The 55,916-nt window shown below is 63.4% G+C and carries 56 protein-coding genes and 4 tRNA genes (1 of these 60 running past the window's edge); 13 read left to right on the top strand and 47 right to left on the bottom strand.

Annotation, left to right across the window (positions count from 1 at the left end; translation table 11 throughout):
- The 14 genes from NQ050_RS01475 to NQ050_RS01410 all read right to left on the bottom strand — a co-directional run.
- Window positions 1-204: the start of a DUF3068 domain-containing protein gene (locus tag NQ050_RS01475; protein ID WP_257037475.1), read on the bottom strand. The gene continues 747 nt to the left of window position 1, outside the view; only the first 204 of its 951 coding nucleotides appear in the window; the start codon lies at window positions 202-204; its stop codon lies off the left edge, out of view.
- 126 nt (window positions 205-330) lie between these two features.
- A complete protein-coding gene (rplL, locus tag NQ050_RS01470) occupies window positions 331-720 on the bottom strand; it encodes a 50S ribosomal protein L7/L12 (protein ID WP_257037474.1) in 390 nt (129 codons plus the stop codon).
- 88 nt (window positions 721-808) lie between these two features.
- Window positions 809-1,324, bottom strand: coding sequence for a 50S ribosomal protein L10 (gene rplJ / locus NQ050_RS01465; protein ID WP_257037473.1), 516 nt, complete (start codon window positions 1,322-1,324; stop codon window positions 809-811).
- A 267-nt stretch (window positions 1,325-1,591) separates the two neighbouring features.
- Entirely contained in the window at window positions 1,592-2,011 is a 420-nt protein-coding gene (locus NQ050_RS01460; protein ID WP_257037472.1) for a DUF2752 domain-containing protein, read from the bottom strand.
- Between the two features lie 21 nt (window positions 2,012-2,032).
- The gene (locus NQ050_RS01455; protein ID WP_257037471.1) at window positions 2,033-2,407 is read right to left on the bottom strand and encodes a CD225/dispanin family protein; all 375 of its coding nucleotides are present in this window, start codon (window positions 2,405-2,407) and stop codon (window positions 2,033-2,035) included.
- Between the two features lie 149 nt (window positions 2,408-2,556).
- Complete coding sequence (gene rplA, locus NQ050_RS01450) at window positions 2,557-3,261, bottom strand: 50S ribosomal protein L1 (protein ID WP_257037470.1); 705 nt, start codon at window positions 3,259-3,261, stop codon at window positions 2,557-2,559.
- 61 nt (window positions 3,262-3,322) lie between these two features.
- Window positions 3,323-3,757: a 50S ribosomal protein L11 gene (rplK, locus tag NQ050_RS01445; protein ID WP_257037469.1), complete on the bottom strand. Its 435-nt coding sequence runs from the start codon at window positions 3,755-3,757 to the stop codon at window positions 3,323-3,325.
- Between the two features lie 202 nt (window positions 3,758-3,959).
- Window positions 3,960-4,835, bottom strand: coding sequence for a transcription termination/antitermination protein NusG (nusG, locus tag NQ050_RS01440; protein WP_257037468.1), 876 nt, complete (start codon window positions 4,833-4,835; stop codon window positions 3,960-3,962).
- A 96-nt stretch (window positions 4,836-4,931) separates the two neighbouring features.
- Window positions 4,932-5,249, bottom strand: coding sequence for a preprotein translocase subunit SecE (gene secE, locus NQ050_RS01435; RefSeq protein ID WP_257037467.1), 318 nt, complete (start codon window positions 5,247-5,249; stop codon window positions 4,932-4,934).
- Between the two features lie 156 nt (window positions 5,250-5,405).
- Window positions 5,406-5,478 (bottom strand) — tRNA-Trp (locus tag NQ050_RS01430).
- A 42-nt stretch (window positions 5,479-5,520) separates the two neighbouring features.
- A tRNA-Met gene (locus tag NQ050_RS01425) sits at window positions 5,521-5,592 on the bottom strand.
- Between the two features lie 42 nt (window positions 5,593-5,634).
- Window positions 5,635-5,707: transfer RNA gene (locus NQ050_RS01420), tRNA-Thr, on the bottom strand.
- 690 nt (window positions 5,708-6,397) lie between these two features.
- Window positions 6,398-6,479: transfer RNA gene (locus NQ050_RS01415), tRNA-Tyr, on the bottom strand.
- A gap of 139 nt (window positions 6,480-6,618) precedes the next feature.
- Window positions 6,619-7,623 (bottom strand): polyprenyl synthetase family protein, encoded by a 1,005-nt coding sequence (locus NQ050_RS01410; RefSeq protein ID WP_257037466.1) that lies wholly within the window; start codon window positions 7,621-7,623, stop codon window positions 6,619-6,621.
- An 87-nt stretch (window positions 7,624-7,710) separates the two neighbouring features.
- Between NQ050_RS01410 and NQ050_RS01405 the strand changes: the two genes are divergently transcribed.
- Complete coding sequence (locus tag NQ050_RS01405; protein ID WP_257037465.1) at window positions 7,711-8,991, top strand: geranylgeranyl reductase family protein; 1,281 nt, start codon at window positions 7,711-7,713, stop codon at window positions 8,989-8,991.
- A 10-nt stretch (window positions 8,992-9,001) separates the two neighbouring features.
- Here the strand turns inward: NQ050_RS01405 and NQ050_RS01400 are convergent, their stop codons facing one another.
- From NQ050_RS01400 to NQ050_RS01380, 5 genes are read right to left on the bottom strand one after another with little or no spacing between them, the layout of a single operon-like run.
- Window positions 9,002-9,691, bottom strand: coding sequence for a demethylmenaquinone methyltransferase (locus tag NQ050_RS01400; protein ID WP_257037464.1), 690 nt, complete (start codon window positions 9,689-9,691; stop codon window positions 9,002-9,004).
- Window positions 9,684-10,808, bottom strand: a complete 1,125-nt coding sequence (locus NQ050_RS01395) for a glycosyltransferase family 1 protein (RefSeq protein WP_257037463.1) — start codon at window positions 10,806-10,808, stop codon at window positions 9,684-9,686. The genes NQ050_RS01400 and NQ050_RS01395 overlap by 8 nt, the downstream gene beginning before the upstream one ends.
- 3 nt (window positions 10,809-10,811) lie before the next feature.
- Window positions 10,812-11,285, bottom strand: coding sequence for a DUF3592 domain-containing protein (locus NQ050_RS01390; protein ID WP_257037462.1), 474 nt, complete (start codon window positions 11,283-11,285; stop codon window positions 10,812-10,814).
- A gap of 38 nt (window positions 11,286-11,323) precedes the next feature.
- The gene (gene menD, locus NQ050_RS01385; RefSeq protein WP_257037461.1) at window positions 11,324-12,949 is read right to left on the bottom strand and encodes a 2-succinyl-5-enolpyruvyl-6-hydroxy-3-cyclohexene-1-carboxylic-acid synthase; all 1,626 of its coding nucleotides are present in this window, start codon (window positions 12,947-12,949) and stop codon (window positions 11,324-11,326) included.
- 10 nt (window positions 12,950-12,959) lie between these two features.
- The gene (locus tag NQ050_RS01380; RefSeq protein WP_257037460.1) at window positions 12,960-15,260 is read right to left on the bottom strand and encodes an excinuclease ABC subunit UvrA; all 2,301 of its coding nucleotides are present in this window, start codon (window positions 15,258-15,260) and stop codon (window positions 12,960-12,962) included.
- A gap of 42 nt (window positions 15,261-15,302) precedes the next feature.
- On the opposite strand from NQ050_RS01380, the gene NQ050_RS01375 reads away from it, so the two are divergent.
- Entirely contained in the window at window positions 15,303-15,905 is a 603-nt protein-coding gene (locus NQ050_RS01375) for a low molecular weight phosphatase family protein (RefSeq protein WP_257037459.1), read from the top strand.
- On the opposite strand, the gene NQ050_RS01370 is transcribed toward NQ050_RS01375, so the two are convergent.
- The gene (locus NQ050_RS01370) at window positions 15,902-16,966 is read right to left on the bottom strand and encodes an o-succinylbenzoate synthase (protein WP_257037458.1); all 1,065 of its coding nucleotides are present in this window, start codon (window positions 16,964-16,966) and stop codon (window positions 15,902-15,904) included. The genes NQ050_RS01375 and NQ050_RS01370 overlap by 4 nt on opposite strands.
- A 38-nt stretch (window positions 16,967-17,004) precedes the next feature.
- Between NQ050_RS01370 and NQ050_RS01365 the strand changes: the two genes are divergently transcribed.
- Both NQ050_RS01365 and NQ050_RS01360 read left to right on the top strand, forming a co-directional pair.
- On the top strand, window positions 17,005-17,967 hold the full coding sequence (locus tag NQ050_RS01365) for a 1,4-dihydroxy-2-naphthoyl-CoA synthase (protein ID WP_257037457.1): 963 nt from the start codon (window positions 17,005-17,007) through the stop codon (window positions 17,965-17,967).
- Between the two features lie 92 nt (window positions 17,968-18,059).
- Window positions 18,060-18,536 (top strand): carboxymuconolactone decarboxylase family protein, encoded by a 477-nt coding sequence (locus NQ050_RS01360; protein WP_257037456.1) that lies wholly within the window; start codon window positions 18,060-18,062, stop codon window positions 18,534-18,536.
- Here NQ050_RS01360 and NQ050_RS01355 read toward each other — a convergent pair.
- The 6 genes from NQ050_RS01355 to NQ050_RS01330 all read right to left on the bottom strand — a co-directional run bounded on the left by NQ050_RS01355 (window position 18,533) and on the right by NQ050_RS01330 (window position 26,053).
- Entirely contained in the window at window positions 18,533-19,393 is an 861-nt protein-coding gene (locus tag NQ050_RS01355) for an alpha/beta fold hydrolase (protein ID WP_257037455.1), read from the bottom strand. The genes NQ050_RS01360 and NQ050_RS01355 overlap by 4 nt on opposite strands.
- 2 nt (window positions 19,394-19,395) lie before the next feature.
- Window positions 19,396-20,316 (bottom strand): dihydrodipicolinate synthase family protein, encoded by a 921-nt coding sequence (locus NQ050_RS01350; protein WP_257037454.1) that lies wholly within the window; start codon window positions 20,314-20,316, stop codon window positions 19,396-19,398.
- A 105-nt stretch (window positions 20,317-20,421) separates the two neighbouring features.
- The gene (locus tag NQ050_RS01345) at window positions 20,422-21,177 is read right to left on the bottom strand and encodes an ABC transporter ATP-binding protein (protein WP_373456392.1); all 756 of its coding nucleotides are present in this window, start codon (window positions 21,175-21,177) and stop codon (window positions 20,422-20,424) included.
- A 77-nt stretch (window positions 21,178-21,254) separates the two neighbouring features.
- Window positions 21,255-23,300, bottom strand: coding sequence for a dipeptide/oligopeptide/nickel ABC transporter permease/ATP-binding protein (locus tag NQ050_RS01340; protein ID WP_257037452.1), 2,046 nt, complete (start codon window positions 23,298-23,300; stop codon window positions 21,255-21,257).
- Window positions 23,300-24,265, bottom strand: coding sequence for an ABC transporter permease (locus NQ050_RS01335; protein WP_257037451.1), 966 nt, complete (start codon window positions 24,263-24,265; stop codon window positions 23,300-23,302). The genes NQ050_RS01340 and NQ050_RS01335 overlap by 1 nt, the downstream gene beginning before the upstream one ends.
- Window positions 24,266-24,427: 162 nt before the next feature.
- Window positions 24,428-26,053 (bottom strand): ABC transporter substrate-binding protein, encoded by a 1,626-nt coding sequence (locus NQ050_RS01330; protein ID WP_257037450.1) that lies wholly within the window; start codon window positions 26,051-26,053, stop codon window positions 24,428-24,430.
- Window positions 26,054-26,562: 509 nt separating this feature from the next.
- On the opposite strand from NQ050_RS01330, the gene NQ050_RS01325 reads away from it, so the two are divergent.
- Genes NQ050_RS01325 through nagB form a run of 5 tightly spaced genes read left to right on the top strand, consistent with a single transcriptional unit; the run spans window position 26,563 to window position 30,899 of the window.
- Window positions 26,563-27,351, top strand: a complete 789-nt coding sequence (locus NQ050_RS01325; RefSeq protein WP_257037449.1) for a FadR/GntR family transcriptional regulator — start codon at window positions 26,563-26,565, stop codon at window positions 27,349-27,351.
- A complete protein-coding gene (locus NQ050_RS01320) occupies window positions 27,348-28,241 on the top strand; it encodes an ROK family protein (protein WP_257037448.1) in 894 nt (297 codons plus the stop codon). Before NQ050_RS01325 ends, NQ050_RS01320 begins: the two co-directional genes overlap by 4 nt.
- Window positions 28,242-28,259: 18 nt before the next feature.
- Window positions 28,260-28,964, top strand: coding sequence for an N-acetylmannosamine-6-phosphate 2-epimerase (locus NQ050_RS01315; RefSeq protein WP_257037446.1), 705 nt, complete (start codon window positions 28,260-28,262; stop codon window positions 28,962-28,964).
- 6 nt (window positions 28,965-28,970) lie between these two features.
- Window positions 28,971-30,110 (top strand): amidohydrolase family protein, encoded by a 1,140-nt coding sequence (locus NQ050_RS01310; protein ID WP_257037557.1) that lies wholly within the window; start codon window positions 28,971-28,973, stop codon window positions 30,108-30,110.
- Between the two features lie 12 nt (window positions 30,111-30,122).
- The gene (gene nagB / locus NQ050_RS01305) at window positions 30,123-30,899 is read left to right on the top strand and encodes a glucosamine-6-phosphate deaminase (RefSeq protein WP_257037445.1); all 777 of its coding nucleotides are present in this window, start codon (window positions 30,123-30,125) and stop codon (window positions 30,897-30,899) included.
- Here the strand turns inward: nagB and NQ050_RS11185 are convergent.
- Together NQ050_RS11185 and NQ050_RS01290 are read right to left on the bottom strand one after the other, a co-directional pair.
- On the bottom strand, window positions 30,896-33,595 hold the full coding sequence (locus NQ050_RS11185; protein ID WP_306428453.1) for a DEAD/DEAH box helicase: 2,700 nt from the start codon (window positions 33,593-33,595) through the stop codon (window positions 30,896-30,898). The two genes, nagB and NQ050_RS11185, sit on opposite strands and share 4 nt — an antisense overlap.
- 424 nt (window positions 33,596-34,019) lie before the next feature.
- Complete coding sequence (locus NQ050_RS01290) at window positions 34,020-34,937, bottom strand: endonuclease domain-containing protein (protein ID WP_257037444.1); 918 nt, start codon at window positions 34,935-34,937, stop codon at window positions 34,020-34,022.
- 120 nt (window positions 34,938-35,057) lie between these two features.
- Here NQ050_RS01290 and menE point away from each other — a divergent pair, with 120 nt between their 5' ends.
- The gene (gene menE, locus NQ050_RS01285) at window positions 35,058-36,185 is read left to right on the top strand and encodes an o-succinylbenzoate--CoA ligase (RefSeq protein ID WP_257037443.1); all 1,128 of its coding nucleotides are present in this window, start codon (window positions 35,058-35,060) and stop codon (window positions 36,183-36,185) included.
- 41 nt (window positions 36,186-36,226) lie between these two features.
- Window positions 36,227-37,117, top strand: a complete 891-nt coding sequence (locus NQ050_RS01280; RefSeq protein WP_257037442.1) for a 1,4-dihydroxy-2-naphthoate polyprenyltransferase — start codon at window positions 36,227-36,229, stop codon at window positions 37,115-37,117.
- Here the strand turns inward: NQ050_RS01280 and NQ050_RS01275 are convergent.
- Complete coding sequence (locus NQ050_RS01275; protein WP_257037441.1) at window positions 37,103-37,405, bottom strand: DUF4229 domain-containing protein; 303 nt, start codon at window positions 37,403-37,405, stop codon at window positions 37,103-37,105. The genes NQ050_RS01280 and NQ050_RS01275 overlap by 15 nt on opposite strands.
- Before the next feature lie 66 nt (window positions 37,406-37,471).
- Here NQ050_RS01275 and NQ050_RS01270 point away from each other — a divergent pair, with 66 nt between their 5' ends.
- Window positions 37,472-37,717 (top strand): hypothetical protein, encoded by a 246-nt coding sequence (locus NQ050_RS01270; protein ID WP_257037440.1) that lies wholly within the window; start codon window positions 37,472-37,474, stop codon window positions 37,715-37,717.
- Here the strand turns inward: NQ050_RS01270 and ccsB are convergent.
- The 16 genes from ccsB to NQ050_RS01190 form a co-directional block, all read right to left on the bottom strand.
- The gene (gene ccsB / locus NQ050_RS01265) at window positions 37,714-38,634 is read right to left on the bottom strand and encodes a c-type cytochrome biogenesis protein CcsB (RefSeq protein WP_257037439.1); all 921 of its coding nucleotides are present in this window, start codon (window positions 38,632-38,634) and stop codon (window positions 37,714-37,716) included. The genes NQ050_RS01270 and ccsB overlap by 4 nt on opposite strands.
- 83 nt (window positions 38,635-38,717) lie before the next feature.
- The gene (locus NQ050_RS01260) at window positions 38,718-40,328 is read right to left on the bottom strand and encodes a cytochrome c biogenesis protein ResB (RefSeq protein WP_257037438.1); all 1,611 of its coding nucleotides are present in this window, start codon (window positions 40,326-40,328) and stop codon (window positions 38,718-38,720) included.
- A 34-nt stretch (window positions 40,329-40,362) separates the two neighbouring features.
- Window positions 40,363-41,139, bottom strand: coding sequence for a cytochrome c biogenesis CcdA family protein (locus NQ050_RS01255; RefSeq protein WP_257037437.1), 777 nt, complete (start codon window positions 41,137-41,139; stop codon window positions 40,363-40,365).
- Between the two features lie 9 nt (window positions 41,140-41,148).
- Window positions 41,149-41,736 (bottom strand): TlpA family protein disulfide reductase, encoded by a 588-nt coding sequence (locus NQ050_RS01250; RefSeq protein ID WP_257037436.1) that lies wholly within the window; start codon window positions 41,734-41,736, stop codon window positions 41,149-41,151.
- On the bottom strand, window positions 41,737-42,354 hold the full coding sequence (locus tag NQ050_RS01245; protein WP_257037435.1) for a histidine phosphatase family protein: 618 nt from the start codon (window positions 42,352-42,354) through the stop codon (window positions 41,737-41,739).
- The gene (gene hemL, locus NQ050_RS01240; protein WP_257037434.1) at window positions 42,351-43,652 is read right to left on the bottom strand and encodes a glutamate-1-semialdehyde 2,1-aminomutase; all 1,302 of its coding nucleotides are present in this window, start codon (window positions 43,650-43,652) and stop codon (window positions 42,351-42,353) included. The genes NQ050_RS01245 and hemL overlap by 4 nt, the downstream gene beginning before the upstream one ends.
- Window positions 43,653-43,709: 57 nt before the next feature.
- Window positions 43,710-45,107 carry a protoporphyrinogen oxidase gene (locus NQ050_RS01235; protein ID WP_257037433.1) on the bottom strand — a complete coding sequence of 466 codons (1,398 nt, stop codon included), beginning with the start codon at window positions 45,105-45,107 and terminating at the stop codon, window positions 43,710-43,712.
- A 28-nt stretch (window positions 45,108-45,135) separates the two neighbouring features.
- Window positions 45,136-46,185 (bottom strand): uroporphyrinogen decarboxylase, encoded by a 1,050-nt coding sequence (gene hemE / locus NQ050_RS01230; RefSeq protein ID WP_257037432.1) that lies wholly within the window; start codon window positions 46,183-46,185, stop codon window positions 45,136-45,138.
- 8 nt (window positions 46,186-46,193) lie between these two features.
- Entirely contained in the window at window positions 46,194-48,527 is a 2,334-nt protein-coding gene (locus NQ050_RS01225) for a heavy metal translocating P-type ATPase (RefSeq protein WP_373456391.1), read from the bottom strand.
- A gap of 272 nt (window positions 48,528-48,799) precedes the next feature.
- Window positions 48,800-49,183, bottom strand: coding sequence for a hypothetical protein (locus NQ050_RS01220; protein WP_257037429.1), 384 nt, complete (start codon window positions 49,181-49,183; stop codon window positions 48,800-48,802).
- Window positions 49,184-49,210: 27 nt separating this feature from the next.
- A complete protein-coding gene (locus tag NQ050_RS01215) occupies window positions 49,211-49,726 on the bottom strand; it encodes a hypothetical protein (protein ID WP_257037428.1) in 516 nt (171 codons plus the stop codon).
- Window positions 49,723-50,739, bottom strand: coding sequence for a porphobilinogen synthase (gene hemB, locus NQ050_RS01210; protein ID WP_257037427.1), 1,017 nt, complete (start codon window positions 50,737-50,739; stop codon window positions 49,723-49,725). The genes NQ050_RS01215 and hemB overlap by 4 nt, the downstream gene beginning before the upstream one ends.
- The gene (locus NQ050_RS01205; RefSeq protein ID WP_257037425.1) at window positions 50,736-51,542 is read right to left on the bottom strand and encodes a uroporphyrinogen-III synthase; all 807 of its coding nucleotides are present in this window, start codon (window positions 51,540-51,542) and stop codon (window positions 50,736-50,738) included. Before NQ050_RS01205 ends, hemB begins: the two co-directional genes overlap by 4 nt.
- 5 nt (window positions 51,543-51,547) lie before the next feature.
- Window positions 51,548-52,441 (bottom strand): hydroxymethylbilane synthase, encoded by an 894-nt coding sequence (gene hemC / locus NQ050_RS01200; RefSeq protein ID WP_257037424.1) that lies wholly within the window; start codon window positions 52,439-52,441, stop codon window positions 51,548-51,550.
- A gap of 11 nt (window positions 52,442-52,452) precedes the next feature.
- Entirely contained in the window at window positions 52,453-53,772 is a 1,320-nt protein-coding gene (locus NQ050_RS01195) for a glutamyl-tRNA reductase (RefSeq protein ID WP_257037423.1), read from the bottom strand.
- 85 nt (window positions 53,773-53,857) lie between these two features.
- On the bottom strand, window positions 53,858-54,118 hold the full coding sequence (locus tag NQ050_RS01190; protein WP_257037422.1) for a glutaredoxin family protein: 261 nt from the start codon (window positions 54,116-54,118) through the stop codon (window positions 53,858-53,860).
- A 143-nt stretch (window positions 54,119-54,261) separates the two neighbouring features.
- On the opposite strand from NQ050_RS01190, the gene NQ050_RS01185 reads away from it, so the two are divergent.
- Complete coding sequence (locus NQ050_RS01185; protein ID WP_257037421.1) at window positions 54,262-55,299, top strand: HAD-IB family hydrolase; 1,038 nt, start codon at window positions 54,262-54,264, stop codon at window positions 55,297-55,299.
- 53 nt (window positions 55,300-55,352) lie between these two features.
- On the opposite strand, the gene NQ050_RS01180 is transcribed toward NQ050_RS01185, so the two are convergent.
- Window positions 55,353-55,454, bottom strand: a complete 102-nt coding sequence (locus NQ050_RS01180) for a 30S ribosomal protein bS22 (protein WP_003402602.1) — start codon at window positions 55,452-55,454, stop codon at window positions 55,353-55,355.
- Between the two features lie 233 nt (window positions 55,455-55,687).
- Complete coding sequence (locus NQ050_RS01175) at window positions 55,688-55,879, bottom strand: helix-turn-helix domain-containing protein (protein ID WP_257037420.1); 192 nt, start codon at window positions 55,877-55,879, stop codon at window positions 55,688-55,690.
- Window positions 55,880-55,916 lie beyond the last annotated feature (37 nt).

Below are 55,916 nucleotides of genomic sequence, written 5' to 3'. Positions count from 1 at the left end.
GAGCTCGGTGATGCGAGTTTCAGTTGGGCCTTCCGCGTTGGCTACCTCGGCGGCCGGGTCCACCAAGCTGAATGTGGTGTGCTCCAAGTCCAGGGGCAGCCGTGCATCCATGGTGACCATCCGCGGCCATAGAATCCCCCAGGCAACCAGTGCCAACCCCAGGCCCATGACCAACACGGAAATAATGCGCGACTTCGGAAGCATAAGGCCTGATTCTACCCAATGGGTGCCCGCACCCGCGGTGCGTGCAGCTCAAGTCCCTGCGGATGTTAGGGGCGGACATGCAAAAACTCCCCCGCCGTGTGGCGGAGGAGTGGAAAAAGCAAGTGATTACTTGAGGGTAACCTTTGCGCCTGCCTCTTCGAGCTTAGCCTTAGCAGCCTCAGCGTCATCCTTGGATGCGCCCTCGAGGATAGCCTTAGGTGCGCCCTCAACGAGCTCCTTAGCTTCCTTCAGGCCCAGGCCGGAGATGATCTCGCGAACAGCCTTGATCACGCCGATCTTCTTAGCGCCAGCGTCCTCGAGAACAACGTCGAACTCGTCCTTCTCCTCAGCGGCAGCAGCAGCGTCGCCACCAGCAGCGCCTGCAGCAGCAACTGCAACTGGAGCAGCAGCGGTAACCTCGAAGACCTCTTCGAATTCCTTGACGAACTCGGAGAGCTCGATCAGGGTCATCTCCTTGAAAGCCTCAATCAGCTCGTCCTTGGTGAGCTTAGCCATAATGGTGTTCCTTTCTTGGGTGGTGCTCCGCTCGCTGGCCTTGCACCGAAGTATGTGTGAAAAGTGTTGCCCTTAAGGCGGGCAGCCTTTACGCGTCCTTCTTTTCCTGGAGTGCAGCCGCGAGGCGTGCAACCTGGGAAGCAGGAGCGTTGAACAGGCCAGCGGCCTTTGCCAAGTTGCCCTTCATGGCACCAGCCAGCTTTGCGAGAGTGGTCTCGCGGTTGTCCAGCTCGGCGATAGCATCCACCTGAGCAGCGCTCAGTGCGTTGCCGTCCATGTAGCCACCCTTGACCACAAATGCCTTGTTCTCAGAAGCGAACTTCTTGAGAGCCTTAGCGGCATCCACAGCTTCGCCCTTGATGAAAGCAACAGCGGTTGGGCCAACGAACTGCTCGTCCAGGCCCTCCACGCCAGCTTCCTTAGCGGCGATCTTGAGAAGGGTGTTCTTGGCGACGGAGTACTGGACATCAGCACCCAGAGCGCGACGCAGCTCGGTGGTCTGAGCCACGGTCAGGCCGCGGTACTCAGTGAGCACGAATGCATCGGTCTCAGCAAAGCGGTTCTTGAGCTCTGCAAGAGATTGTTCGTTCTTTGGGTTTGCCATTACTTCGCCTCCTTCCTCATGTACGTTTTCATGTTCATCCGCCGAGGCTTTCCATCAGGCCAAAATTGGCCAAACAAAAAACCCCGTGCAAGAGCACAGGGCACACAATCTTCTGCAAGATTCCGGCTGAAGTAACTCCTGCGTGGGCCGTTCCATTGGGGTGGAATCCTTCGAGCGCTCGCGCGCTAACCGACGGTCTTTGGTGAAACTTGAGCGAGGGCATTCAAGCCCTTTCAAACTTCACCGGATTACCCTAGCGCAAAGCATTCACACTTGCAAATTTACAAATGGTTCCCACGGCAGGAGCCGCAGCACGAACCACAGGAGCAGCGCAGCTCCCAGAATGTACGACGCGCCCGGCGCATGCTCCCACCGCGGAATCCGGCGCCCCACCGTAGCCAGGGCCCACGCCACAAAACTCCAACCCACCAGCACCACCCCAAGCAGCCCTAGGGCGTTGTAGTGAAGGGCGCTGGGCACGTCGAAATGCATGAGGGAATACAGCATCCGCATGGAGCCACATCCTGGGCAGTTGAAGCCGAACAGCGCCTTTGTGGGGCACACCGGGATGGGGCCACCTGGGGTGGTGGGGTCCGCGGCGTAAATGAACGCACACCCGCAGATTGCCGCGGCTGCTACGAGAGCCGGGCCAACCGGGGTGTGCGTGAAGCGGGTTTGGAGATCCACTGTTGTATGCGTGTATGCGATCTACAGGGTTGGGTCGTCCAACATCCCGGATGCGCCAACAAAAAACATGAATCCCAGGTACGCCACCATCACAACCACAGCGGCAACGGCGCTCCAGATTGCAAAATTCTTGGCTTTCTTGGATGCGTCCTCTGCCTCTGCGAAACGACCCTCACCCCAGTAGCGATCCACACGGGTGGAGTAGTAGATGCCCACGGCGCCCAGTGGCAAACAGCACAGCAGAGTGGACAGGATCGTCCACACGAGGTACGTCTCCGGGCGGGTGCCACCAAAACCGAAACCGGCTCCAGAACCTGGGGCCTGGGGGTTGTATGGCTGGTTCGGCTGGTTTGGATCGCCTGGCTGGTTTGCAAATGGATCGTTGGGGTAGGTCATACGTCTTCCTCCAGTTTGGGTTTGGGACTGAAACAGAGCCTAGCGCATTGTTCGGCGGGACCGCTTGATTGGACGTTCATAAGCTCTCCTGAAACGGCAACTGCCCTCCCCCATTCGCGTGGTGGGGAGGGCAGTGCATGAGCCGTTTGTTAGGCGGTGTAGTTCTTCTGAACAGAAGGATCCACAGGAACGCCTGGGCCGAAGGTGGAGGTCATGGTGACCTTCTTGATGTAGACACCCTTAGAGGAGGATGGCTTGATGCGGTTGAGCTCGTCGATGAGCGCGCCGTAGTTCTCAGCCAGTGCCTCAGCACCGAAGGAAGCCTTGCCGAGGATTGCGTGGAGGTTGGAAGCCTTGTCCACGCGGAAGGAGATCTTGCCGCCCTTGACGTCGGCGATTGCCTTGGCCACATCGGTGGTCACGGTGCCGGTCTTAGGGTTTGGCATGAGGCCACGAGGGCCGAGCACGCGAGCCACGCGGCCCACCTTTGCCATCTGGTCTGGGGTTGCGATTGCAACGTCGAAGTCGGTCCAGCCGCCGGTGATCTTCTCGATCAGATCGTCGGAGCCAACTGCGTCTGCGCCTGCAGCCTCAGCCTCGGTTGCCTTCTCGCCAGCAGCGAACACAACCACGCGCACGGTCTTACCGGTGCCGTTTGGCAGGGAGACGGTGCCGCGAACAAGCTGGTCAGCCTTGCGGGGGTCAACGCCGAGACGGATTGCAACGTCCACGGTGGCGTCGGTGTTCTTGGAGGAGGTCTCCTTCACCAGGTTTGCAGCCTCGAGTGGGCTGTAGAGGCGGGAGCGATCTACCTTTTCAGCCTGTGCGTTGTACGCCTTAGACCTTTTGCTCATTGTAAAAATCCTTTGATTTTATGTGGTGCGGGCCGAAGCGGGCCCTCCCACGGGTGAAAAATTATTCCTTGACCTCGATGCCCATGGAACGAGCGGTGCCGGCGATGATGCGCGCAGCGTTCTCGATGTCATTGGCGTTGAGGTCTTCCATCTTGGTCTGAGCGATTTCCTTGACCTGATCCATGGTCACGGAGCCGACCTTCTGGGTGTGTGGAACGCCGGAGCCCTTCTGCAGGCCAGCGGCCTTCAGCAGCAGCTTGGCTGCTGGTGGGGTCTTCAGCTTGAAGTCGAAGGAGCGGTCTTCGTAGACGGTGATCTCAACAGGGATCACGTTGCCACGCTGGGACTCAGTTGCAGCGTTGTAAGCCTTGCAGAACTCCATGATGTTCACGCCGTGAGCACCAAGAGCTGGGCCCACTGGTGGGGCTGGGTTTGCCTGGCCTGCTTCGATCTGCAGCTTGATGAAGCCAGTGACCTTCTTCTTCTTTGGAGCCATCAGTTGTACCAACTTTCCTGAGGTTCACGCCCCCAAACCTGATGGATTGAGCCTGGTGACGCCCGGATGCCCGCCTTCGCAAGCCACCGGAGGATGAATGAATATGTGCGCACAAGGCGCAAGGAGCCAGCCTAGCACAGCAAAACGACGCCGCCAAAGGCGCTGCGTGGTTGCGGCAGCCTGGCGGCGTCGGGAGGGATTATTAAGAGATTTTCTCCACCTGGTCGAAGGTGAGCTCCACTGGGGTCTCGCGGCCGAAGATGGACACCAGGGCCTGGATCTTGCCATTTTCATGGTCGATCTCATTGATGGTGGCGGACACGCTGGCCAATGCACCGGTGAGGATCGTGACGGCCTCGCCCACCTGGTAGTCCACGGCAACCTTTGGCTTGGTGGACTCGCCTGGCATTGCCACAACCTTCTCGCCCTCGTTGTTGGTGGCGGCTGCGTCCGCACCAGCGGCGAGGGCTTCCTGTGGCATGAGGAACTTGGCAACGTCGCGGTGCTTTACAGCGGTGGCATTGCCTTCGTTGCCCACGAAGCTGGTCACACCTGGAGTGTCGCGCACCACGGACCAAGCACGGTCGTTGATGTCCATACGAACCAGCACATAACCCGGCAGCAGCTTGCGCTTCACGAGCTTGCGCTTACCATCGCGGATCTCCAGGGCCTGCTCGATGGGGACCACTACCTCATAGATGGAGTCTTCCACTTCGAGGGTCTGCGCGCGCATGTCAAGGTTGGTCTTCACCTTGTTTTCGTAGCCGGAGTAGCACTGCACGATGTACCACTGGCCAGGAAGCTTCTTGAGCTCACGAGTGTACTTGCGCAGGCGGGCCTTGTACTCGGCGTCCTCATCCGCTGGCTCCTCACCCTCAGGTTGTTCGGCCTGCTCGCTGGCAATGGCAGCTTCGTAGTCAGCCTCCTGAACGGGCTGCTCCTCAGCCTCCCCTGCCGCGATTGCAGCCTCTTCGGCTTCGGCCTGGGCCGCGTCGGCAGCCGTGGTTGCCTCAATTGCTTGATCGACGGCCTCTTCGAAGGCCTCGGCGAAGGAGCCCGTGGTGGATTCGCTGCTCATGCTGGTCTCTCCTGCGTGTAGACGAAAAACGTATCCCGCCGGCCTAAGCGATGTGCTTGGGATTCGGCGGGAAGAAACTAGCTGCCAGTATAGCCCCTAGGTGAGCACTCGCTCAACTCCCAGGCCCACGATGAAGTCAACGCCAGCGACGAGGGCGGTCATCAAAATGAGGAAAGCAAACACGATCAAGGTGTAATTCACCATCTGCTTCGCAGTAGGCCAAATCACCTTGCGCATCTCCTGCACAACCTCAGGCAGGAAGCTCACGACCTTATTGCCGCTCTTCTCCTCCGCCTCCGCAGGCACAACGCGCTTGGATTCGTAGGAAGCCGTAGAAGTAGTGCTCACGCCCGCCAACTGACGCTTACCGGTAGGGCGAGGTGCCTCCACGTTTTCAGGCTGTTGATCGCTCACAGCTCTCCTCAAAAAAATCTCAGGTGACCACGGAACGGCCACATAACTGCACTACTATACCAAATTTTGTGCGAGCGGTGCTTTGGGCGCTGTAATGGGCTGCGTTCGGGGCGCATTGCAAAGGCCACCTCCCTGTTGGAAGGTGGCCTTGATTTGCAGGGGCGACAGGACTCGAACCTGCAACCTACGGTTTTGGAGACCGTTGCTCTACCAATTGAACTACGCCCCTATGGCTGGGTTGCTCCTGCAGTGTAGCAGGAAACAATCCTCGTAGCGATGGCGAGAATTGAACTCGCGACACAGCGATTATGAGTCGCTTGCTCTACCACTGAGCTACACCGCCAGATCTCCCTCACCTGGAGCTGCACCCCAGATAAAAGAACAGAGCCCCCTGACAGAATCGAACTGTCGACCTTTTCCTTACCATGGAAACGCTCTGCCGACTGAGCTAAGGGGGCCTAGCCTCTTCAATTCGCACCGGTTTACACCGGCCCGCTCCGTTGAAGCCTCACAAAGATTAACCCGACACACACAAAGAACACAAATCAGCAGGCAGAAGGGCAAAAATGTAGGTTTGGTTGCGCGCGTTGACTGCGGGAGCTTTGGTTGCGGGCGTCTTAATAGTGGGCGTCTTGGTTGCGGGCGTTGCGAATGCGCGCTTAACCCGAAGCAGGACACCTTTGGCGAAGTTTGCACCAACAAACGCGAACGTGTCCTCATTAGGGCGCATCCGTACAGATCTGAAATAACCACCACCCAGGACGAACCCTAACCAGGACACCTTCTCCTAAGTTCGTACCAATTACCGCGAACGTGTCCTCATTTGGGCACATCCGTACAGGCCCGAAAAGACCACCACCCAGGACGAACCCTAACCAGGACACCTCTGCCCAAACGCGCACCAACAAACGCAAAAGTGTCCTCCCTAGGGCGCACCCTCCAAACCAGAACGGGAAACAACCCACCCGGAGCGAACCCTAAACAGGACACCTTTCATCAAACGCGCACCAACAAATGCGGAAGTGTCCTCCCTAGGGCGCGCGCCCGGCCCCACTCGCCCCCCAAACACACCGCAGCCCCCTCAAGCCACGGCCCCAACCCCATTGCGCACAAAACAAAAACCACACCGTTTCCGGTGTGGTTCGTTGTGCCAGGTAGAAGATTCGAACTTCTGTAGGCAATGCCGACGGATTTACAGTCCGCTCCCTTTGGCCGCTCGGGCAACCTGGCGCGCACCAGCATGTGGTGCGTTCAACACTTTACTATGAGCAGTGCGGGGGTTTGCAAATCAGCAGGTCACCGCAGCAATCCCAGTAGGAATCCCGGCAGCAATCCCAGCACCTACCCCAGCAGCAGGCAACCGGCGGCGCTAGCCCACGCGCTCCACGGTGTAGTGCGCGAGCTGGCGCAGGGCGTGGGTGACGGGGAGGTCGGGGAGGTCGGCGAGTTGGCGGTCGGCTTCGTCGAGGTAGCGGCGAACGTCAGCGAGGGCACGCTCACGGCCGGTGGATTGGCCGAGGAGGGTGAGGGCGCGTTCTACGTCGGCGTCGTTGGTGAGCGGGCCGGTGAGCAGGCCACGGAGCTGCTCGCCTACCTCGGTGTCCTCGGCCAAGGCGTAGAGGACGGGGAGGGTGAACACGCCTTCGCGGAGGTCGGTGCCTGGGGTTTTGCCGGACTCTTCGGGGTTGGAGAAGATGTCGATAATGTCATCGACGATCTGGAACACCATGCCCACCGCAGCACCGAACCCTTGCAGAGCCTTGGTGTGTGCGGCGGAGGCGTCGGAATGCAGGGCGCCCAGGAAGCCTGCGGAGGCGATGAGCACGCCGGTCTTTCCCTCGATGACCTTGAGGTAGTGCTCGATTGGGTCGCCGCCGCGCGCGCCCACGGTTTCCCGCATTTGGCCGGTGACCAGTGCCCCAAAGGTTTCGGCGAAGTGTGCCAGGGTTTCCACGCCGAGCTCGGACATGAGGCGGGAGGCGTGGGCCAGGAGGATGTCGCCGGCGAGGATGGCCACGGAGTTGTTCCAGCGGGAGTTTGCGGACTCCACGCCGCGGCGGCGCTCGGCTTCATCCATCACGTCGTCGTGGTAAAGGGTGGCCAGGTGGGTCATTTCCACAACCACCGCCGCCTTTACCACGTCTTCGCAGCCGGGGCGGGTGCCGTACTGGGAGGCCAGGAGCGTGAACATGGGGCGGAAGCGCTTCCCGCCGGCCAACGCGAGGTGCTTGACCTTCTCCACAAGGAAGTCTTCTCCCACGCTGAGCTCCTTGAGCAGCAGGGCTTCCGTCTGCTCCATTCCGCGGGCGATGGCCTCGCCTAGTTGTGGGTCACCGAACTCAAGCGGAGCGTGCAAGGCGGAGGCGTTGCTCATCGTTGAAAAACTCCCGGTGGTTTCTTTGTTGCTGATGCGGCGGTTACTAACCCCTTAACCGTAGTCGATTGGCGAGGTCAGATACACATGACGCGGTTTTTCTTGCACAATGATGGGGTGACTGTTCCCGAACAAGCCCCAAGCAATGCCGTGGATGTGCTCATCATCGGCGCAGGCCCCAGTGGCGCGTCCGCTGCCATCCACGCAGCTCGTCGGGGATTTTCCGTACTTCTCACCGACCAAGCGAGCTTCCCCCGGGACAAAACCTGCGGCGACGGCCTCACCCCGCGTGCGATCACGCAACTGCGCGCCCTCGGCATCGACGTCACCTCCCGCTACCACAACCAGGGTCTCAAGCTGCATGGATTCGGCGGCTCCCAAACGGTGCCCTGGCCCAACTCCAGCTTCGGGCAGGTGGGCTCCGCCATGCCGCGCCGCGAGTTCGATCAATTGCTTTTCGACGCCGCCCAGCGCCTGCCGGAAGTCGCCGTGCGCTGCGGCGTTGCGGCACGCACCCCAAACTTCCGCGGCGGCAAGCTCGACTCCGTAACCTTCGCCGACGGCCACACTGTACGCGCAAAGTTTGTGCTGGTTGCCGACGGCGTCCGCTCCACCTTCGGTAAGACCCTGGGGCGCACCTGGCACCGCGGCGAGGTGTATGGCATCGCCGCTCGCTCTTACTGCGACACGGCGCGCCACGACGAACCGTGGATCCACTCCCACCTGGAACTTCGCGACCCCGAAGGGGGCATCCAACCCGGCTACGGGTGGATCTTCCCCCTGGGCAACGGCCAAGCAAACGTGGGCTGCGGCGCCCTGTCCACCGAGTCCCGTCCGGCGCGCATCAACACCAAAAAGCTGCTCCACCACTACGCCGCCACCTGCGGTGACGGATGGGATTTTGGCACCCCGCAACAGGTCACCAGCGCCCTGCTTCCCATGGGAGGTGCGGTGAGCAATGTGGCCGGCCCGAACTGGATGATGATCGGCGACGCCGCCGCCTGCGTGAACCCCCTCAACGGCGAGGGCATTGACTACGGCATGGAAACCGCGGCGCTCGCCGTGGAACACCTTGACGAGCATAAAGACCTCACCCTGGTGTGGCCGCACACGCTACGCCAACACTACGGCGAGGCCTTCCTTCTGGCCCGTACCGCCGCGCGGTTGCTCACCTACCCGCAGTTCCTTCCCCTGACGGGGCCGCTGGCGCTGCGCGGGCGCCTGGGCCAGGCGATCATGCCCGCCGCCGCCCGCCTCATGGGCAATCTGGTGACGCAGGAGGATACGGACCTCGTGGCTCGAGCGTGGCGCGGCGCGGGGGCCGCGATGCAACGGTTCCGCGGCAGCCGCCCGCTGTGGGACGCCTAAAGGGGGACGCTTAAGCTGGCTTTATGGCGGAGTGCAGCGCCACGATGCCAAAGGTGAGGTTTTGCCAGCCGCAGTCCTGCCAGCCGCACTCGTTGATTGCCCGGGCGAGGTCTTCTTGGTCCGGCCAGGCCCGGATGGAATCGGCCAGATACTCGTAGGCCTCAGGGTTGCTGGACACCGCGCGCGCAATGACCGGCAGTGCCCTCATGAGATATTCCTTGTAGACGGTGGCGAACACCGGCACCACAGGGGTGGAAAACTCCGCAACGGTGAGCCGCCCGCCGGGCTTGGTGACCCTGGCGAGTTCCTTGAGGCCCTGGCGGAAGTCTTGGATGTTGCGCAGCCCGTAGGAGATGGTCACGGCGTCAAAGGTGTTGTCCGGGAAGGGCAGTTGCATGCCGTCGCCGCAGACTTTGGGCACTTGGCGGTGAGCACCGGCGGCCAGCATTCCTTGGGAGAAGTCGCAGGCCACGCACCATGCCCCCGTGGTGGCCAGTTCCTCAGTGCTCACCGCGGTGCCCGCCGCGAGGTCGAGCACCAGCTCGCCTGGGCGGAGGTTCAGGCGTTCGCGGGTTTTGCACCGCCACATGCGGTCTTGGCCAAAGCTGAGGACCGTATTGGTGATGTCGTAGTTCTTGCCCACGGCGTCGAACATGCGCGCAACGTCAAAGGGTTTCTTATCAAGGGATGCTTTAGCCACGGTGTAACAGTCTATCGAACCAGCGCTGCTCGTGGGCCGCCCCTCCGGTTGCCAGCTCGTAAAAGCCTAAAAGTTCGTGGGCTTTGTCTTCCCACCGGCGGTTGGCCACTGAGGCGGCGATGCGCTGAGGGTTCGCGTATTCAAAGGCGCGCACAACGGCGTCGGGAAGCTCCTGAGTGAAGCTGTCTACCGGCAGCAGCTCGCCGCTGAGGTCCGGCACCACGAGGTCGCGGGGGCCTCCCTGGTTGGGGGCGATGGTGGGCACGCCGCTGGCGTGGGCCTCTTGGATGGTTTGGCAGAAGGTTTCAAATTCGCCGGGGTGGACGAAGACGTCGAAGTCCCGGTAGGCCTGCGCGAGCTGCTCGCCGAATAGCGCTCCGCGGAATGTGGCGTTGGGCATGTGCCGTTGGAGGGCTTCCCGCTCGGGGCCATCGCCCACGATGACCACCCGAAACCTTGGGTCAGCCGCGAGGACCCCCAGCCGGTGCACCCCTTTTTCCGCAGCCAGCCTGCCCACGTAACCCACTGTGATCCTGGTGCTGCGTCGGCACGCTTGTTTGGGCTGGAACAGCTCGGTGTCCACTCCCCTCGCCCAACGATGCACCCGTTCAATGCCGTGGCGCTCAAGGACCTCGATGGTGGCGGTGGAAGGCGCGAGGGTGAGCGCACAGCGATTGTGGAAAGCGCGGGTCCACGCCCAGGTGGCGCGTTCCAGAGGGGCCAGGTGGTAGCGGCCGGTGTAGCCCGCGATGTCCGTCTGAAACACAGCGACGGTGGGCACGCCCATCTGCGAAGCCACGAACGCCGCGAAGCCGCCCAGGAAAAACGGGCTGGCCAGGTGGATCACGTCTGGGGCGAACTCGGCGAGGTGCTCACGCAGGGTCGGCAGCGGCAACCCCAGGGGCAGGGAATTGATCCGAGGCATCATGATCGTGGGGACACGCAGTACCGACGCCCCGTGGATCCGCGAAACCTCCTCATGGTGATCCCGAGCCGCGGGGGCGATCACGATCACCTCATGGCCTGCAGCGCGCAGGAAGGGGATCACCTGCACCACAGAATTGGTTACCCCGTTGAAATTGGGAAGGAAGCTCTCTGCGATGATCGCGACCCTCATGGATCATGTCCTTTCCTGCGAACCCTGCTCACTTTCGCTAGCCGCTTGGGAGGCTTGGGCGGCTTGGCGTTGCCTGTGCCAAGAAGTAGTCCACCACAGAGCGGCCAACACCGCAGCACAACTCACCCACACGCTCAGCGCCGGGATGACAGAAAGGGTCCAAGAACGGCCCTCCACCTTGACTAATTCAGGGTTGTCCAGGGCGTAATTCACCCACACTCTCTGGCCCACCCCCAAACCGGTGGGGTACAACAGGCCGGACCGTGGACTATGGCTGAAACCCTTTTGATCCTGGAACTCCACGGTGGTTCTGGTGAACGTCACCGCCTGCACGGTGGCCAAGGCGCGGCCGGGGTTGGAGTCGATCGTGCGGTCGTTGAGCCAGGGGCCCACCACCATGGCGATGCAGCCGATCGTCACCGCAACACTCAGCGCCATGATGAGCTGGTGGAGCCTGCGGTGCACATTCCGGTGCATCCGCCGCACATTCCCCTCATGAGCTTGCGGGGGCACGGCTAGCCCATGCTTCCCATGCTCACCTGGGCCTGGAGCTGCTTGTGGAGCTCGCGCAAGCCCTCGCGGCTGGTGGTGGCCTCAATGATGCGGAACCCTGCGACCTCCGTGGTGTCCATGAGGGAGGTGATGAGCTCCTGCAGGTTCTCCGCGCGTACATAGTCCACGTTGTAGGCCTGTGCCAGAGCCTCGATGTCCACGTTGTGCGGGGTGCCAAAGGCTCGCTCAAAGGAGGGCTGGTATTGGGATTCGCCCACCTCAAGGGTGTGGAAGATGCCGCCGCCGTTGTCATTGGCAACCACAATGGTGAGGTTTTCCGGCAGAGGCGAGTCCGGGCCGATGAGCAGGCCCGGCGCGTCGTGGAGGAAGGTGACGTCACCCATGAGGGCAACGGTGCGAGGTGCACGCACCTCCTCGCGGTGGGCGGCCTGCACGGCAAGTGCCACGCCGATGGCTTGGGATACGGTGCCGTCGATTCCCGCTGCGCCGCGCGCGGCGATGGTGTCCACTCCGGGGAACGGCAGGCCCACCAGGGAGGCGTCGCGGACCGGGTTGGAGGAACCAAGCAGCAGGGTGTCGCCGGTGCCCAGGGTGTCCGCCACGGCGGCGGCTGCGTGCAGGCCGGTGAAGCCGTGGTCTTCGGCGAGTGTGTTGCGCACGGCCTGGGCCGCGAGGTCCGACGCCGCCGCGCAGATCTCCAGCCACGCCTTGGTGGGCGCGCCGGTGGTCTTGATGTTGCTGGCCACAGTCCGCTCGCTGCGACCGAGGTCCGTGACCGTGTCCGTGCGGCTCAGCACCAAAAGTTCAATGTCCGGATCTTGGGTGAGCGCGAGCACCCCACGGTGCAGCGTTGGGTGCCCAACCACCACCACCTGTTCCGGCTTGGTGCGCACCACATAGCCCTCGGCGCTCACCTGCTCGTGGGCAAAAATGCCTGCTGCCAGCGGATGCACCGGCACGAAGGGGGCCGGTGCGGTGGGCTCGGCGATGGTGGGTACGTCCTCCAGCCCAGGCACCTCCCAGGCCTCGTCACCCGCAATCACCAGGGTGTTGCGGGAAAGGTCCAGGGTGGCCGTGCCGTGGTCGTGGAACTGTGGGCGGAAACGCTGCTTCACCGCGCCGCCCGCAGGGGCCGGCAGGCCCTCCACGAGAGGGGTGTCCAAGGCAATGTTGAGGTGCGCTTGGCCGCGGCGCAGGGCTTGGTGGAGGAAAGCCACTTCCCCCTCATGAGCAATAGTGGTTGTGGGCACTCCGGCGGAGGCAAAGATATCCTGCTGGTTGATGGTTTGATTCGCGCCGGTGCCCTGGAGGCGGGCTGGGCGGTCCGCGGAAATCACCACCAACGGGGTGTGAGAATACGCCGCCTCCACCATGGCCGGGGCGCAGTTGGCTACCGCTGTCCCTGAGGTGGTGACAACCCCCACCGGCTGCCCCGTTGCGCGCGCGATGCCCAGTGCCAGGAAGGCGGCGCTGCGCTCGTCGATACGCGTGTGCACACGGATATCTTCGCGGGCGAGCAGCTCCAGGGACAGCGCGGAATTACGCGAGCCTGGGCAAATCACCACATGGTCAAGGTGTGTGGCGAGGGCGGCGACAACGAGGCGGGCAAGCTGCGGCGATGAAGTCATGCCAGGGATTTTACACTCGAGCCCCAGCAGCCCCAGCCGCAACCGCCTCCTTCAACGCGTGCCCTGTGAGGGTGTCTGCCTGCACGAGCTTCGCAGGAGGCCCCTGGAACACCACTTTGCCGCCCGCCGCGCCGGCACCTGGGCCCATGTCGATGATGTGGTCCGCGGCAGCCATCACGGCCACGTTGTGCTCGATCGCGATCACAGTCTTACCAGCGTCCACGAGGCTGCGCAGCATGGTGATGATGGTCTGGGTGTCTGCCAGGTGCAGGCCGGTGGTGGGTTCGTCGAGCACGATTACGGAAGCTGCATCGTTCATCTGCGCGGCCAGCTTGAGGCGTTGGCGCTCGCCACCGGACAGCGTGTTCAGCGGCTGCCCCAGGCGGATGTACGCGAGGCCCACCTGCTGGAGGCGGCGCAGGATCTTTGCGGCCTCGCCGGTAGTGAACACCGTTGCCGCCTGTGCCACGGACATATCCAGCACCTCCGCGATGTTGTAGCTCCCGCCACCCTTGGGCGCGCTCACCGTGTACTGCAGCACCTCCTCCTTGAAGCGCTTGCCGCCGCAGGCCTCACAGGGGCTGGACACGCCGGCCATGATGGCCAGGTCCATGTACGTCACGCCGAGCCCGCCGCAAATCTCACACGCGCCCTCGGAGTTCGCGGAAAACAGCGCCGGCTTCACCCCGTTATCCTTGGCAAACTTGCTGCGGATCTTGTCCAGCAGCCCGGTGTAGGTGGAGGGGCTGGAGCGCCGAGAGCCGCGGATCGCGCTTTGATCCACCACGAGGACGTCGGGATCGCCCGCCAAACCGAGCTCGATGAGAGTGGACTTGCCGGAGCCAGCCAAGCCCGTGACCACGCTCAGCACCCCGCGCGGCACCTCTACCTCAACGTTTTCCAGGTTGTTCGCGCTCACCGGCCCCACGCGCAGCACACCCTTGCCCTGCGCAGGGTTGGTGTTCAGCTCTACGTCGCGCGTGAGGTAGCGTGCGGTAATGCTTTCCGACGCCCCCAGGCCCGCAACGTCCCCCGCGTAGACCAGGGTGCCTCCGGCTTCACCGGCACCGGGGCCGATGTCCACGATGTGGTCAGCGATGGCGATGACCTCCGGCTTGTGTTCCACGACTAGCACGGTGTTGCCCTTGTCGCGGATCTGCTGCAGCAGGGTGTTCATACGGGTGATGTCATGCGGGTGCAAGCCGGCCGTGGGCTCATCAAACACATAGGTCACGTCCGTGAGCGGGGAGCCTAAGTGGCGGACCATCTTCACGCGCTGCGCTTCGCCGCCGGACAGCGTGCCGGCTTGGCGGTCTAGGGACAGGTAACCCAAGCCCACCTGATCCATGGCCTCCAGAATCCCGCCGAGCGACGTCAGAGCGGGGCGGACCTGGGGCGCGTCGATACCCTCAATGAATTCTTTGAGCTCGCTGACCTGCATCGCCTGGCACTGCGCGATGGTGCGGCCTGCTACTGTGGCCGTGCGCGCTGCCTCGTTGAGCCTGGCGCCGCCGCATTCCGGGCAGGTGGCTTTGGTAGACACGCGCTGCACAAAGTCCACGATCTGCTTGGCTTTGGGTGGTTCGGCGCGGTCGATCCACAGACGGCGGATGCGGGTGACAAGCCCCTCATAGGTTTGGTTCTTGCCTTCTACCTTGATTTTTTGGCTCGGCGCGTAAAGGAAGAATTCCAGCTCCTCGGCGCTGAACTCCGCGACGGCCTTGTTGGGATCCAACTGAGGGATTTCACCATAGGTTTTCCAATACCACTCCCCCACCGCGAAGCCCGGCGCGCTGATCGCGCCTTCGTTGAGGGATTTTGTGCGGTCTAGGAACACGGACTCATCCAGGGTTGCGGCCTCGCCGGTGCCCTCACAGCCGGGGCACATGCCCTCCGGAAGGTTGAAAGAAAACATCCCGGAGGTGCCAACGTGTGGCTCGGAAAGCCTGGAGAAGATGAGGCGGAGCAGGGCATTTGCATCCGTTGCCGTGCCCACCGTAGAGCGAATGGAGGCACCCATGCGCTCCTGGTCAATGATGATCGCGGGGCTTAAATTTTCCAGCACGTCCACATCTGGGCGCGGCAGCGAAGGCATGAAACCCTGGATGAAGGCTGAGTAGGTTTCATCGAACAACCTGCGCGATTCCGCGGCGATGGTGCCGAACACCAGGGAGGACTTGCCACTGCCAGAGACACCAGTGAACACAGTGAGGCGGCGTTTGGGCACATCGACGTCGAGGTCTTTGAGGTTATTTACCCTGGCACCGCGCACGGTGATGGTGGAGTGAGCATCGGCTGGGTTGACTGTCATTCGGTTAGTATAAGTGCTGGCTGTGGCTGTACTGTTTGGGGAATGATCGACAAATTTGCAATCGTTCGTGAGGACCTCCACCGCCGCTACGGCCACCTGTTTGATGCGGCAACCATTGACGCTGAAGTAGATGGTGCTATTGATAAGCACAAGGATGCCCGCATTGCTGATTTTGTCCCCGTGTTGGTGGAGCGCGACGCCAGCGAATCCCTCCAGTTGCGCGCAGACGAGCAAGGCAAAGCTAGCGACGCCCGCAAAGAAATCCTTTTTGTGTGCGAGCACAACGCCGGGCGTTCCCAGCTCGCCGCCGCGCTTACCCGCCACCTCGCCGGGGAGCAAGTGGTGTACCGCTCCGTGGGTTTGAACCCCGAAGGCGGCATCAACCCCACCGTGATTGAGGTGCTCAAAGAGCGCAACATCGACCACGAGCACCTTTACCAAAAGGGCATCGTACCCCGCGTGGTGCACGCCTCTGACGTGGTAGTCCTCATGGGCGTGGACGAAGTCCCGGGCGTTCCTGGCCAGCGCCTGGTCCGCTGGGACATCGCTGACCCAGCGCAACAGCCGGTGGAAACGGTGCGGGAAATCGCAGACCAGGTGGAGCAGAAGGTTCGCGAGCTGCTCACCGAGCTAGAGATTCTCTAGCACCTCATCTCTAGCACCTCATAGGCCAGGCGCAGGCGCTCATTCCAGAAATCCACGCGATCCGGGGCGCGCAGCGCCTCCAAGCGGGCTTGTTCCGGGGCCAGCATTTCCACCTGGAGGTGGCCGTCCACCAGTTTCCGCGCTGCGGTGACGTCCTCCAGGAACAACCCCTGGGTGCCCAGGCCCGCTGCCGCCGGGGGGACATCGAAGTCCTCATCATCGGTGTGCGCCGGCAGGGCCGCCACGGCCGCGATGCCCGCGTTCATGCCAACACCTGAATCCAGCGCGCTGGAAATGGTGATGTCCAACCCGCGGGCGCGGAAGAACTCCGCCACCTCAAGCACCTTGCGCGGCCCACCCATCGGGGCGGCCTTGATCACCGCAACATCTGCAGCATGCTGCCTGGCCACCTCATAGGGGTCCTCGGCACGGCGGATGGACTCATCCGCGGCAACCCGCACAAACAGTCCGCTGCGCTGCAGCGTTGTGCGCAACTCGGCAAGCTCCGAGACCGTTGCGCAGGGCTGTTCCATGTACTCCAGCGGCCCGAGCGCACGCGCCGCTTCGAGGGCTTGGGAAACAGTCCACGCTCGGTTGGCGTCCACGCGAATCTTCGCGAGCGGGTTGGCTTCGCGGACGGCTGCGACCCGGGCGGCGTCGTCGGCAAGGCTTTGCCCCTGCTGCGCAACCTTCACCTTCACCGTGCTGCAGCCAGGGAACTGCGCGAGGACTTCTGCAACCTGCTCGGGGGCAACCGCCGGCACCGTGGCGTTGATCGGGATGCGGCTGCGCACCGGAGCGGGCGGGCCAACGTAGGCCATTTCCAGCGCGTTTGCCAGCCACGCCGCCGATTCCTGCGGCCCGTACTCCAAAAAGGGCCCGAACTCGCCCCAGCCGGCGGGGCCCTCGATCAGCATCACCTCGCGCTCAGTGACCCCGCGAAACGGCACGCGCATGGGCAGGCGCACCACATGGGCGCGTTCGAGTAGCTCGGATACTGGGGGCTTGGGAAGGACTGGGTGTTCGTGATTGGGGTGTTCGTGATTGGGGTGTGCGGGCATGGGTACATCTTATGTGGGCACCTCTTATGATGGAGTGCATGACTGTGATCAAAGGCGAACGCGGCCGCGAATACTCCACCGACAACCCCTTCAACCCGCAACTGTGGGAGCAGGTGCCGGGGTTTGAGCACTTCAGCGACATCACCTACCACCGCCTGCGCGGCGAGGGCCGCAGCAACGGCACGGTACGCATTGCCTTTGACCGCCCGGAGGTGCGCAACGCGTTTCGCCCCCACACCGTGGACGAGCTCTACCAGGCACTCGACCACGCCCGCCGCAGCCCAAATGTAGGCACCGTGCTGCTCACCGGCAACGGCCCCGCGGAAAAAGACGGCGGGTGGGCATTCTGCTCCGGCGGCGACCAGCGCATCCGCGGCAAGTCCGGCTACCGCTACGCCGACGGTGAGACCGCAGACACCGTGGACGAGGCACGCACCAAGGCCGAAGGCGGGCGCCTGCATATCCTGGAGGTACAACGCCTCATCCGCACCATGCCCAAAGTGGTGATCGCCGTGGTGAACGGCTGGGCGGCCGGCGGCGGGCACTCCCTGCATGTGGTCTGCGACCTCACCATCGCCTCACGCCAGGAGGCTCGCTTCAAGCAAACCGACGCCGACGTGGGCTCCTTCGACGCCGGCTACGGCTCCGCGTACCTTGCCAAGATGGTGGGCCAAAAGTTCGCCCGCGAAATCTTCTTCCTGGGCCGCACCTACGACGCCGAAACGATGCAGCGCATGGGCGCGGTGAACATTGTTGCCGACCACGCTGAACTGGAAAACGAAGCCATCCAAGTTGCCCGCGAAATCAACTCCAAATCCCCCACCGCGCAGCGCATGCTGAAGTTCGCCTTCAACCTCACCGACGACGGCCTCATGGGCCAGCAAGTCTTCGCCGGCGAAGCAACGCGCCTGGCTTACATGACCGACGAAGCCGCCGAAGGCAAGCAGGCGTTTTTGGAAAAGCGTGAGCCGAACTGGGATGACTTCCCCTATTACTACTAGGACGCGCTTTTGTCCCTGCGCCTTTCGCGCCTGCTCAACCTGCGTTTGTGAGCCCTGCGTTTGTGAGCCCTGCGCCCTGAACTGGAGACACGATGACTACACCAGCCAATGAACCCAAGACCCCGTTCTTGGATAAGTATTTCCCCGATGTGTATAAGCAACTGGTCGGGGCGGGCGCGAAGCTGCGCGACCTCTACCCCGATGTGGACCTTTCGAACGCGTTAGTGGAGCTTGTGTGCGTTCGTGTGAGCCAGCTCAACCGCTGCGCGTATTGCCTTTCCATCCACACTCCGCGCGCCCGCAAGGCCGGGGTGGCCGAGGTGAAGTTGGACCTCCTGGTGGCTTGGCGTGAAGCCGAAGAGCTCTACACCGAGCAGGAACGTGCCGCCCTCACACTCGCTGAGCAACTCACCCTGCTGCCCGAAGGCCAACGCAACGGCGACGCCGCCCTGCAGGCCTGCAAAGTCTTTGCCGAGGAGCAGGTGGCTGCCCTGGAGTGGGTGGTGGTGACCATGAACGCCTTTAACCGCGTGTCCATCGCCTCCGGGCACCCGCCGAAGCCGTACTAACGGGGGCGTTCAGCTTCTGTCCTCCCCTCCTCCAGCGGCGGCGGTAGCAGATTTGTCCATGAGGGGATGAAGGCTTCTACTGCTGTATAGACCGCCCCCGGCTGGTCGCGCCGCACGGTGTGTGAGGCCTGCGGGATGAGGACGGTCTGCACATGGGCCGGTGCGTCTGCGAGGCGGTTGGGGCCGATGAGGACGTCGGGGGCGTCGCCGGTGAGAAGCAGCGTGGGAGTCTGGAGCTGATCCAGTAGGTCCAGATGTGGGTCAAGCTCGCCGACGATTCCCGTTGCTAAAAACTCCAAATCCACCTGTGCTTTGCCTTGGGCCCAGCCAGCCACCTCCGCAGCGGACCAGTGTGGGTAGGCCGAGGTGAGCCGACTGATGGCCGCGGGGAGGTCGGCGCGTTGAAACTCGGTGAGCTCCCGAGTGCCCGCCTGCCGATACTGCTCGTACTGGCTCTCGGTGAGCAACGCCGGGTCCTCCAGGACCAGGGCGGTGAACCACTCGGGATGGCGCACGGCGAGGTGGGCTGCCACTGCCCCTCCCATGGAATGACCCCACAGCAAGGTGGGTGCGGCTGGCAGGTTCAGCTCCTCGAGCAGCTGCTCCGCGGCCTCCACCATCGCCTGAATAGGGGCCTCAAGCTGGGCCGGGCTCAACCGTGGCGAAAGGCCGTGACCCAGGTGGTCCACCAGCAACACATCCCACTGGTCTCCGAAGTGCCCGGCGATCCCGCACAGGGAAGCGGCGGAGTCCGTCACCCCGTGCAGGGCGATCAGCCGCCCCCGAAGCGGAAGCCCAAGCCCAGGCTCCAATTCCGATTCCGGAACTGGCCTGCCCGCGCGCAGATAGGACAGCACCGCTAGAGCACCCCGGCGCCCCGGAGGATCTCGGTGATAGCTTGGCGGCTGGGGGCGTCGGAAATTGGGGGCAACGGCTGGGACATGAGATTGCTCTCGATGACCCCCATGAGCTCTAGGGCCGTTTTGAACGCGCCCACGCCCGCGGCCGGGCCGACCTTGCCCACAGGTTGGAACACGATCTCAAACAGCGCGGCCAGGCGGTCTTGCTCCTGGCGGACCGTCTCCCAGTCGCCGGCTTGGTAGGCGTCCCACATTCGGACGTAGCCGGCCGGATCCACGTTGCCCAGGCCGGGGACGCAGCCGTCGGCACCCGCCATGTATGCGCCGTCCACAACCACCTCATGGCCGGTGAGCAGCGTCAATGGGTGGCCGGCTGCCTTGTTTTGGGCGGCCAGGCGGCGGAAGGAGACGTCGTCGCCGGAGGAATCCTTCACGCCCGCGAGCACGCCATCCACGCCGAGGCGCACCAGCATCTCCGGGCTGAGCTTTGTGTGGACGCACACGGGGATGTCATAGGCGATGATCGGCAGCGACGTCGCCGCGTGCAACTGCCGGAAATGCTCCTCCACCTCAACGGGGCCAGTGATCGCGTAGAACGGCGCGGTTGCAACCACTGCATCCACCCCGGCGCGCTCAGCGGCGCGAATGTGCTGGATCACGCGGTTGGTTTGCATGTCAATCACTCCGGCGTACACCGGCACGCGCCCCTGCACCTGCTCCACCACCGCAGTGATCACCGCCTCGCGGTCCTCGTCACTCAGGAACGCCACCTCGCCGGAGGAACCCAGCACGAACAGGCCGTGCACCCCACCCGCGAGCAGGTGATCCACCACCGCGGAAAGCCCCTGATAATCGACCGTTCGGTCAGCGTGCAGCGGGGTGACCACCGGAGGCACCACGCCATGAACTATTGAAGACATCTCACTCCTTAGAGGTAGTGCTTCCTGCGCTGGGAAGATTGCCAAGAAGACCTCCGACGCAGCCAGGGCGCCGCAGGAAACAAGGTTCCCAGGCGGAAAAGCGGTTTAAATCAGGGTTGGGGTAGCAGCGAGCAACGTGCGCGTGTACTCCTGCTGAGGGTTGCTAAAAAGCTGTTCAGTGGGTTGTTCCTCAATGATTTCCCCCTTGAGCATCACGCACATGCGGTCAGAGACGTAGCGCACCGTGTTGATGTCATGGGAAATGAACACCAAACCCAAGCCCAACTCCGAGCGGAGGTCCGTGAGCAGGTTGAGCACCTGGGCGCGCACAGAGACGTCAAGGGCTGAGGTGGGTTCGTCGGCAATGATGAGATCCGGCTCGAGCGCGAGGGCGCGGGCGATTGCCACGCGCTGGCGCTGGCCGCCCGAGATCTGCCGCGGCAGGACGTCGAGCGCCGACTGCGGCAAGCCCACCAGGCTCAGCAGCACCTGGACGCGCTTCATCCGGGACTTCTCATCACCAACGTGGTGGACGTGCAGCGGGTCGAGGAGCTGCTCCTTCACCGTCATGCGAGGGTTCAGCGCGGTTGCCGGGTCCTGGAAGACCACGGAGACGGTGCGGCCGAGCTCCTTACGCTGCCGCGCCCCTCCCCTCATGAGCTGTCCGTTGAAGTACACCTCGCCGCTTGTTGGCTTTTGCAGACCAACAAGCACCCTGGCCAGCGTGGACTTGCCACAGCCCGACTCACCCACGATGCCCACAACCTCGCCGCGGTGGACGTGGAAGTTCACGTCCTTGTTGGCGTGCACAGTGTCTGGGCGAAACAGCTTGCCCGTGCGGGTCTTGTGGATCACGTTCATGTTTCGTGTTTCCACGATTGGGGATTTGGCCTTCTGCGCTGTATGTGCGGTCTGCGGCGTATGTGCTGTGGTCATGGCTAGTCACCGTCCTTGAGCAGTGCGGCGGGTTGAAGCAAGGATTCTGGGGTGCCCGCGCCGATGAGTTCTTCACGGCGCAGCTCCAGCAGCTCGTCAGTGATTGCAACGTGGTGTGTGCCGGTTGCGCCCACTTGGCGTAGCAGTGGTTTTTGAGTTATCCCCAGCGTTGGGGTGGAGGATCGTGGAGCAAAGCGGTCTCCCGCCACGAACTCCCTCGGGCTGGGCACCGTCCCGGGCACCTGGTAGAGGCGCTTGGCGCCAGATTCGATACTGAGCACGGCGCCGAGCAAGCCTCTGGTGTACTCGTGGGTTGGGTGCTCCAGCAGCTCCCTGGTGTTGGCTTGCTCCACCACCTGGCCGGCGTACATCACGGTGATCTTGTGGGCCAACTTTGCCACCAGAGCGAGGTCGTGGCTCACAAAGATCATGGAGAAGCCGAGGCTTTCACGCAGCTCGTTGAGCAGGTCCACAACCTGGCGCTGCACGGTGACGTCCAGGGCGGTGGTGGGTTCGTCGGCAATGAGCAGGCGTGGGTTGCGGGTCAGCGCCATTGCGATAAGAACGCGCTGGCGTTGGCCGCCGGAGAGCTCATGAGGGTAGGACTTCAGGGTACGCACGGGGTCCAGGCCCACCAGCTCCAGCAATTCCTCCGCGCTGCGCTTCCCGCCGCGCCTGATGAGCTGGTGCATCTGGGCGCTGATCAGCATAGACGGATTGAGTGAGCTCAGTGCGTCCTGGTAGATCATGGCCATCTCATGACCGCGCAGGGCATTGCGCTCCTCCGGCTTGAGGTCCAGGAGGTTTTTGCCGTCGTAGAGGATCTCGCCGGTGATGCGGGCGGTCTTGGGCAGCAGGCCCATGATGGCCAGCGACACCAGGGATTTACCACAGCCGGACTCGCCCACCAGGCCCATGGTCTGACCTGGGGAGACGGTGAAGTTCACGTTGTCCACAATGTTGACGTCACCGTGGGCCTCTGGGAAGGCAATGCAAAGGTTGCGCACCTCGATGAGGGGCTCTTCCGGCTTCGCGTAGTTAAGGCGGCGGTCCTCGTTTTGCTCCGCTACCTGCAGCGCATGCAGCGAGGTGTTGAGCGATTCCTGTGCCTCTTCCTCGCTGAGCGACCCCAGGGTATTGCGGGAATCGATCGTGGGGTCGTCGTCCGCAACCTTTGCCGTGCGCTTGATGCGCGGCGAGGCGAGGGCATCGGTAAGGCCTTCGGAGAGAATATTCAGGCTGAGCACCGTGAGCAGGATCATCAGGCCTGGGAAGAAGGTTGGCCACCACGCGCCGGAGAGCAGCACCTGCTTGCCGTCGGCAAGGATGTTGCCCCAGGATGGCTCCGGTGGCTTCACGCCGGCGTTGATGAAGGACAGGGAGGCCTCAAAAACGATGGCGTCTGCAACCAGCACCGTGGCGAATACGGCGATCGGGGCGATTGTATTGCGTGCAACATGCTTGATGAGGATGTGCGGGACACGCGCGCCCATCACCTTGGCGGCAGACACATAATCTTCACCGAACTCGCTGATAATATTCGCGCGCACCACGCGGGAGAGCTGCGGAACGTACAGGAAGCCGATGGCAAAGACGATCACGGGTAACGACGTGCCAAAGACCGCAACAAACACCGCTGCCAGGGCAATGCCGGGGAAGCTCATGATGATGTCCAGGATGCGCATGAGCACCTCAGACACCGCTTTGTTGGAGGTTGCGGCTATCGAGCCGAGCACCGCAGCAACGGCGAGCGCGGAAAGTGTTGCGCACAAACCAATGATGAGTGAGGCACGGGCGCCGTAGGCAACGCGAGCAAAGATGTCACGCCCAATGGCATCGGTACCAAACCAGTGCTCCGCGCTCGGTGGCTGCACCGGAACGCCGGAGGCCAGTGGGCTGTGGGAGGTCACCAGCGGAGCGAACACAGCCAGGCAAGCAATCAGCAGCAGGAACACCAATGCGATCTTGGAAATCAGCGGCAAACTCTTGATTCCCGCAAAGCGGTTGCCTGCTTTGGATTCGAGTTTTTCAGTCAGGTTTCGGCGCATTAGATGCTCCTGATGCGTGGGTTGACAAGCACGTACAGCATGTCAACAACGATGTTGATAATGATGAAGGCAATGGCCACGGTGAGCGTCACGCCTTGAACCAGGTAGACGTCGTTTCGCGTCACACCGTCCAGGATGAGCTGACCCATAGCCTGGATGTTGAAGATGATCTCAATGATCACCGCACCACCCATGAGGTAACCGACGCGCAAACCGAGCACCGTAATTGGGGTGATCAGCGCGTTGCGCAGCACGTTACGAGACACCACCTCGCGGTAAGGAATGCCGGAACCGATGGCGGTGCGCACATAGTCTTTATCCAGCTCCTCCACCATGGCGGTGCGCACCACGCGGGTCAGCGAACCCGCCACAGGCACCGCCAACGCTAGAGCCGGCAAGAACATGTTGTTCAAGTACACCGCCGGATTTTCCGTGAACTTCGTCCACGCGGTCACCAACGCAGGGAACACTCCCCAACCGCCCGGAATAGTCCCCAGCCACTGGATCAGCAGGATGGCCAACCAGAAACTCGGGGTTGCCAGCGCCGCGATGGAGAACACGCGGATCACCTGGTCTGGCCAGCGGTCCCGGTACAGCGCCGCAATCACGCCGAACACCAGGGAGAACACGGTGGCGATGATCAACCCAAGGAAGGTGAGCTGCAAGGTGATTGGGAACGCGCGGGCGATAATGTCCGTCACCGGGGTATTACCCGAGGTGGTTCCCAAATCTCCCTGGAACATATTGACCAGGAAGCGGCCGTACTGCACCAGCAATGGGTCATTCAAACCATGTGCTTCACGGTAATCCTCAAGGGCCTTGAGTGAAGCGGACTCACCCAAGGCCAAGCGGGCGGGGTCCGCCGGACTGAAGGACATAATGAAGAACACAAGGAATGTCACACCGAGGATCATGATCGGCAACGCCACGAGGCGGCGCCCAATCAGCCGGATGAGGTTTGACATGGGGAGGTCCTTTACGAGTTCAAAGCATGTGATCCATACACCCAGCCCTCATGGACAGGCGCGAATTGCAACGCCGCCAACACTTGCGCTCTTATGGGCAATGAGTGTTGGCGGCGGTCTCCTTAGCTGGGTTCTACAGCAGCGTTACGTGCAACGGTGTTGTTACTTGGTGGAACCAACACCGACGAAGGTCAAGCCGGTCACGGAGATTGGCTTGAAGTCCACCAAGGTGGTGCCGTCCCAAGCGGTTGGGGTCTTGCGGTGGAACAGTGGGTAGAGAGGCACGGCCTCGGAGATGAGGTCAAAGGCCTCGCCCCACTTCTGCTCTTGGGTTGCGGAGTCAGTTGCCTCAAGACCCTCTGCGAGGATGGTCTGGAGTTGCTCGTACTCTGCAGAGCCCTTCCAGTGCATACGGGTGTCCGTCCAGGTGTCTGCTGCGTACCACCAGCGCATGAGCAGGTCTGGGTCGGTGCCAAACACGCTTGGGTCACCTGGGGCGATCACAACGTCGTATGCACCTGGCACACCGTCGATGGTGTTGTAGACGTCCGCGGACTTCTTCTCCGTGAACTCCACTTCGATGCCGGCAGCCACCAGGGACTCCTGGATGAGCGGGGTGCACTTGCGAACCCAGTCGTGGTCGGTGCACAGAAGGCGCATCTTGGTCAGACCGGTCTCAGCAAACAGCTCGCGTGCGCGGGCCTGGTCGAATGAGTACACGTTTGCGGCCCGCTTGTAATTCGGGTGCTCCTCATGGAGGAAGGAAGTTGCAGGCGTTGCCTGGTCGGAAAGGCCGGTCTGGATGACCTTGCCCATGTCAATCGCGTAGAGGAATGCCTGGCGGTTGCGCACGTCAGCGAACGGGTTGCCAGCCTCATTGTTGAACATGGCGAACAGAAGACCGAAGCCCTGGACCGACTCCACGGTGTCGGTTGCCTTGAGCTGGTCGATGGAGAGGTACGGCACGGAATCGATGGCCTGCACGGTCTTGGACTGCAGTGCGTTGGTGCGGGTGGAAGGATCTGGGATGATCTGCCACTCCATCTTGGCTGCGCGAGCAGGGCGAGGGCCGGTGTAGTCATCAAAGCGCTCAAAGCGGATGGTCTTGTTCGCACCATTTTCCGTCATGCGGTATGGGCCGGTGCCCACTGGGTTGGCGGAGAAGGCATCTGGGTCTGCTTCAACAGCAGCTTTTGGCACGATCTTCACTACGGCAAGACGATCCGCGAACACACCCACCTCGTGGGCCAGGGTGAACTCTACGGTTCGATCGTCCTTGGCGGTGACGTCGGTAATGAATGGGATGAAGCTGGCGTAGAGGGAGTTGTTTGCCGGATCGAGGACGCGCTGGAAGGAGAAGACCACGTCTTCTGCGGTGACGTCGGTGCCGTCGTGGAACTTGGCGCCTTCGCGGAGCTGCACCTCGGCGGTGGTGCCGTTGGCGGTTGGCATGGTGGATGCGAGGGCTGCGTAGGTTTCGCCGGTGGCGGCGTCGATCTCAGTGAGGCCCTCAAGGGTGTGCCAGTTGGCGGCGACGGTGAGCGCGGCGCTGGTGACCATTGGGTCGTAGCCGTTGGTGCCGAGCTCGTAGGAGATGGCGGCGGTGATGGTGCCGTCCTCGTTCAGTGCCGACGCATCCGCGCCAGTGGAGGCCTGGCCAGCGCTGGAGTTCGTGTCTGCTGGCGCACAAGCGGAAACCGCCACGGCCAAACCTGCAGCGGCACCGAAGGCACCGGAGAACTTGAAGAAGTCGCGGCGCGTGAACATCCGCTCGTTTGTGGAACTCATGAGGGTAGTCCTTTCCCAGATGAAGACAATCAAAAAAGGTAACTCAAATTTGATGCGGAACCTTTTGACACCTTGCGACCCAAAACTTTTGCGCTCCGATGCTCGCTTGTTCGCGCGCACCGATCACCACAAGGTCCAAAGTTCCTGTATGCAGTTTTCGCACTCGCAGTTTCCGTGCAGTTTCCGTCCTGTGCGGGCACTGGAGGTGCAACCAAAACGCTCACGTCAGCTCTGCTACAGCTCTGTTACATGGTCACTTTATGGTCACTTTGCACGATACATCAGACGTCAGACAACTACTAGGGTTTTGTGATAGGATTTTTCACATCAGCACATTCGCCCAGGTCAGAGCACCAAAAGCGAGTGTCCCCCAAAAGTGTGAGGGTTAAAAATATCGCTCAACAGGCCCTAGTGACCCGCAAAGACCTCAGCCACACTGCCACACTGCCGCACTGCCCCAACGCCGATAACCTCAACATCACTCACTGCCCCGAACGAAAGAAGCCACCATGAGCAGACCAGATGATCCCCTGCTCCAGCCCACGCCGCCCACAGCAAAAGCACCCACAGCAAAAGCACCCAGCAGCGCCGCGAGCACCACGAAGGCCATCGAGCAGTACATCCGCACCCAAGGCCTCACCACCGGCGACCCCCTCCCCTCCGAGTCTGCGATCTGCGAACAGTTGGGGGTCTCCCGCTCCTCGGTGCGCGAGGCGATCCGCACCCTCGTCTCCCTAGACGTGCTGGAGGTCCGCCACGGCACGGGCACCTTCGTGGGCAAGATGTCCCTGGCCCCTCTGGTCAACGGCCTGATTTTGCGGCTCACGCTGAACGAGGAGCTCGCGCTGGTCAACCTCTCGCATGTAGTGGACACCCGCGTGATCCTTGACATGGCGGTGGCAGACGCGCTCGCGGCCCAGTTCCACAACCAGGACGTCTCCCACCTAGAGGCGCTGGTGGAGCAGATGCGGCAGAAGTATGAAGCCGGCCAGCCGTTTACCGAGGAGGACCACAACTTCCACAAAGCCCTTCTCAAGGACCTCCCCAACCCGCTGATTCGGGAGCTCTCCCTGGCCATGTGGGAAATCCACAACGTCACCAACCCTTTGCTCGGGGTGAGCCCCCCAGAGGACATGCGCACCACCGTGGAAGCTCACGAGCACATGGTCCAGGCCCTCCAGCGCGGCGATGCCGAGGAATACAAGCAGCTTGTGCACACCCACTACGAGCCGCTGCGCAGGGCGATCGCCGCCAAGATCGCCCACTCACCCACCGAGGCTTCCGGGGAGCAATCATGAGCACAATCATTGGTGTGGACGTCGGCGGCACAAAAATCGCCGCAGGCACCGTCTCCCTCGACGCCGCAGGTCAGCCCCACGTCACCGCCGAGCTGCGCATCCCCACCCCGCGCAGCAACGCGATCACCGGGGTGCTGGAGGCGATCGCGCAAGCGCTCGAGCTTTCCGACGCCCCCAAGGCGGGCATCGGCATCGGCGCCCCGGGGGTGATCGACCCCAGCACAGGGCAGGTTGTCTCTTCCGGCCCCACCATGGCGGGCTGGGCGGGCACCCAGATCAAACAGGAAGTCGAGCGCGCATTCGGGCTGCCGGTGGCAGTGCACAACGACGTCCGCGTGCTCGGGCTCGGCGAGGCACGATTCGGCGCCGGGCGGGAATTCGCCAACATTCTGTTCTGCAGTTTGGGCACCGGGGTGGGCGGCGCGATCGTCCGCAACCACTCCCTCATGAGCTCACCGCACCACACCGCCGGTGAACTGCGCAGACTCTACGGCAGGTTGCCGAATGGTCAAGCCGCACTGATCGAAGACTTCGCCTCCGGCACCGGTGTAGCGCGCCAATACAACGCCACGGGCAGGTGGCCGCAAGCGCACGACCTCCACGAAATCATGGACCGCATCGCCGCACCCGGTGGTGCTCATGAGGGGGAGTTTGTGGCGGAACTGTTCTTCTGCGCCGGCGAGGCCATCGGCGGCTTCGCCTCCGCCATCGACGTTGACGCCATCGTACTCGGCGGCGGCGTGACTGGCATCGGCGAGTTTGTCACTGAACCCTTTGCCCGCGGGGTCCGCGCAGGCGCGATCCCACCCATGGACCAGGTGCCTGTGCGCGTCGCCACGCTTGGCCCCCAAGCCCCCATCATCGGCGCAGCCAGCCTACTTCTCCCTTAAGAACTCAAAGGAAACATCATGGATCTGCAAACGTTTATTCAACAGGTGCGCGGCACGCTCATCGTGTCTGCGCAGGCACCCACCGGCCACGTCCTGCGCGATACCCGCACCATCGCCTTTTTGGCCCGCGCCGCTGAGGCCGGGGGCTCCACCGCCATCCGCTGCGGCGGCTACGGCGGCCTGGAGGACATCAAAGCCGTGGTAGAGGCGGTGCAGGTACCCGTGATTGGGCTCACCAAAGAGGGCGACACCGGCGTGTACATCACCCCCTCCGTTGCTTCCGCGGTGGCCGTTGCCCAGGCCGGTGCCGCAGTTGTGGCGATTGACGCCACCGCCCGCCCGCGCCAGGACGGCTCCGATTTTGCCGCGCAAGTCCGCGCGGTCCACGAGCACAACGCGCTGGCCATGGCAGATATCGCCACCGCCGAAGAGGCCGTTGCCGCACATCAGGCCGGCGCCGACGTCATCTCCACCACCCTGGCCGGCTACACCGAACACCGCGCCAAAACCGAGGGCCCCGACCTTGAGCTCATTCGGGAGATTCGGCAACTTCTGGGCAAGGACGTCTTCCTCATCGGCGAAGGCCGCTTCCACACCCCGCAGCAGGCAGCGCTCGGCATCGAGGCCGGGGCGGACGCGATCATCGTGGGCACCGCCATCACGGACGTCGCGTTTGTGACCGCCCAATTTGCCAACAGCGTGAGCCAAGCAGCCAGCAAGTAGGGGCGGATCATGCAAGAGACGGGCACCCTCATCACCCCACGCGGTGTGTTTCCCAACCGGCGCGTGGAATGGGAGCACGGGATAATCACCAGCATCGAAGAGGTACCGGCGTCAGATGCACCTGAGCAACCGCGCTACCTCCTGCCAGGCGTAGCTGACCTGCACAATCACGGCGGCGCCGGGGCCTCCTTCCCGAGCGACCCCCTCTCCGCTTGCCGCAGCGCCGCACTCCACCACCGAGCGCACGGGACTTCCACCCTGTTGGCGTCCACAGTCTCCCTCCCCGAAGAACTCCTCCTGCCGCAACTGGAACTGCTCGCCCAACTTGTTCATGAGGGGGCGATGGTGGGGATCCACGCGGAAGGGCCCTTCGTGAACACGCTGCGCTGCGGCGCCCAAGACCCAGCCGCGATCATCCCCGGCGACCCCGCCCTGTTCTCTCGCATGATCGACGCGGCCCAGGGCACCCTGCGCAGCGTCACCCTGGCGCCGGAAACGGCACACCTTGGCGAGCTGCTTGAGCTGTGCGCGGAACATGGGATCATCGCCAGCTTTGGGCACACGGATGCCGATTTCCCCACCACCATCGCCGCCGTGCGCACCGCCGCTGAGCTCGGCGTGCAGGTCACTGCAACACACCTGTTCAACGCGATGCCCCCTATCCACCACCGCAATCCCGGCGCGGCGGCAGCCCTGCTGCGCGCAGCCGGCGAGGACCTGGCCGTGGTGGAGCTGGTGGCCGACGGCGTCCACCTTGATGACCACACCGTGGAATTCGTGCTCAGCACCATCGGCGCAGGCCGCACAAGCTTTGTCTCGGACGCCATGGGCGCGGCTGGCCAAGCCGATGGCCACTACATCCTTGGCCGGCTGGCAGTGACCGTGCAGGACGGCGTAGCGCGCCTGAGTACCAACGACGGCACCCTGGGCGCAATCGCCGGCGGCACCTCTCATGTGTTCGACCAAGTGCGCCGCCACATCACCGCGGGCCTGGACCCCCAAGCCGTCATCACCGCCGCCACCACCGGCCACCGCCTGCTGGGACTCACAGACCGCGGTGACCTGCAGGTGGGTATGCGGGCTGACATCATTTCCACCTCATGGACAGACACGCGGGTGTACTACGGCGGCGAGCTACAAGTTTAGGAAGGAAGCACCATGGAAATCATCATTACCAGCCAAGACGAGGCCGCACGGATCGGCGCTGACATCCTGGAACGGTACGTCAGGGCCGGCAAGACCCTGGGACTGGCCACTGGCTCCACCCCGATCGGCACCTACCAGGAGCTCATCCGACGCCACCGCGAGGAGGGCTTAAGCTTTGCCAACTGCACCGCTTTCCTCCTCGACGAATACGTTGGCCTGCCCAAAGAACACGAGCAGACCTACTACCAAACGATCAGGCGCGAGTTCACCAGCCACATCGACATCGATGACGCCCGCGTCCACAGCCCCGACGGCACCGCCACAGACCCCAAGCAGGCAGCCGCGGATTACGACGCCGCCATCGCCGCAGCCGGCGGCGTTGATGTGCAGGTGCTAGGGATCGGCACGGACGGGCACATCGCATTCAACGAGCCCGGCTCCTCACTGAGCAGCCGGACCAGGATCAAGACCCTCCACCCGGCGACCGTGCGCGACAACTCACGCTTCTTCGGCGGCGACGAATCCCAGGTCCCCCACCATGTGCTTACCCAGGGAATTGGCACCATCGTGGAGGCCCGCCACCTGGTGATGTTCGCCTTCGGCGAAGGCAAGGCAGAGGCCATCGCCGCGATGGTGGAAGGACCCGTGTCTGCCTACTGCCCGGCGTCGGCACTGCAGATGCACAACCACGTCTCCGTGATCGTCGATGAAGCCGCCGCCGCCAAACTCAAGAACTTGGAGTACTACCGCTACGCGCTGGAGCACAAGCCGAGCTGGCAGACATTCTAACCTTCTTCGATAGTGACCACGGTGGCGTCGGAAATGCGCAGGCGCTCGCGCTCTGCCTTGATAATTTCCTGAGCGATTTTGATTTCGCTCACATCTTTGGCATCGGAGACTTGAGCCGAGTTTGCAAGGCGCGCGAATTCGTCGAACACCGCGCGCTTTTCGGCTGTGACTTCGAGGAGGCGCTCATCCACGGTGTCGTCGCCAATGATCCGATGCACCTGCACCACCTCCATCTGCCCCATGCGATGCGCGCGCGCCACCGCCTGATCCTCCAGGCTGGGCTTCACCTGCACCTCCGTGAAAATCACCACGCTCGCCTGCTGGATGTTCAGGCCCACGCCGCCCGCGGTGATCTGCGCGAGCAGCACATGGCCCGCTTTGCCCAGCGCATCCACGTACTCCTGGCGGCGCGCGGGCGGCACCGAGCCATCGATCGTACCCACCGACACCGCCTGAAACTCCCTGGCCAGCAGATCCAGCACATCGCGGAAATAGCTGAAGATCAGCACATTCTTGCCATCCTCATGAGCTTCATCCACCAGCTCCCGTATGCGCTCCAGTTTGGCCGAAGTGGGCGCGGAGTTTTGGCTGCCGTCAGCCACGATCGCAGCCCTCCGCGCCGCCATCCATGCGCCCTGCCGAATGGCCTCGAAATAGCGCTGCTGATCTGCGGCGTTGAGCTCCACCCACTCCTCGTTTTCCACTTTCTGCGGGAGCTCGTCCAAAACGTCCACCTGATTGCGGCGCAGGTACACCGGCGAAATCGCCTTGCGGAACTCACTCGGGGCCACCTGGCGGGCCGCCTCCTTGCCCACCTGCTCATCCAGGAAGCTCACCAACGTGGCGAACTCCTCCCTGCGGTTTTCCAGCGGGGTGCCGGTCATCATCAGGGCGTATTCCGCGCCGGCGAGCACCCCGCGCACGGCCACAGTACGCTGCGCAGCGGGGTTTTTCACCATGTGAGCCTCATCCACAATCACCATCTGCGGCTGGCCCACATCCAGCGTTTTCAAGGTGTCAAAGGTGGTCACCAGCACACCGCCCTCGCGCCGCCACGCATGCACCGCAGCTTCCCGCACTGCCCCGTGCGCCACAAACGTGCTCATGAGGGAGAACTTCGCGAGCTCACGCTTCCAATTCAGCAACAACGACGCCGGCACCACCACCAACACCCGCGCCACCTCCGCGCGCGCCTGCAACCCCGCACTCACGTGGGCAGCCGCCGCGATAGCCTGCAGCGTCTTGCCCAGGCCCATTTCATCGCCCAGCAAGACCCTTCGCTGCACCACAGAGAACTTTGCCCCGAACAACTGGTAGCCGCGCAAGAACACGTCCTTCATGAGGGACATATTCAGATCCAGCTCCCTGATGGCCTGGAGTGCCTGCTGGTCCAGAAACTCCAACCCGGCCTCGGGCGCGTCCAGGCGCAACAGCGAGGACACCAAACCCTGGTACGCCGCCGGGCGCGAAAGATAATCCTCCCACGCCGCCTGCACATCCCCTACCGGCGGCAGCGCCCTCCCCAATTGCGCGCGCGCTTCCTGAACCGCCGCATGAAAGCGGCGCTCCTGCGCCAAGTCCGCGCTGCCCAACAGGAAGCCCCCAGGATCGCTCGGCCACGTGGCACGGCTGAGGGCGTCGGCAAGCGCAGCCCAATCCTGCCCACTCGACGCACGCTCGGCGGCGCGGGCCTCGTAATCACGCAGCAGGGCCACGATGGTGCGCTCCGGCGGCAGGCCGCGCGGCGAAATGCGGAAATCGCGCGCGTTGTGCTCCTCATTGAACAGCGTCTGCGCCGCCGCCCGCATCCGCTGCGCCGTCTGCTGGCCGATCCCAGGCACCTGCGTCAGCGAATACTCCGACGCCCGCAGCACATCCCCGACCGTCCGAAACCCCGCCGACTCCACCTCCGCGCCCATCCGAAGCGTTCCGGTTGTGGCCTCGCGCAGCGCCTCAAGCGGCAGCTTATCGACGAGTTCCCACGCCCGCAGGTCCCGAAGTTCACCGAACAGTTGCCGCACCAGCGCGGCGGCGGGGTCCTCGAACGCGCCGAGACTACCGAGCGGGGAGCTCGCGGGCAGGTGTGACCAGGTTGTGGGGGTGGTTGTTGTGTCGGTTGTGTCCGTTGTAGCGGTTGTGGTGGGGCTGGCGGCGAAGGTGAAGGCTGCCTGGAGGTCCGGGTGCAGGGGCTGGTTTGGGTGGGAGGTGGTGGCGTCGGAATGGCTTGTGACCTGGGACCAGAGCTGCAACATTGCTTTGAGGGCCGAGGTCTCCGCGGACTGTGCGAGGGCTTGGGTTTCGCGGGCGTAGGAGTCGAGTTCCGGCCACGGTGGCGGGCCGCTGAAGAGTGAGCGGAGGAAGCCGCGCGGGGCGGGGGTGGCGGCGACGGTTTGATCGCGGAGGAATTTGAGGTACCCGAGGCTTGATTCCAGTGCCGTGAGCTGGGCTTTTGCTTGGGTGAGCACATCTGCGGGCGCGAAGCCGAACGCTTGGGTGACCTGCAGCGCGAGGGGCAGCTTCACCTGGCTGCGCGGGACCACGACAAACATCGCATCCCTCATGGGCACCATAAACGTTTGCTCGAACGAGGCCGCCGCCGGCGTCACCTGCTCGAGCTCTTCAATAAAGCTGCTGGCCTGCCGTTGGAGGGCGACCAGCTCCGAGGCCAGACCATCAATCCGCTGCAAATCCGCCATGGTGATACAGCCTAGTCGGTGGGTTATCCGCCCTTGGCAGGACACTTTTGGCAGAAGGGGTGCAGAAAAACCAAAAAGTGTCCCGCTAAGGGCGCGGGCGGAGGTGCATGCCGGTGTAGACCACAGACCTAGGGGTGGAAGCAGGGCCGGTGCCGGGGCCCCAAACGCACCCCTAGCCAAAGCAAAACGCCCCAAGCAGGACACCTTCCGCCAAAACCGTGCAGAAAAACCAAAAGGTGTCCCGCTAAGGGCGCGGGCGCGCACCAGCGAAGGCGCAAAACAGAGAGGGCTCGGCCCGAAACATGGCAGGCAAGCAACAAAACGCCCTCGGGCACCGGACAAAAGCGCACCTCAGCCCCCAGCGGGCACGCCAAAGGAGGCGCCCGCAACTAACTCAAACAGTGGCGCCCCAAGAAAGAGCAGGTCAGAGGCCCTCGCGGGCCAGGATTTCGACGTGCCAGGTCCAGACGGGTGGGAGGATGTCGGCGTTGAGGCGCTTGCGGGGGTGGGCTTTGCGGTAGTCGGCAAGTGCGCCGAAGAAGGCCAAAATCTCCTTACGGTGGCTGGCCACGCAGGAGTCGGTGACGCGCAGGGCAGTCCAGCCGGCGGCCAGGGCCGCGTTGGTCTTCCAACGGTCGGCGTAGAAGGCGCGGTCTTTTTCGAGGTGGTACAAGGCGCTATCCACATCCACCACCAGCCGCGCCTTCCTGCAGCCCACGTCCCAGCGGTAGCTGCCCACGCGGAACTGCGGCTGCACGTCCAGCCCCACATTGCGCAGGTCACGGATGAAATCTCGCTCGAGCCCGCTGTCCGCGCCGAGCACCCAATCGCGGCCCATCGCCTCCCGCAGGTCACGCTTCACCGCGCACCCCATCCGCCGCAGGTCATCGCGCACCGCCCGCGCCCCGGCCTCGCCCTTGTAGGCGTTCTCCACGAATTTCCGCAGCCTGTAATCCCGCTGCTCGCCTTGCCTGAGTGTGGCCTGGGCGGCGTCGGCAATGCTGACCACCGGCAGCCCCGCCACAATTTCATGGTGCCGAAGCCGGCTGCGGCGCAGCTCGAAGGAACCGGTGCGGCGCACGCTTCCCGACGCCACCCGCGCCCGCAGGGGAAAGGTGAGACTGTGGCCTCGGTGTATTTGGAGGGCGGTGGTGCCCTCGAAGATGAGGCCGGGGCGGTGAAGGGCGAGCGCATGGGCCATGACCAGTGGCGTTACGGCTGTCAGCGAGTAGACGCCGCGGAAGACTCGGAAGATTTTGCCCTGGCGCAGCGCCCGAGCCACCGCCGACTTGCCGCGGCCCATCCGGCGCAACTGCCAGGTGGTGTACACACGAATTTCCATACCTACTTGGACTGCTCGCGCGGCCTCCCGGTTCCCTTAGGGGGACACCTTTGGGGATTTCGGTGCGCGTTTGGCCAAAGGTGTCCTGGTTGGGGCGCGAAACGCTGGTAGCATCACCCTGTGATTTTGGAACCCTTGCGCGTAAGCTCGAACAACCTGGCGGCGGTGCTCGACGCGCTTGAAGAGGCCATCGCCGGAAAGCGGAGCCTGCTGCCCGTCCCGGCGCATGACCCCGCCCGTGCCGATCTGCTGCGCCGCACCCAACGCGCTGGCTCGCCGATTGATGAGGACGTGGCACTCGTGGTCCCCACCTCCGGCTCCACGGGCACGCCGAAGGGCGCGATGCTCACGGCACGCAACTTGGTGGCCTCGGCGGATGCAACCCACCAGCGTTTGGGCGGCGAGGGCCAGTGGTTGCTTGCGATGCCCGCGGATCACATCGCTGGCCTGCAGGTTTTGGTGCGCTCGCTGATCAGTGGCTTCACCCCCGCCGCCCTGGATGTCTCCGCCGGCTTCCACATCCCCGCATTTAGCCTCGCCGCGCAGGAGCTGGCCGCCGAGCCACACACGGGCCGCCTCTACACCTCCCTCGCCCCGCTGCAGCTCCTGAAGGCGATGGACACGTTGGAGGGCATCGAGGCGCTGAGGGTCTTTGACGCTGTGCTCGTCGGCGGCGCTCCCCTGCGCGCGGCGGACCGGCTAGCGGCCGCTGAGCTGGGCATACACGTGGTTACTACCTACGGCTCCTCGGAGACGGCGGGCGGCTGCGTGTACGACGGCGTGCCGCTGCCCGGCGTGAGGGTGCGGGTCGCGGGCGAGCGCATTTTCCTGGGCGGCCCGATGGTGGCCAAGGGGTATCGCAACCTCCCAAACCATGAGGCCTTCTCCGAACCCGGCTGGTTTGCCACCAGCGATACGGGGGCAATTTCCGACGGCACCCTGGAGGTCACCGGCCGCCTGGATACGGTGATCGTGACGGGTGGTCTCAAGCTGCACCCCGAGGTGGTAGAGCGCACCGTACAGGCGGTGCCCGGGGTGCGCGGGGTGTGCGTGGTGGGCGTGTCGGACGCGCGGTTCGGGCAGGCGGTGTGCCTGGCCTATGAGGGAACGGCCACGCCGGCAGACATCATTGAGGCGCTCGACGAATACCCGCGCTGGCAGCTCCCCAAACAGATCCTCAAGGTGGATGCGCTGCCGCTGGCGGGGCCTGGAAAAGTGGACCGCAAAAAGGTGGCGGGGCTGTTTTAGAGGTTTTGGGCTGGCGCACGTTGTGCGGGACAATAGTTCGCATGCACGCTGAACAATCCAAAGGCCCAACCGCAGCTCAATGGCTTGAGGGGGCCCGACCCCACACGTGGGCGAATGCGTTTGCGCCGGTCATCGTGGGTTCCGGCGCCGCTGCTCATGAGGGGGGGTTCAGTGCGCCTCGGGCGCTGCTCGCCGCAGTGGTCGCGTGGGCGTTGATCGTGGGCGTCAATTACGCCAACGACTACTCCGACGGCATCCGCGGCACCGACGAAGACCGCACCGGCCCACTACGCCTCACGGGCTCGGGGCTCGCCAAGCCGGCGCATGTGAAGCGCGCGGCGTTCGTAGCCTTTGGGGTGGCCGGCGCCGCGGGCATCGCCCTCTCCCTCATGAGCTCGTGGTGGCTCATTCTGGTGGGCGCCGGGTGCATCGTGGCGGCGTGGTTCTACACCGGCGGCGAGAATCCATACGGGTATCGGGGGTTCGGCGAGGTTGCGGTGTTCGTGTTCTTTGGGCTCGTGGCGGTGTTGGGCACGCAGTTTACGCAGGCCGGCGTGGTCAGTTGGGTGGGGTTGCTGTGCGCGGTAGCGATCGGCTCGATGAGCGCCGGAGTGAACCTCATCAACAATTTGCGCGACATCCCCACCGACACCGAGGCAGGCAAAATCACGCTGGCCGTCCGCCTGGGCGACCCACATACGCGCACGCTCTACGCCGTGCTGATGATGGTCCCGGTGGTGGCGTCGGTACTTCTTGCCCTGGCTACCCCCTGGAGCCTTGTGGGCCTCGCCGCAGCGCCTCTGCTGCTGGTGGCGGCGCGGCCTGTGCGTGCGGGCGCGGTGGGGCGTGAGCTGATTGGCGTGCTCGGGGCCACGGGCCGCGCGATGGTGGTGTGGGCGCTGCTGACCACGGCCGCACTAGCGCTTGGCTAGCTCCTCCTTGACCCACTGCTTGCGGGCCTTGCGCTGTTGGTCCCACAGGGCAACGGCGCTGGCTGCGCGCTCGCGGAGGCCTTTGAACACGAACATGGACAGCGGCATGGCGACGATCAACGCGAGCGTCGCGGAAATGAGCAGCGGCACGGGGGCACCGGTGGCCATCGCGATGCCCTGAATCACCACGGTCAGCGCGAGGAATAGCCCCAAGCGGGCCAAACCGTACAGGGCGGCGGCTTTACGCGCCTGCGCCCCCAAGTGAGAATCTGAATCCGGTGTATCCATAGCCGAAAGCCTACCCGCAGGTAGCATGGAAAGCCCTATCCGTTTTCTAGCGCGCAAAGGAACCTCATGGGACGCCTCATTCTTCTCCTTCTGCTCATCGCCGCCGTTGTGCTCGTGTGGAAGGCTTTTGGGCCGAGCTCGTGGCAACGCAACGCCGCACCCGAGCCTCCCGCCATTAAAGGCCCGGACGACGATGAAGAGTTCCTCTGGCGCCTCGAGCGCGATAGATTCAAGCAGCGCAGGGCGGAAGAAGAGAAACGACGCCGCCAAGAAGAGCAGCGGCGCAGGGAAGAAGGGCGGGAAGAAGGTTAGTTGAGGCCAGCGTAGGAGTGCAGGCCGGAGACCACCATGTTGATGAAGAACAGGTTGAAAATCATGGTGGCAAACGCCGCGACGTTAATCCAAGCCATTTTGGCGTTGCGCCAGCCGGATGTCGCGCGGGCGTGCAAGTACAGCGAGTACAGGATCCAGGTGATGAAGGAGACCGTCTCCTTAGGATCCCAGCCCCAGAAGCGACCCCAGGCGGCCTCCGCCCAGATTGCGCCCAGAACGATGCCGAGGCCGAGCACTGGCACGGTGACGATGGCGGTGCGGTAGGCGATGGCGTCGAGGGTCTTGGCGCTCGGCAGGGGCTTTGCGATCTGCCCCAGCAGGCCGCGCTCCTCCCCCGGCTTCTGTGCCATCCGCAGCAAGTACAGCAGGCTAGCAGCGCCGGAAACCAGGCCGATGGAAGCACCCAGGGCCACGGTAGTGACGTGGATCGGCAGCCAGATGGATTGCAGCGCCGGCACCACGGGCGCAGAGGTAGAGTACAGCTTCACCGCACCGTAAAACATCAAGGCAAGCACGGGGGTGAGGACCCAGGGCCACATCACACGGAGGTCTTTACGCTGCAAGTAGATGGAGGCAATCGCCATGGCCAACGCGGTGATGGACAGCACGTACTCATAGAGGTTGCCCATGGGGAATCGGTTGGCGGACACTCCGCGCAGCACCGCAGCCGCGATGTGGAATATCACGCCCAGCCACACCATCGTTTGGGTCATGCCCGCGAGCTTGTTGGCCTTCTGCTCCAACACGTCCGTTGGGGCATCCTCACGCTTGGCGTCCACGATCTGGCGCACCTTGGAGGTGTGGAAGATGGAGAGCACCAGTGCGATCAGGTACACAAAAAAGGCGCCGGCGAATGCCGAGTCGGAGGCGGATGCCAGTGTGGTATTCACGTTCATGGGGAGGTCCTTATGGCCTGAAAGTTGATCGCACAGTTATTCCCCCAAAAGTTGGGGGAAGATTCTCAAACTATGGGTGGATATTAGTCTTCTTCGTCCGGTTCGGGCAAACCCAGGATCCCCCTATGAACACGCTCGTACTCTTCGCCCCACCCGGCGCGGTCGGTGCGGGCCAGGCCCGCGGTCTCTACGAGGGTGACGGAGTCGGTCACCGGGCGCAGGCGCACCCAGATGCGGCGGCGCTTCACAAACAGCGAGCCTGAGAGGGAGGCAATTGTCACCAGGGCGAACAGCAAGACCCAGTTCTGGGAGGGGTCGTGGCTAATTTGGTAATTGGCAAACTCTTGGGCACCGTCGAAGGTGATGCGGGTGCCGTCGTCAAGCGTGACTTGCTCCCCCACCGTGAGGTTTACCCTGTCCACGCGCTGCAGTTGGCCGGCCTGGATCAGGGAGGGGTCCAGCTCGAAGATGGATTGGCCGCGGCCTGTGTCCAGGCCATTGTCGCCGCGGTAAATGTCGATAGCCACCGCGGGGTCCGTCATGGCAGGGAAGCTTGAGGTGAGAAGGGAACCGGAGTCTCCCTCCCACTGAGCGGTGGGAGCAAACAGGCCCTGGATGGCGATCTGCTGTTGCCTGCGCTCAAACAGGTCTGGGTACAGGCCGGCGGGTGGGTCGAAGCGCATCACGCCGGAACTCAAGAAGAAGGTGGGGTCCGTGGGCTGCCACTGGATAGTTTGGGTGCGTTGCTCGCCATTGGGCCACGTCACAGTGAACGTGGGCGCGTATCCGTGGCCCTGAAGGTAGATACGGTCGCCGGCGAGGCGCAGCGGATGGTTCACCTTCAGTGTGTAGTCCTGCCAGGTTTCGGGGTCGGCGAACATTTCCTCTCCCGTGGCATAGGAAATCTCCGAGGTAAACATCTCCGCCTGGCCGGTTGGCAGGTAGTCCGCCACAAAGCTATGGGCAACAAAGCAGAAAGGATGCAGACCGGTGCCGTCGAAAAGCGCTCCCGCCCGGAAGGAGTCAAAGTTTGCGGTTGCGGTGTTGCAGAACTCCGAGTTTTGATTGGGGTCGTCGCTGGCAATGATGATGACCTGCCCCTCGTAGGACCAGAGCTTTCCGACGGCCACCGCCACCAAAATTCCCACAAGCCCCAAGTGGAACGTGAGGTTGAAGAACTCACGCAGGTAGCCTTTTTCCGCAGCGAAGGAGCGAGCCCCGGCGCGGTCTTCATGAGGGGAATATTCGGCGAGGTGCCAGCCCTTCAGCACCCCACGAATGTCCTCGGCAACGGCGTCAATGGGCTTCTCCACGCTCCCCTTGCCGTGGTGCGGCATGCGTGCCAGCACCTTCGGCGCGCGAACCGGCGGGGTCTTCATCGCTTTGTAGTGGTCCCAAGAGCGAGGGATGATGCAGCCGATGAGGGAGAAGAACAGCAGCGTGAAGATGGCGGTGAACCAGGTGGAGGAAAAGACGTCGAAGAGCTGGAGCTTGTCGTAGATCTCCGCGACCTTGCCGTTAGCCTGGATGTACTCGATGACCTTGGATTCGTTGAGGGAGCGCTGCGGCAGCAACGCGCCTGGGATCGCCGCCACCGCCAGCACGAACAGCAGCATCAGTGCGGTGCGCATGCTGGTCAGCCAATGCCAGGCCTTCTTCAGCGCCGTGACGGCCATGCCAAAAATGTTCACCATTCTCCTTTAATAATTGCGCGCTTCAGCAGTTCAGCTACACCAGCGTTGCGCCGTAGGCTACGGTCCATTGGCGCACCCAGTTAATGAACACGGCCCACTGGCCAGACACCAGCGCCACGCCCACCAAGATGAGCATCACGCCACCGATGATCTGAATGGTGCGTGAATGCCTCCGCAGGAACCCCACGCCCTGCATCGCCTTCGCCGAACCCAGAGCCACCAGCAAAAACGGCAGGCCAAGACCCAGGCAGTAGCCCACGATCAGCAGCACGCCGCGCGCCGCGGTCATCCCCTCCGTACCCGCAGACACCGAGATGATCGCCGCCAGCGTGGGCCCCAAACACGGCGTCCACCCCAGCGCAAACACCCCACCGAGTAACGGGGCGCCCACCAGGGAAGTCCAACGCCGCGGGGCAAAGCCGCGTTTGGTTTGCAGCAGCGGTACCGCCCCCATGAACACGAGGCCCATGAGGATGGTAATTACCCCACCTCCCCTCATGAGCAACTCGGCGTTCAAGGTGAGTGCGCTGATGGCACCGAACACAGTAACGGTGGCCAATACAAACACCACGGTGAAGCCAAGGATGAACAGCAGCGCCGCGCCGGCCACACGCCAGCGCCCGGAACGCGCCACATGCTCGCCCTCCATCTCCGCTCCCACCACGGAGGCGAGGTAACTCATGTAGCCGGGTACGAGCGGCACCACGCACGGACTAGCAAAGCTCACCAGGCCCGCAACAGCCGCCGCAAGCAACCCCAACAGCAGCGGCCCTGAAGCCGCTAGCTCCGCAAACTGCGCACCAATATCCATCGCAGTGCCTTACGCCAGGGTGTCTGTCACTGCGATCACGTCTGCAGCAGTGATCTCTCTCAGAAACACTGCGGCAGGGCGATGCTGCTTGTCCAGGACAATGGTGGTAGGCACTACCGACGCAGGCACGCCGCCAAGCAGCGCCGCAGTCTTGAACGGAGGATCATAGAGGGAGGGGTAGGTGATGCCGTTGTCCGTGAGGAAGTCCATGGAAATGTCCGGGTTGTAATCACGCACATTAATGCCTAGGACGGTGCCTTGGTTCGTGCTCTGGAGGTGCTCGTGGACCTCCTGGAGATCATCACTTTCGCTGCGGCAGGGGCCGCACCACTGGCCCCAGGCGTTGAGGACCACCACTTGGCCCTCGTATTCAGCCAGGTCCAATGTTTTTTGCTGATCCAACTCCTGGAGCCACTCCCCTTGCAGGTTTTGGATGGGAGCACGCTCATCTTCTGCGTAGAAGATGTCCGTTTGCCCACCTGGGGAGTGGAATTGAAAGGTGCCTCCTACGGCTACGGCGTCGTCGCCAGCCGCGCCCTGGCAGCCGGCCAACACAATGCTGGCTGCGGCAAAGGTTGCAAGCACTGCTCGTTTCATTTAGTACAGCTCCTGTGCGGGTTCCGTATAGATGTAATCGATGAGCTCGTCGCCGCGGTAGACGAGGGAGGTGCAGCTTGCGAGGTTGCAGCGCCGGGCTGCAGGATTGTGCGCAAGGGATTTGCCCAGCACATGGCGCTGGACGCACACGATGGGCAATTGGTGGCTCACCAGGATGGCCTCGTGGCCACGGGCGCGTTCCCGCGCCTCAGCAATCACTTCCATCATGCGTTCGGCGATGTCCACGTAGTGCTCACCCCAACTGGGTAGCGTGGGATTACTCATGAGGGGCCAGCGGATGGGGTTCCACAATTGGGAGCGCACACCCTTGACGTGCAGGCCCTCAAAACGGTTACCGGCCTCGATGAGGCGCTCGTCAGTTTCCAAGGTGAGGCCCGTGATCTCCGCGAAGGGCTGCGCGGTTTCCTGCACGCGCTGCAGCGGGGAGCCCATGAGGAGGGTGACGTCGTGGCCCGCGAAGGCCTCGGCGGCACGTTTGGCCTGCTTGCGGCCCCGGTCACTGAGGTGGAAGCCGGGGATACGGCCGTAGAGGATCCGCTCGGGGTTGTACACCTCGCCGTGGCGGATCAGGTGGACAATCGTGGTTTCTTTGCTCATTTGGCTGCCGCCGCTGCTGCTTGTGCCGCTGGTACCAGGGCCGCTTCGATTCGCTCAAAGTCGTCATCGCCAAGCGCGGTGGAGGCGAACCAGGTTTCAAAGGCGCTCGGTGGCGCGTACACGCCATGTTCCAGCAAGGCGTGGAAGAAGGGGGCAAATCGGAAGGTGTCCGCGGCCTTCATGTCCTGAAAATTGCGGCCCTCGCCCTCGGCAAAGCGCACGGAGAACATGGTGGCTGCGCGCTGGATGTGGTGCGCCACGCCCTCGCGGGTCAACGCCTCGCTGATGAGGGCGGTGAGGCGCTCTACATTCTTGCCGAGCTGCTCATACGCGGCGGCGTCGGCAAGCTTGAGGCTAGCCATGCCCGCGGCCATCGCAACGGGATTGCCGGACAGCGTGCCCGCCTGGTACACGGGGCCCTGCGGTGCAAGGTGGCTCATGATGTCTTTGCGCCCGCCGAAAGCCGCCGCGGGCAGGCCGCCGGAGACGACTTTGCCGAAGGTGGTGAGGTCGCCCGCCACGCCGTCCACGCCGAACCAGCCGCGTTCCGACGTCCGGAAGCCAGTCATCACCTCATCAAGGATCAGCAGGGCGCCGTTGGCATGGGCGATCTCCTTGAGGGCCGCATTGAATCCCTCATGAGGAGCAACGGTGCCCATGTTGCCGGCGGCTGCCTCCGTAATGATGCAGGCGATCTCGCCAGGGTGCTGGGCAAAAGCCTCACGGACGGCGCTGAGATCGTTGTAGGGAACCACGATGGTATCGCCCGCCTGCGCGCCGGTCACACCAGGGGAATCCGGCAGCGCGAAGGTGGCAAGCCCGGAGCCCGCGGCGGCGAGCAGGGCGTCCACGTGGCCGTGATAGCAGCCATCGAACTTCAGGATCTTGGTGCGGCCCGTGAACCCGCGTGCCAGGCGCACAGCGGACATGGTGGCCTCCGTACCCGAGTTCACCATACGCACCTGTTCAACTGAGGTACGCTCCACGATCATCTCCGCGAGCTGTACCTCAGCCTCAGTGGGAGCGCCAAAGCTCAAGCCGGAAACCGCGGCCTCCTGCACGGCGCGCACCACCTCTGGGTGGGCGTTGCCGTGGATCATCGGACCCCAGGAGCACACCAGGTCCACGTACTCGTTGCCGTCCACATCCACCAGGCGCGAACCTTTGGCCTCACGGATGAAGCGAGTCTGGCCACCCACGGAGCCGAAAGCGCGCACCGGAGAGTTCACACCACCTGGGGTGAGCTCTGCGGCGCGGCGAAACAGTTGGGCTGAACGATCTACAGGTGAAGCAGGCATGCCTGCCATTGTAGGGCATTTCACCTCAAACGAAAGTTGGGGGTATCCCCTCATGGACTAGCTCATGAGGGAGGCTGCGGCTTGGCGTGCCTGCGCGATCACGGCCGGCACGCCCACACCGTCCACCCAAGCACCCGCGACGCCGACGCCAGGCACCTGGGCCACCAGCTCCTTGGCGCGCCGCACGGTTGCCAGGTGCTCCGGCCCGTACACCGGCAGGCCGCCAAACCAGCGCTGGACGTAGATTTCCTCGAGGCCGGCTGCGCGGCCATCGAAGCCGGTGATGCGTTGGAGGTCGTCGAGGGCGTAGTCCACCAGGGTGTCCTCTTCGGCGCGGGTGATGGCATCGTCGCCGAAGCGCCCGAAGGAGGCGCGCACCAGTGCGCCGCCGTCGCGGTTCAGGTGTGGCCACTTCTTGGAGGAGAAGGTGAATGCCTTGGCGTGGACGTCGGGCTCATCCAGGGCCACGAGGATCCCGGAGTTGTCTGGCAAACCGGTGGCGCTGGCAAACCTCATGCCCACCACGACGGAGCTCGCGAGCTTGATGCTGCGCAGCGTCTCAGAGAGCTCGGGGGAAAGGTCGCGCAGCAGCATCGCGGTGGTGGGGGCGGGGGTGGCAAAGAGCACGCGGTCGAAGGGTTGGGAATCGCCCGCGCCTTTGAGCAGAAATTGCTCGCCCTTCTTGCTCACGGAGGAAATGAAGGCATCGATGTGGATCTCCGCCCCAGACTGTTCTGCCAGCGCCTCATAGGCCTCGGCGTAGCCGCCCTCAAAAGCCGCGAACACTGCAGGCTTGTAGCCGCGGGCTTTGTTGCGCGCTTCCCTATCGGCAAGCAGCCCAGCAACCGCGGCGCTTAAGGTCACAGGCTTGCCTTCTGCAGCCAGCGCATCGAAAGCTGCCGCGAGCTGCGGCACCGTGGCGCGGATCCCCAGATCGTCCGACGATGCCGAATACACCCCACCCTGCAAAGCCGAGACCACGCGGTCTACCACCTGGTCGCCGTAGCGCTCGCGCACGAGCGCCCCCAAACTGTAATCACCATCTGCATCCCACTCGATCCCCGGCGCCGCCCCTTCGGCGTCGATGCGTGCGCACGTGGCGTCGTCGAGAAGCCCCTCCAAGCCTTCGCTGCTTGCGGGGATGCCCATGAGGGAGCGCTCGGGCATTTCGTGGGTCCTACCACCCGCGTAGAGCAGCGACGGCAGGCCAGAGGGGCTGCGCAGGGCCTCACCAAGACCAAGTTCTTTGAAGAACTCCGTGGCGTCTTGGCGAAATGCCAGGTAGGCCTCCGCTCCCATGTCTGTGGGGCCGGCATTGAAGGCCACCGTGTGCAGCTTGCCGCCGATCCGGTCCGCCGCCTCGAAGACGCTCACCTGCGCTTGGGGGTTGAGCTTGTGGATTTCGTACGCTGCGGTGAGGCCAGCTAGGCCTGCGCCGATGATCGCAATGCGCATTGCTGCTTCCCTTATCTGAAGTAGTGAGTTAGTGCTGGTGAATGAGCTCCACCGCGCGGGTAATCGCATCTGGGTCCGTGCTGGGGATCACCCCGTGGCCCAGGTTGAAGATGTGCCCCAGGGCATGACCTTGCTCGATGGCGCGGTCCGCCTCTTCGCAGATCCGCGCGATCTCCTGGGCAAGCACCTTCTCGCCGGCGAACAGCAGCGCGGGGTCAAGATTGCCCTGCAGGACTTTGGGGCCGGTGGCTTGGGCTATCCGACGTGCAGCCGTATCCAACGGCGTGCGCCAATCCACGCCCACAACGTCTGGGCCGGCCTCGGCCATCGCGGGCAACAGCTCACCGGTGGCAACACCAAAGTGGATCCGCGGAACCGGCGCCGATCCCATGTTGCCCACCTCAGCGAAGATCTGCTGGCTGTAGGGCAGCACGTGTTCGCGGTAGTCGCGCTCCGTGAGGAAGCCCGCCCAGGAATCGAACAACTGCATGGCCTCCACGCCTGCCTCGATCTGCGTGTGCAGGAAGGCGATGATCGTTGGCGTGAGCCTTTCCATGAGGGAGTGCCAGAGGGCGGGCTCGGCGTGCATCATCGCCTTGGTGGTCTCATGGTTGCGGCTCGGGCCGCCCTCCACCAGGTAGGAGGCCAGGGTGAAGGGCGCACCGGCGAAGCCGATGAGGGTTTGGGCATCGGTGAGTTCTTCGTTGATGATCCGGATGCCCTGGGCTACTTCTTCTACCTCGTGCTCCAGAATGGGCAGGTTGGCCACGTCCTGTGCAGTGCGGATTGGGTGGGCCACCACTGGGCCACGGCCTGCAACGATGTCCAGGTCCACGCCGGCAGCCTTGAGGGGCACCACGATGTCAGAGAACAGGATTGCGGCGTCTACGTCGTGCCTGCGCACCGGTTGCAGCGTGATCTCGGCGAGCAGCTCCGGCATGAAACAACTATCCAGCATGGGGATGCCCTCGCGGACCTTACGGTATTCGGGGAGGGAACGCCCTGCTTGACGCATGAACCATACGGGGCGGCGCGTCGGGGTTGCGCCGGCTGCGGCCTGAAGGAGAGGTGCTGTCATGTGTTTCATCATGCCAGAAGTGCACGCGCACGCTGGGAACGGAACTCGATAGCAAGGGTGATGCCGAGCATGCAGACTGTGGCGAGCATCGGATGCAGTACTCCCGCGACGGCCAGCACGAGCACCACGATGTGGTACACCCAGGCGGTGAGCAGGTTAATTTTCACAAGGCGCTGCAGGCGGCGGGCGAAGCGCACCAGCTTCGGTATGGGGGTCACTTCGGAGCCGAGAATCACCACGTCCGCGGCGAGCTGCTCCATTTCGCTGGGGTTCTTCACCTGCTTGAGCGCACCGGAGAGGATACCCACGTTGGCCACCTGGAAGCAGGCGTTCACGGAAGTGTCGCCAACCATGGCCACCTGGGCGCCGTGCGCCCGCACACCGCGCACGGTTTGGGCCTTGCTTGCCGGCTGCACCCCGGCCAGCACGTGGGACACACCCACGGAATCACCGTAGCGCCGGGCCACTGGGTAGGTGTCCCTGGAGAGCATCATGGTCTCCACCCCCAGCCCCTCAAGGGCATCCACGGCCTCTAGAGCGTCCGGCTTGGGATCATCATGGAGCGTCACGACGCCGCGGTCCACCCCCTTCCATCGGACCACCAGCGGGGAACCGCCGGCAACGGCCGCGGCCGCAAGGCGGCCTGTGAGGTCCGAGAGGTTCTTGGGCCGCCAAAGGATGGCCTCGGTGGGGCGTTCGTCGATGGTGATGGTGGCGTGGAAGTCACCCTCATCATCAATTTCTAGGTGGCTGGCCTCCAACCAGGTGGGGATGTTGGGGTCATGGACGGCGTCGCGCGATTCACGCGCGGCACGCACCAGGGCCCTGCTCACCGGGTGATCCGACTCCATTGCCAGGGCTGCCGCCACACGGATCACCATGTCTGGATTCTCTCCGCGCGCTGCAGTGATGCTTTCCACGTGCATTTCGCCGTCGGAAAGCGCCCCGACCCTGTTGAAAATCACCGTGTCAGCGCGAGACAGCGCCTTGAGCGCGGCGCCGTCGCGGATGAGCACCCCGGCGCGCGCTGCTCCCTCGATGCCCTGGCGAACAGCGATGGTTGCGGAGACTGCGATGGACAGCGGCGCCACCGCTCCGAGGACCGCCAGCGTGGTGGCGAAAGCCTGGTTGAGGTTATTCGTCACCAGCGCCCAGAGGGCGAAGTTCACCCCGGCCACAGTGAGCGAGATCGGCACCAGATTGGATGCGGCACGGGTGGCAATGCCCTCCGCTTGTGTTTGGAAGTGTTGGGAGCTGATGACCCAGTGCAGGACGGCCGCTACCCAGGTTCGGTGGCCGGTGTGTTCCACGCGCACTTTGAGTTGTGCGGTTTGGTTCAGGCTGCCCGCGAGCACGGTGCTACCTACCTTGGCCTCGTATTTGGGGATGCCGATCAGCCCGGCTTTGAGGGTAGAGGCGCCACCGATCACGCGGCCATCCACCGGCACGATGCTGCCTGCGGGCACTAGGACGTCGTCACCCACGTTCAGTTTCTGTAGCTTGGTGTGGGTGTGGGTGATTTCGCCGGTCTTACGGTTTTTGCGCACCACCTCTACTTCCGTGGCGGGGTCGGGGCGGAAGCGGCGGAACTGCTCCACCAAGCTCACCCTGGACTTGCGCACGAACAGCCTGCCCGCCAGGAGAATGAGGGTCATGCCGCAGGCGACATCAAAGAAGAGCACGCCGCCGGCGAAGCGAGTGGGGTCAATGGTTGTCCATAAGGGGTTGGCGCGGTACGTTGGCTCGCCGATCGCCGTGAACAGCATCATCACCACCGTCCACAGCCAGGCCGACATGATGGCAAGAGAACTCGGGGCATCCAGCGCAGACATGCCGCGGCGCCACCCCGCAATACAGGCGCGGTGGAAAGGCCATGCACCGTAAAACACCACGGGCATGCTAAGCACCATGAGGACCCACTGCCAATAGTCGAACTGCAATTGCTGGTAGAAGCTGATGAGCAGCACTGGCAGGGTGAACACCGCGCTCACCCAAAGGCGACGCTTGGTCACCAGGGCCCGGGCGGTGAAGAGTACGTTGGAGACCTCCGCCTCACTCACTGCAGCAGGGGCGTGGCGTTGCACTTGCTCCGCCAGGGCTTTGGCCGCGTTGCGGCGTCGGTGCCGACGCAACGCCCTGGTGTGCCGGCCCTCTTCCACATCAGCCCACGCCATACGCCGTTGCAGCGAGGACTCCGAAAGCTGCGCTGTGACACCGGCGGCGTCGAACACCGCTATGAGATCCCGCGGATCCACTTTGCCCGGCGCGGTCACCCACGCCATGTGGGTTTCATAGACAATCTTGGCGCGCACTCCCTCGATTTCCTCCAGCGCCGCCTCGATCTCCCCGATGCTCGCCGCGGACTGCAGTTCACCGAGCCGGAAACTCCATGAGGTGGCGCCGTGCTTTGCCCCGCCTGCGGTTTGAGCAAGGAAAGTCCCCGTGTCTACCCCGGCGCGCGCGGCAGCGGTTTTCGCCTGTTCAATGGCGGTTTCTACGGCAGCGTCAGCACCGGCGGCAGTATTCGTGGCTGTACTGGTGTTAGCGGTGGCTTGCGCGGTGTCCTGCTGTGGCTGTGCCTCGCCGCCATCGCGCGAGTGCTCGGCACCGTGATTCATGGGGTCTCCTGCAGATGGATGAATTGTTGATAGCGCGCCACCGCGCCGCTGTTCAGCAGTACAGCGGTGGCCGCGAGCAGCAGGGCGTTGCCCACCAGCCACCACGATTCCACACCGAGGAGCACCGCGCTGAGGTTACCCACCACGAGCACCGCCGCGGGCACGAGGAATTTCCGGCCGGAATGTGCGAGCTTTGTGGAAAGGGCGGCCACCATCACCCCACCGATGATGTTGAGCATCGCCACCGCCGCTCCAGCGTCAAAGCGCTGCGAGTGTGCGAGCAGCACCAGCCCGGAGAGCACCAAGGTAAAGGATGCCACCACTGCGCAGACTCGGGCTCCGCGAAGCGCAGCGGGGGCGGGGTGTTCGATGGGGCGCATGGTTTGCAATCGTAGCCCCAACACTTGCTACTTGGCGATCTCCCCAGTGTGCTTCAAAGACTCCTTCTTCAATCCGAAGCTCACCCCAAGAAGCGCCGCGGTGGCCACGGCGATCTGCACGCAGCCGTCGATGGCGTACAGCACAGTGGGGATGTCAGTGTTCGTCGGGGAGGCCACCAGCAGCAACACCGCGCGGATGCCAAAGTACATGCCAAAGTAGGTGAGCACTCGTCGCGCCGTCGCGGAATGTTTCTTTCCGCCGCGGTACAGCCCCACAATCCAAGCCACCACGGCCAGGATCACCAGTGCGAGCCCGCCCATCGCCACCACAGAGAAGGTGTATGCCGCAGAAAGCAGCGCGGGGTCCGGCGTCTGCCCTTGTTCCGCGAGCAGCTTGGACATGGAGGCCTGCGCAGGACCGCGGTTAATCAGGCTCATCGCCACGCTCAGCCCCTGGTGCACCAGCTCCAGCCCGAGCGCTGCGATCCACGCGAGTACCGACGCCGCCACCGCCGCTGGGGCTATAGTTTCCCGCGCGCTCATGAGGAGGTGATCACCTTCGCTGCGTCCACTGCAAAGTACGTGAGGATTTGCTGCGCACCCGCCCGCTTGATGCTGGTCAGCGATTCCATCATCACAGCCTCCAAATCCAGCCAACCGTTTTGGGCCGCAGCGTGGAGCATGGCGTACTCGCCGGAGACTTGGTAGGCGGCAACTGGTACCGGGGAGCTCTGGGCTACCTCGCGAAGAACGTCCAGGTACGGCATTGCGGGCTTGACCATCACAAAGTCCGCGCCCTCAGCAACATCGAGCTCCACTTCCAGCAGGCTCTCCCGGAAGTTGGCGGGGTCCTGCTGATACGTGCGGCGATCGCCCTGCAATGAGCTTCCCACGGCCTCACGGAATGGACCATAGAAGGCAGAGGCGTATTTTGCGGAGTATGCCATGATGGCGACGTCGGAAAAGCCCTGCTCATCCAGCGCCTGGCGGATCACGCGGACCTGCCCGTCCATCATCCCTGAGGGGCTGATGATGTGGGCGCCGGCTTCGGCCTGGGCGACGGCCATGCGTGCGTAGGCGGTGAGAGTGGCGTCGTTGTCGACGATGACTGCGCCGTGACGGTCAGTGGAAAGGACGCCGCAATGGCCGTGGTCGGTGAATTCGTCAAGGCAGGTGTCCGCCATGATGAGGACGTCGTTGCCAAATTCGCGGCGCAACTTCGCGATGGCCTCGTTGAGGATGCCCCGGCGGTCCCACGCTCCACTCCCCACAGCGTCTTTGTGCTCCTCGAGGGGCACGCCGAACAGGTCCACGCAGCGGATACCCACGCTCACCGCCTCATGGACAGCCTCCACCAGGGAATCCAGAGTGTGCTGCACCACCGACGGCATAGAGGAAATTGGCCGCGGCTCGTCAATGCCCTCCGCCACGAACATCGGCAAGATGAAATCGCTCGGGTGAAGGTGTGTTTCCGCCACCAAGGAACGCATCGCCGGGGTACCACGTAGTCTCCTTGGCCTGCGCAAAAGCTCGCTTGAGACAGGTCGATCAGTCATGTGTTCTCTCGTTTCTCGATCACTTCTGGCGTGCCGTGCTTCGCGTGCGTGCGGGCGTAACTCGCGAGCGCCTCAACCAGCGTAGCGCCCTGCGCCACCTCCGGTACCACATCCACGCGCAACCCAAGATCCTGGGCTACCCGCGCGCACTTCGGGCCGATGCACGCAACCACTACGCTCGGGTGCGGCTTGCCCGCCATTGCCACCAAGTTACGCGCGGTCGACCCAGAGGTAAAACACACCGCCTGCACCTTGCCGGATTGCCAGGCGGCAACAAACTGCGCGCTCGGCGGCGGCGCGGGCACAGTATGGTACGCCGGCACGTCCACCACCTCCCATCCCTTCGCCTTAAGGCCGGTGGGCAACTCCTCCGTTGCAATGTCCGCACGCGGCAGAACCACCAACCCCTTCCCGTTCCCATGAGGGAAGGCAGCCACCACCCCCGAGGCGTCCTGGTGCTCCGGGGCAGGCATGAGGTCCACGGGGATGCCGTGGGCTTGAAGGGCCGCGGCCGTCGCCGGCCCCACCGCAGCCACCCTCATGGACAAATCTGCTACCTCTCCCCCGGTGAGGGCGCGCAATACGGGGAGGGTGAATTGCACCGCGGTGGCGGAGGTAAACACCACCCACTCCGGCCCCCTCATGAGCGCGTCCATGAGGGGGGATTCGGCTGCGGGGGTGAAGGTGATCGTCGGTACCAGCTCCGGAACTGCCCCCAACCGCTCGAGCATGGCGGCCATCTCCCCCGCCTGGCCCTGCGCGCGTGGCAGGACCACGCGCCACCCGTGTAGCGCTTGGCTCATGGCGATCAATTCAGGATGTCTGCCGCGCCTTGCGCCAGCAGTGCCTCGGCGACCTCTTGGCCGATCGCCTCCGCCTCCGTGGCCGGGCCGCGCTGGGAATGCACGAGCTTACGGGTGCCATCCAGCGCAATCACCGCGGCGGAAAGCTCCAGCTCATCGCCCTCAACAGTGGCATGAGCAGCAACCGGTGCAGTGCAGCCAGCCTCCAGGGCGCGCAAGACCGCGCGCTCAGCGGTGGCGCTACGGGCGGTGGCGGCGTCGATAAGCGTTTCCAGGGCGGCGCTGGCCTCAGCATCGTCGACGCGACACTCCACAGCGAGCGCGCCCTGGGCGGGTGCGGGCAGGAAGATCTTGGGGTCGAATACTTCAGTGGCCTCGGCTTCTCGGCCGACGCGGCACAGGCCGGCGTAGGCGAGGACGACGGCATCGAGTTCCCCGGAGGTGACTTTGGCGATGCGGGTATCAATGTTGCCGCGGATTGGGACGCACTCCACGTCGGGGCGCAGCGCCTTGATCTGGGAGATTCGCCGTGGCGCGCCCGTGCCCACCTTCGCCCCCTGCGGTAAATCGGCCAAGGTGAGGCCGTCGCGGGCAATCAGGCAATCGCGGGCGTCGGCACGCTGCGGCACCACCTGTACGAACCTGGGGTCAGGCGCCGTTGGCAAGTCCTTCATGGAATGCACCGCGATGTCGCACTCGCCGCGTTCCAGGGCATCGCGCAGCGCCTGCGTGAACACACCGACGCCGATGCGTTCCACGGGAGCCATGTTGACGTCTCCGGGCGTGGTCACAATGTGAATTTCCGCGCTCACTCCGTGCGCCGCCAGGTCAGCAATCACATGCCCGGACTGGGTGGTGGCAAGCAGGGACCCACGAGTCCCCAACGCAAACGTGCGCACGATGTGTTCTCCTACTGTTGTTCTGGTGCCGGCGATGGATTCGCTGAGGCCGGAATGGAAACCGCAAGCCCAAACAGCTCCTGCAAGGCGGTGTCATAGCTCACCGTGCCCGAGTTCGCCGCGAGCTCCTTGACCCGCACCGTCGGCTGGTGAAGCAACTTATCCACAACCCGGCGCAGGGTGCGAGTGACCTCCTCGAAGTCCTCATCATCCATGCTTGGGGTTCGGCTGCGCAGACGCTGCAACTCCTGATCCACCAGCCCCGCCGCATGCTGGCGCAACGCCGTGACCGCGGGAGCCACGTCCTTGATGCGCTGCGCGGAAGAATATGCATCCAACTCTTCGGCGACGATCCGGTGCGCCTCCGCGTCAGACAGGGAAGGGTCCTGCTTCTTGATCGCATGCAGCTTCTCAATGTTGACGAGCTGCACCTGATCCACCATCATCACGTCATCCGAAATATCCCTGGGCATGGACAGGTCAATCAGCATCATCGGGTGCCCCGGAGTAAGGTCCGACGCCTCAATCGTATAGGTGTTCGCACCGGTGGCACTCACCGCAATGTCCACCTCACGCAGCGCCTCATTGCGGGACTCAAAATCCACCACCTCGGCAGCCACCCCCGCCTCACGGGCGTGCTCCGCCAGGCGTTCCGCGCGCGAACGCGTCCGGTTAGCCAACACCAAGGTCTCCACCCCCAGCCGGCCCAAATGCGTGGCCGCCAGCGAAGCCATCGCGCCCGCGCCAAGGACCAGCGCTTTCTTTCCAGCCAGCGGCGCCTGCTCATGAGGAGGCAGTCCCATGAGCGGCAGCGCCTCATCAAAGGCAAAAGACACCATCGACGCCCCCGCATCATCAATATCCGTCTCGTGATGCACACGCTTTCCCGCGTGCAAGGACGCCTGCACCAACCCGTGCAACGCCGGGCCCACCGTGCCGACGTCGGTGGCCTCCTGATACGCGGTGCGCACCTGGCCAATGATTTGCTGCTCGCCGACCACCATGGAGTCCAAACCAGCGGATACCGTCATCATGTGCTCCGCCGCAGCATCCGCATAACGGACGTAGAGGTACCCCCGAAGCGTTTCAATATCCACCCCCGAAATGTCATGGAGTACATCCACCACCTCATTGACCCCCGTATGGAAACTGGAGGCAACTGCATACACCTCAAGGCGGTTGCAGGTGGAAATGATCATCGCTTCACTCAAGCTCGGTTGCTTCACCAAAGCGGAAGTGGCGCTGGTGCGAACGGCATCGTCCATGCTCAGTTGCTCGAGGAGGGTCACCGGCGCCGACCGGTGGGACATCCCCACCACCAGAACACTCACCTGATCCAACACCCTTCCACTATCAACCTTTTGGTTGAAATGATGCTATACCTCGTAACGAACACACGCTACCGCGTACCCCCCTTCAGGACAACAAAGCCTTGGCTAACTCCTCATTGTCCACTTCCCAGCACGCAAACTCCTCCCCGTCAATCACCACCACCGGTACGCGGTCCCCAAACTCCGCCTCCAAATCCGCCGAGTTCTCCACATTCACCACCTGCAGCACCGCACCCGAATGGGCAATCACAGGGGCGATCTGCTCCGCAACACGGGCGCAGGAGCCGCAGGAGGGGCGGGTCATGAGTTCTACGAGTTTCACCCACGCAATCCTACCTCCCCTCATGAGCAAGTTTGAAGGTGTAGTTCAACTTGAAAAGTGTTCATGAGGGGAAGCAAGCGCGGCGGCGCGGATGGTGGCAAACTTGTTGGCAGCACTTGACCACCCCTGCACCTGACACTCAACTTTGCAAAGGTAGCTTGAAGCACGTGAGCGAACACTCCCCCTCTTGGCACCACACCCCCCAGGACTTCCTCGCCGGTTGGTCGGCCACCCGCGGCAACTTGCGCCGCTTCCTTGAGGAATACGCGCTGCCGCCCGTCGATGATGCAACGCAGCGTGAGGCCGGTGAGGCCGCCGCTGCCGTCGCCGCCGCGGAACTGTTTGGCTTGGACCTCGCGCAGTACACCTCTGGACTTGACTCCGTGACCGGCTCCATCGAGGCCGCGGGCACGCTCCACGTGAATACCCCGGACCCGGAAATCATCCAGGACGTGGGCGCCGCGGCGTTCTTTGACATTGACAACACCCTCATCCAGGGCTCCTCGCTGATCGTCTTCGCCATCGGCCTGGCCAAGAAGCGCTACTTCAAATTCTCGGAGATGCTGCCGGTGATGTGGAAGCAGATAAAATTCCGGGTCACGGGCGCGGAAAACGCCGCCGACGTCGCCGAAGGCCGCCAACAGGCCCTAGAGTTCATCAAGGGCCGTAAAGTGTCCGAGATCAATGAACTGTGCGAGGAAATCATGCAGTCCAAAATGTCTGAGCGCCTCTGGCCGGGTACAAAATTACTTGCCGACGAACACATCCAGGCAGGGCATCAGGTTTGGCTGGTTTCTGCAACGCCCGTGCAGCTCGCCCAAGTGATGGCGAAGCACCTGGGATTTACGGGTGCCCTGGGCACCGTAGCCGAGGTGGAAGACGGTGTGTTCACAGGCAGACTGGTGGGAGACATTCTCCACGGCCCTGGTAAGCGCCACGCCGTGGCAGCCCTGGCCACCCTGGAGCGCCTGGACCTGCAGCGCTGCACCGCCTATTCGGACTCCATCAATGACATCCCGATGCTTTCCATGGTGGGCACCGCCGTTGCAGTGAACCCTGACCGGCAGCTTGCCAAGGAGGCCAAGGCGCGCGGCTGGCAGGTGTACGACTACCGCTCCATCCGCAAGGCCGTGCGCACCTTCGGTATGCCAGCACTGGCCACCGCCGCCCTGAGCTTCGGCGGCTGGCGGGCACTCAAAAACTAGCGGAAACACAAACGCCGCCCAGAAGGGAGAACCCTTCTTGGCGGCGCGATGTGTTACTTGCCCAACTTACGACGCTGCACACGAGTGCGACGCAGCAACTTGCGGTGCTTCTTCTTGGACATGCGCTTGCGGCGCTTCTTGATGACAGAACCCATTCTAGGTTTCCCTCGCTTCTTCGTTGGTGTACGTACTTCCCTGCCAGCCGAAAACTCCTCTCACCTGCAACCCGAAGTGCACGTTCAGTGATGCCAGTGATGCGCGGTGCGCAAAATGGGAGAGGCGGCGACACGAATGGGATCAATCATACCGACCAGCAAATAGGATTAGCAAAAGCTCCCCTCATGAGCTCATGAGGGGAGCTTTTGCTTGTGGCATGGATCCTTGGAAACTAACCAACCTCGTAGTAGGAGGAATCCAAGTAGTCGTTCACCGCTTTCTCGTGAACACGGAAGCTCCGTCCAACGCGCACCGCTGGCAGTTCACCGGAGTGAACCAGGCGGTACACAGTCATCTTGGACACGCGCATGAGTTCTGCGACCTCAGCGACCGTCAGGAACGATCCATTTTCTTTATTTGCCATATTTCTTTCACCCTTCAGCAAGTGGCGCGCTGCAGGC

The sequence above is a fragment of the Corynebacterium sp. 122RC1 genome (assembly GCF_024580955.1).
GTDB classification, from domain to species: domain Bacteria; phylum Actinomycetota; class Actinomycetes; order Mycobacteriales; family Mycobacteriaceae; genus Corynebacterium; species Corynebacterium kozikiae.
Note: the sequence above shows the minus strand (reverse complement) of the source record. Positions and strands in the feature narration are given on the sequence as shown.

Excerpts from the sequence above, each read along its gene's own strand:
- NQ050_RS01365 (WP_257037457.1), top strand. The coding sequence starts at position 17,005 with ATGACTGTGATCAAAGGCGAACGCGGCCGCGAATACTCCACCGACAAC.
- nagB (WP_257037445.1), top strand. The coding sequence starts at position 30,123 with ATGGAAATCATCATTACCAGCCAAGACGAGGCCGCACGGATCGGCGCT.
- NQ050_RS01175 (WP_257037420.1), bottom strand. The coding sequence starts at position 55,879 with ATGGCAAATAAAGAAAATGGATCGTTCCTGACGGTCGCTGAGGTCGCA.
- NQ050_RS01380 (WP_257037460.1), bottom strand. The coding sequence starts at position 15,260 with ATGACAGTCAACCCAGCCGATGCTCACTCCACCATCACCGTGCGCGGT.
- NQ050_RS01410 (WP_257037466.1), bottom strand. The coding sequence starts at position 7,623 with ATGAGCAACGCCTCCGCCTTGCACGCTCCGCTTGAGTTCGGTGACCCA.
- NQ050_RS01260 (WP_257037438.1), bottom strand. The coding sequence starts at position 40,328 with ATGGTGAACATTTTTGGCATGGCCGTCACGGCGCTGAAGAAGGCCTGG.
- NQ050_RS01455 (WP_257037471.1), bottom strand. The coding sequence starts at position 2,407 with ATGACCTACCCCAACGATCCATTTGCAAACCAGCCAGGCGATCCAAAC.
- NQ050_RS01330 (WP_257037450.1), bottom strand. The coding sequence starts at position 26,053 with ATGAGTTCCACAAACGAGCGGATGTTCACGCGCCGCGACTTCTTCAAG.
- NQ050_RS01350 (WP_257037454.1), bottom strand. The coding sequence starts at position 20,316 with ATGTCTTCAATAGTTCATGGCGTGGTGCCTCCGGTGGTCACCCCGCTG.
- NQ050_RS01205 (WP_257037425.1), bottom strand. The coding sequence starts at position 51,542 with ATGAGCCAAGCGCTACACGGGTGGCGCGTGGTCCTGCCACGCGCGCAG.
- NQ050_RS01405 (WP_257037465.1), top strand. The coding sequence starts at position 7,711 with ATGACGCGGTTTTTCTTGCACAATGATGGGGTGACTGTTCCCGAACAA.
- hemL (WP_257037434.1), bottom strand. The coding sequence starts at position 43,652 with ATGCCTGCTTCACCTGTAGATCGTTCAGCCCAACTGTTTCGCCGCGCC.
- NQ050_RS01360 (WP_257037456.1), top strand. The coding sequence starts at position 18,060 with ATGACTACACCAGCCAATGAACCCAAGACCCCGTTCTTGGATAAGTAT.
- hemB (WP_257037427.1), bottom strand. The coding sequence starts at position 50,739 with ATGACTGATCGACCTGTCTCAAGCGAGCTTTTGCGCAGGCCAAGGAGA.
- NQ050_RS01215 (WP_257037428.1), bottom strand. The coding sequence starts at position 49,726 with ATGAGCGCGCGGGAAACTATAGCCCCAGCGGCGGTGGCGGCGTCGGTA.
- NQ050_RS01255 (WP_257037437.1), bottom strand. The coding sequence starts at position 41,139 with ATGGATATTGGTGCGCAGTTTGCGGAGCTAGCGGCTTCAGGGCCGCTG.
- rplJ (WP_257037473.1), bottom strand. The coding sequence starts at position 1,324 with ATGGCAAACCCAAAGAACGAACAATCTCTTGCAGAGCTCAAGAACCGC.
- NQ050_RS01390 (WP_257037462.1), bottom strand. The coding sequence starts at position 11,285 with ATGCACCGGAATGTGCACCGCAGGCTCCACCAGCTCATCATGGCGCTG.
- NQ050_RS01325 (WP_257037449.1), top strand. The coding sequence starts at position 26,563 with ATGAGCAGACCAGATGATCCCCTGCTCCAGCCCACGCCGCCCACAGCA.
- NQ050_RS01180 (WP_003402602.1), bottom strand. The coding sequence starts at position 55,454 with ATGGGTTCTGTCATCAAGAAGCGCCGCAAGCGCATGTCCAAGAAGAAG.
- NQ050_RS01280 (WP_257037442.1), top strand. The coding sequence starts at position 36,227 with ATGCACGCTGAACAATCCAAAGGCCCAACCGCAGCTCAATGGCTTGAG.
- menD (WP_257037461.1), bottom strand. The coding sequence starts at position 12,949 with ATGACTTCATCGCCGCAGCTTGCCCGCCTCGTTGTCGCCGCCCTCGCC.
- rplL (WP_257037474.1), bottom strand. The coding sequence starts at position 720 with ATGGCTAAGCTCACCAAGGACGAGCTGATTGAGGCTTTCAAGGAGATG.
- NQ050_RS01370 (WP_257037458.1), bottom strand. The coding sequence starts at position 16,966 with ATGCCCGCACACCCCAATCACGAACACCCCAATCACGAACACCCAGTC.
- nusG (WP_257037468.1), bottom strand. The coding sequence starts at position 4,835 with ATGAGCAGCGAATCCACCACGGGCTCCTTCGCCGAGGCCTTCGAAGAG.
- NQ050_RS01340 (WP_257037452.1), bottom strand. The coding sequence starts at position 23,300 with ATGCGCCGAAACCTGACTGAAAAACTCGAATCCAAAGCAGGCAACCGC.
- NQ050_RS01345 (WP_373456392.1), bottom strand. The coding sequence starts at position 21,177 with ATGAACGTGATCCACAAGACCCGCACGGGCAAGCTGTTTCGCCCAGAC.
- NQ050_RS01245 (WP_257037435.1), bottom strand. The coding sequence starts at position 42,354 with ATGAGCAAAGAAACCACGATTGTCCACCTGATCCGCCACGGCGAGGTG.
- rplK (WP_257037469.1), bottom strand. The coding sequence starts at position 3,757 with ATGGCTCCAAAGAAGAAGAAGGTCACTGGCTTCATCAAGCTGCAGATC.
- NQ050_RS11185 (WP_306428453.1), bottom strand. The coding sequence starts at position 33,595 with ATGGCGGATTTGCAGCGGATTGATGGTCTGGCCTCGGAGCTGGTCGCC.
- NQ050_RS01235 (WP_257037433.1), bottom strand. The coding sequence starts at position 45,107 with ATGCGCATTGCGATCATCGGCGCAGGCCTAGCTGGCCTCACCGCAGCG.
- NQ050_RS01250 (WP_257037436.1), bottom strand. The coding sequence starts at position 41,736 with ATGAAACGAGCAGTGCTTGCAACCTTTGCCGCAGCCAGCATTGTGTTG.
- NQ050_RS01220 (WP_257037429.1), bottom strand. The coding sequence starts at position 49,183 with ATGCGCCCCATCGAACACCCCGCCCCCGCTGCGCTTCGCGGAGCCCGA.
- NQ050_RS01320 (WP_257037448.1), top strand. The coding sequence starts at position 27,348 with ATGAGCACAATCATTGGTGTGGACGTCGGCGGCACAAAAATCGCCGCA.
- hemE (WP_257037432.1), bottom strand. The coding sequence starts at position 46,185 with ATGACAGCACCTCTCCTTCAGGCCGCAGCCGGCGCAACCCCGACGCGC.
- NQ050_RS01275 (WP_257037441.1), bottom strand. The coding sequence starts at position 37,405 with ATGGATACACCGGATTCAGATTCTCACTTGGGGGCGCAGGCGCGTAAA.
- NQ050_RS01190 (WP_257037422.1), bottom strand. The coding sequence starts at position 54,118 with ATGAGGGGAGGTAGGATTGCGTGGGTGAAACTCGTAGAACTCATGACC.
- NQ050_RS01375 (WP_257037459.1), top strand. The coding sequence starts at position 15,303 with ATGATCGACAAATTTGCAATCGTTCGTGAGGACCTCCACCGCCGCTAC.
- ccsB (WP_257037439.1), bottom strand. The coding sequence starts at position 38,634 with ATGAACGTGAATACCACACTGGCATCCGCCTCCGACTCGGCATTCGCC.
- NQ050_RS01315 (WP_257037446.1), top strand. The coding sequence starts at position 28,260 with ATGGATCTGCAAACGTTTATTCAACAGGTGCGCGGCACGCTCATCGTG.
- rplA (WP_257037470.1), bottom strand. The coding sequence starts at position 3,261 with ATGAGCAAAAGGTCTAAGGCGTACAACGCACAGGCTGAAAAGGTAGAT.
- NQ050_RS01290 (WP_257037444.1), bottom strand. The coding sequence starts at position 34,937 with ATGGAAATTCGTGTGTACACCACCTGGCAGTTGCGCCGGATGGGCCGC.
- NQ050_RS01335 (WP_257037451.1), bottom strand. The coding sequence starts at position 24,265 with ATGTCAAACCTCATCCGGCTGATTGGGCGCCGCCTCGTGGCGTTGCCG.
- NQ050_RS01395 (WP_257037463.1), bottom strand. The coding sequence starts at position 10,808 with ATGAGGGTCGCGATCATCGCAGAGAGCTTCCTTCCCAATTTCAACGGG.
- NQ050_RS01270 (WP_257037440.1), top strand. The coding sequence starts at position 37,472 with ATGGGACGCCTCATTCTTCTCCTTCTGCTCATCGCCGCCGTTGTGCTC.